The sequence below is a fragment of the Psychrobacter piscatorii genome, assembly GCF_904846415.1.
In the GTDB taxonomy this organism is placed as follows: Bacteria; Pseudomonadota; Gammaproteobacteria; order Pseudomonadales; family Moraxellaceae; genus Psychrobacter; species Psychrobacter piscatorii.
The window spans coordinates 1-57,671 of record NZ_CAJHAR010000016.1; the positions used below are offsets into that span (position 1 = coordinate 1).

Here is a 57,671-nt window from a genome sequence, read left to right on the forward strand (position 1 = left end):
GGGTAATCGTCTTTAGCTTCAATTAGCATACGGACGGCGCGCTCTTTCATTTCAGGGGTATAGTTTCGTGTTTTCATTGTCGTATTCTCTCAGAAAATTGAGTCTCCGACAATTCCGGGGCGGTTCAGTTTCTAACTTCATGTTGCTCTTCTCTGCCTTGAGCGTAGTCACGTTGGATAATTGGAATTTCAACACGCTCGACTCTATTAAATAACTCGCAAAACGTTATTTTTTCACCCTTATCCATGGTTAAGCTCCTTGCTACAGAAAAAATCAGTAAATGTGTCTATCATCGCCTGTTGATAATCTGAGCTATCTTTGTCTTTCCAAAACAGCATTTCATCTACGTTTTTACTATAGTATTTTAAAAACACGTTTTTAGTGCATAAAGGGACATAAGTGGCTTGTTTATCAAGTTCAATAATGCATTTTCTTTTAATAGGGAAAATAGCATTCTTATAGCTACGATTGGTGCCGCTATCAAGTAAGGTTAAATTACCTATAGAGTTATCTACTTCATCATCACTACTAGGGTTATAAAATTGAGTGACACGCTGATATAACTCTTCAAACTGTGAGTACTTGAACGAAGATCTATTCAGACTAGTCGCTTGTTCTTTAATTAGCTGTGCTTCAGTAGATTGTTTATCTGATAGGCGTTTTTCTTGATCAAGAGTGTCATCATCAGATATATAATCGATTATCTGTTCTAACCACTGTGCTTGTAATTTTGGATTTTTTGGCATGTCTGAAGCGACAGAGCGTATATGCTCTATATCCCATTCATCTAATTTGTAGCGCTCAAACTCAAATCTAGCATTCGAGCTAGGACTGTTGAGCAAGCTAACTATATTAAACAGCAATAAGACACCACGTATTTGATTATGCTGTTTATTGCTCTCATAACTGAGTGAGGATACGAGTGTCTCGATAATACTTTCAAGTTTTTCAAAAGATTGAGACGGATTTTGAGAGTCAATAAATATTGATTGGATTATTTTATTAAGCAGCCTGGTTCTAAAGTCACTTTTACTATGGCTATTATTTCTAGTTTTAAGTATATCCTTGATGTCATGCCCTTGATGAATCAAATAGCCAATTAAGTGATAAAGTGAGCGATCGTTAAACCACTCTTCGAGTACCATAAATACTCGTTTAATTTCAAGCCATTCATCACTGACATCAATGTCATCACTTTCAAGCCATGAGCTGAATTGCAAAAAGGTTCTTAGCTTGTCGCTTTCAAGAATATTATTTGCACAATCTAGTTGTGCAGCTCTAAGATCTAGTACAAACTCTATGCGGTTGTCTCTCTTATCTTCTTTGCTTAAAAAATACCAAAAAGCGTCATCTTGTAAGCTCTTTTCAATAGAGTCCCACTCTTGTGATATCTTGACCTGCTCTAAGTCAACGATGATGCTTTTGTTCTCATTATTCTGATTTTCGTTGCGTTTGAAGTTGCTAGATTTTAGGAATAATGCTTTAACAAGTTCTGCATTAACCAATGGGATTTTACCCATGTTTAATCGGGTAAACACTTCGGTGGCATTTTCATGTTCGCTGAGTTCATACCATATAAACTTGACGTTAGGTTCTATATCATCACTATTCAACAGGGTTTGAGTGAGCTTGAAGGGTAGCATAGGATCTTCATCGTCAAACCATTCTTCAATAGCTACTTTTGCGTTACTGATATGGAAATAATCAATATTGTTTTTTGCAAGATCATTATTTATTTTTTTTAGAAAAGCTTCGGAATCTGCTCTTGTCTCATAGCTGAGCTGATAGCATGACTTAATTACTTTAGGAAATAGTTCCTGTAGATAATTTAAAATAATATAAATAGTGGTTAAACGCTGCTGACCATCTACAACCTCCCATTTATCCTCATTTTTTTTAACGACTATAGGCTGTAAGCAATAGAACTCACTCTTTTTAGCTTTATATTGGAATTCTTTAATGTCGTTCAGTAGGTCGGTTACTTGACGTGTAGTCCAGCGGTAACCTCTTTGATAAGCAGGTATAAAAAATTGTTCATCCAATAAATCACTTATTGTTTTCATCTCTAGTTGATTGTCTTGCATATTACTTCCTTGTAATTTTAGTGTGTCAACCGCACTTTGCCAGTCAACAGCTGCTGCATCATGCCTTGCTTGATATCTTTAGTTTTCTCTAAGCGCTGCTGTAATGCTTGGATCTCGGCATCCATATTAGAAAGGATAGTGGCAATGGCGGTTTGTTCTTTTGTAGTCATTGGTAAATAAATAGGAAGCCTCTGTATCAAGCCAGCTGTATAACTCATTTGTTTAGTGCCTTGGCAATACTTGAGCGCCAATTCATTGCCGTTATATACATACCAATGATATAAGTACTTAGACGTAAGGTGCTTATTAGGGTATATAGCCATACAAGACTGGTTAGTAGTGGATGGTTTTCCTATAATGCCGCAAGATCCACGGGTGCCAGCTGCTTCAAGACCGGTAATAGCCATTAAAAATGTGCCAGTAGGATGTATTTTGAGATTAGTTTTTTCTATAGCATTATCACTAATTTTTTCTATCGTATCGTTAATAACACAATAGTTTAGTTCGCCACTAGTAATCCAACGATTTGTTCCTTTGTAGAACGATTCATTACCTCTATAAGGCGTTGCACCTGCACTACAATAATATATTACTTCGCGCATAGTACTTAGAGCCCAATCCTCAGGAATCCGCCCCAATTCAGTCTGTTTAAACCCTTTTGGATTACCATCGTCACGAGTGGCAAACTCAGGCAGGCGAGTTTTGCCAGTGAGTAGCTGCTGCATTGTTCCTGTTTTAATCGCTTCTTTTTTCGCAATCAGCTTTTCTAGTGAGCCGATTAAATTATCGACATCAGATAGGGCAGTGGCGATGGCGGTTTGTTCTTCGATACTTGGTAACGGAATCAATAATCTACCATATTCATTCCCATTAATACCTGGTTGTCCGCTTCTCATCGAATTGACGATTACCCAAGCCCAGTACTGCTCAGTTTTTAGATATTGATGTAAGTATTTTGGATTAAGCTGCTTTTCATTAGGTGATACCTTTATCAGAAAGCCAGCGTAGATAAGAGTACCGTCTTCTTTTCTATATAAATAAGATTTACCTACACTTGCACCGGTTCTCGCTAATACGATATCGCCTTCATTTAGAATATACGAGCTCGAAAAAGGGCTGTTTACTCCAACTACCTTTTCAGGTGAATAATATCCATCCTCTGATATATCTGTAATACGAATATAAACTGGCAAATTTCCAGTTAAAGGAACCGCTGCGGCATTAATTCCATATTTAGGAGGTTCTTTAAGCAAAGATTTCAAAGGTTCGACTTCCCAATCCTTGGGAATAACTCCTACCTCAGTTTGCTTATAATCTTCAGGCATTTTGACCTCACTCATTACGCCACTCCCATCGCTTGCAGATGCGCTTGCACTTTTTGGCTCAACGTTTCCACTTCATCTACAATTTGCGATAAAGGCTCAGCATAGCGCTCATCTAACTCCTTGATACGATTGGCAAGCTGGGCGGTGATACGCTCAATCTCATCTTCGATACGCCCTTGTAGTGTGGCGTGCCATTTATCATCTATTAATAGCGTTTTGATAGCCGCTTCATCCAAGGTCGGGTAGTGCTTAAATACGGCTAGATCTAAGGCATCTTGTGCTTCTTTCAATGACTTTTTCGCATTGGCTTCTAGCTCAAAATAAGCGAGTAATTTCTTAAGTGCATTGATTTCATCGCTATCACGCGCAAGCTTGAGACGTGCATTGACGCTCGACTTAGTAAAGCTGCCTTTATCAGTGGCGGCATCCGCTAGTAAGCCTTCCTCATCACCATGCTCTTCCGTATAGTCAGCTATGGTACTCGAGGCAGTATCTAGCTCAGCTTGCATTTCATCGATATGGGCTTGCTCATCGCTATAGTAGCGCGCAATGATAAGCGCAGGCGGGATCAGCTCCGCTTTATATTTCACCTTATTAATAATCAGGTCAGGCTCTTCTTTAAGCTTTTCACCTTTTGCCACGACTAGCTTGCGCAGCTGACTACCCACTTGCCAGCCATCTTGACTAATAGCATAGACATCGTCTTGCAAGCTTTCACTCCAGTAGTCCATCAAGATTTGATAAATATCGTATTTATCGAGTAGGGGTGCTATTTCGTAGCGTTGTAGCAAATCTTCACTGATTTTATGAATAAGCGCTTTGGGTCTATCACCTTTTGCTATTTCACTCAGCTGTATGGCTTGCCACCAGTCATTGAATGGCGTTAGGCTTTGCTCAGCAAAGGCAATAAACTCAGGATGAGCCAATACTGCCGCTTTGACCTCAGTCGATGCTACGAGACACTGGCGGTAATCCTCTCTACTATGCGCCATTTCAGAGAATAGCGTCTTGCGTAAGTTAGGTAATACTTGCCAATAAGACTCTAGAGAGTCGATATCGGCGACGGGGATACCGCCTTTTAAATGTGCGGTTAGATCATGTTGATCTTCATTAATACTGCCATCAATATAGCGCGGAATGTTTAAGTTATAGTCGTTATCAATGATTTCATCGAGCTGTATCATTCGGCTATAACCATCTAGAGTAACTTGAGAGTTAAAGACATCGACGATTTTGTGAATATCTTGGCTACGTAAGCGGTTTTTATTACCGTCTTTCATGTAGCCGCGGCTGGCATCGACCATAAATAGACCTGCATCACCTTTGGCTCGGCTCTGTGCGGTATTTTTATCAATTACGATGATGCAAGCAGGGATGCCTGTACCGTAGAATAGATTGGCTGGCAAGCCAATGATACCTTTGATATAGCCTTGCTTTATTAGGTTCTGGCGGATATACGCCTCGGCATTGCCTCGGAACAGCACGCCATGGGGCAGAATTACAGCACCAACACCAGTGCTTTTTAGGCTTTTGATAATATGCAGGAGGAAAGCGTAATCACCGTTCTTCTCAGGCGGAATACCCCAAGTAAAACGATCAAACTCATCCGACTCTGGGTTTAAGCCACTGGTCCAGTTTTTATTACTAAATGGCGGGTTAGCCACGATAAAATCAAAAGTCTTGAGCTGACTGCCTTCTGCAAAGTGCGGAGAGGATAGGGTGTTGCCTTTGTAGATGTCAGCGCCTGTTGCGCCATGTAAAATCATATTCATCTTTGCCAATGCGGTAGTCGCAAAGTCCATCTCTTGACCATAGATAGTTAAGCCACGTGGCGCTTCATCACTGACCTTTAATAGCAGAGAACCTGAACCACACGCCGGGTCATAGACCGTTGCGTCTTGTGGTGTATCATCATCTACCCCAATAATCTTGGCTAGGATACGTGACACTTCCGATGGCGTATAAAACTGACCCTTTGACTTACCAGACTCAGTAGCGAAATGACGCATTAGAAATTCGTAAGCATCGCCTAGTAAGTCATCACCATCAGCACGGTTGCCCGATAGATCTAATCCCTCAAAGATGCCGATTAGCTTCGATAAGCGGTCGATATGCTCTTTGCCTTTACCCAGCTTTTCTTCATCGTTAAAGTCCGCAACGTCAATGACACCGCGCAAACCATTGGCTTCAGCTAGCTTCGCGATAATTTTATCGACCTTTTCACCTATTTCTTTATCACCCTTTAGTGCGACCATATCCTCGAAGCTACCACCTTCTGGTACTACGATATCGCCAAAAGCATCGTCTTTATATTTATCAGACACATACTTCATAAATAGCATGGTCAATACGTAGTCTTTGTATTGACTCGCATCCATACCACCACGTAACTCGTTACAGCTTGCCCAAAGGGTAGAATAAATTTCGGTTTTTTTAAGTGCCATAGTTATAAGTCTTATGATTAGAAGAGGTTTTATTAGTAAAGAAATTATCGAAGAATGGTATCACATTATCGCTCGTTTGCTCACCGTATAGGTTGACTTAAAGGATTAATGGTATTGACCTCAGTGTAGTTATAGTACTGCTAAATGAGAAGGGTGTTTGAAGAAAAATAAATGCTATGTGTCATCTAGTGTCGTGAGAGATTAGCGGTAATGTGAACGATAGCTACTTTTTAAACAAAAATATAAATGCATTTAGATATCAATTCTCGATATTTTCTGATCATCTATTGTCAACAACTTCCCAATCATTTGTTTATTACCTCCAGTCTGATTAATTTTGATAAACAATAATTGGTTTATGTTACTATTCTCTTTTTGTAAGTTACAGCTTGTAATTAAGGTTATGTAATACCGTCAAATATATTTGTTGACGTACCTCTTTCTCATAAATTTAAGCTGACATTAACTTAGTGATATTTAGGATTGATAAGTTAAATAGTATAACTTTCAATCTCTTATTTGATGGGATAGGTGATATTGATGGATTGGTTAAAAGTAGCGCAGTTTTCGCAAGGCTATTATGTTTTCCCTGCAATAATTTTCATCTTTATTGCTTACATCAGTTTGCGGTTTTTCCTAAATTATTTAAGTCCTGCTAAGGAACTAAACCATAAAATATCACAACTAGCTGATGAATTAGACAAGCTTGATGACAACCCTAATCTTGATAAAGATTCATTAGATGCAAAGTTTGATGGCAACCCTTCTTTGAAGCAAGCTTGGATAAGCTATAAAAAAACCTTTCATGATACTTATGAAACAGTGGATGGCGAAGCTAAGGTAGCTTATTCACGGGCAACGGTACCAAGCGAGGTATTTTTTACGGAATCCATTGTTGTCGATATACCGTTGAAGGTGGATTTTTATAAGCATCTACCAGGCATTATTACTGGTGTCGGTATTATCGTAACATTTCTTGGTTTGCTAATTGGACTGTTAGCGTTCGACCCTGCCGGCAATCCTGACAAGGTTCAAGACAGTTTAGCGTTATTGCTAACAGGTGTCGCAGAAGCCTTTATGGCCTCTGGCTTAGCTATCGCAGCTGCCATGGTTATTACTTGGCGTGAAAAATCATGGCTTAGACAGTGCTACGCACAATTACAACGGTTAAATACAGCCATTGATAACGCTTTTACTGCTGACGAAAGTGGTGAGGAGTATCTAGCCAAGCTACTGAAGTCATCTCAAGCAAACGAGGTGAATGCCAGGCAGCTTAAAGACAGCTTAGTTAATGACTTAAAAGCTATGATGACTAACTTGGTTGAAGAAAATAAAAGAAATCAAGCTGCCTTTGCAACTCAGTTAACTGATTCTTATGCTCAAACAAGTCAATCGATGGCAACCCAGATTGGCGATTCGATCAAGGATAGCCTTCAAGATCCTTTAGATAAGATTGCCTCGAGCGTGCAGCAGGTAAGCGGTGACCAAGGATCGGCTGTACAAGAACTTATGACTGATGTGCTAGCCGCGTTTATGAGTAAGTTAGAAACAACATTTGGTGGTCAAATGACAGGTATGAGTGAAATGATGACGCAGTCTGTCACTGCCATGCGTGAGATGCAGTCAGGGTTTTCTCAGCTAATTACAGATATGCAAACCAACAGTGAAGTGTCGACCAAAACGTTAGAGACCCAGATGGCAAAAATGATGGATGATATTCATCAAAAGCAAAATGAGATGTCTACCCAAATGACTGAAATGGTAGAAAATCTATCTGCAGGTTCGGCCAAGATTGGCGATCAAGGGCTGCATGCTGTTGAGCAGCTAGATAACAAAGTATCAGAAATGGTGTCGGGTTTAGGTACTTCAATGTCAGGTCTGTTATCAAATGTGGCAGAGCAACGTATCGATCAGGATCGCCAAATATTAGACAATCAACAAAAATTGCATGAGCAGTCATCTGTATTGATTGATAACTTAGGTAGTGAAATTAAAGAGCTGATTGTTCATAGCCAAAATGCAGTTCAAAGTCATAAAGAAAATATCCAAAAACTGTCTCAAGTGACCACCGATAGTATTACTGGTATGAATACTGGCGCAGACAAGATGCGCTTAGCTTCTGAGCAGTTTACGACAGCTGGTAGCTCACTAGTTACAGTGACTGGTAAAACCTCAGAACTTATTGCAGAGGTGAATACCACTTCAACCAACATGACCAGTGCAAGTAGTAACCTTATTGAGTTGATAAGAGATTATAAGAACTCTCAAAACAGCGTTAATATTGCTATTGAAACACTAGAGAATCTTATTCAGCAGTCAAAGTCTGAAGCTGGCATGAGTAGTAAAATGCTTAATGACATGCAGAATATGACCACAGCTTTAGACAAAGTGAAGATGGAAATGCAAGAGTATCTATCAGAGGTAAGTGATGTTTTGGTGAAGAGCTTTGATAGTTTTGGCACCTCCGTTGAAAGCAGTCTAAATCATTCGTTATTGTCTTTTGATAATACACTTGACCAAGCTGTCAAACGTCTGGCAACTGGTGTTGAAGGTCTAGGTGATGTAGTAGAAAACCTTGAAGATCTTACGCAAAAAACCAGACGCTAATTCGGGAGTGTATCGCTAATGATTGGTAATAGGTACGCTAAGAAGCATCGTTCAAAAGATGAGGGTGAAAAACCTTTTTGGATTTCATTTGCTGATTTGATGACAGCGCTAATGACATTGTTTTTGGTAGTGATGGCAGTATCTTTAATGGTCGTCACTAAGAAAATTAATGAAGCCACGCAAGCAGAAAAAGAACGCAGTTCAGAGGTCTTAGATATTTGTACTAGTATTAAAGACGACCCTACTTTAAAGAATCAGTTGATCACCGTAGACTGTAAAGAGAACCGTATAAATTTTGGTGAAGCGGGTCGGTTTGGGTACAACGATTACCGATTGAATGCAGAGGGTATAAAAGCGCTAAGTGCTTTGGTGCCAGTTGTCTTAGAAGCTGCTAATAGTGAGAATGGCAAAAAATGGTTTAAGCAAATTGTGATTGAAGGTTTTACAGATACAGATGGATCGTATTTATATAACCTCAATTTAAGCTTGCGTCGTTCGGAGTGGGTGATGTGTAGCTTATTGGATCCCACATTTAATCAAGAACTGGATTTAACTGACACGCAGAAAAATCAAATTAAACAGCTGTTTCTAGCGGGCGGTGTGTCATTTAATTCAGCAAAAGACAGTAAAGAAGCCTCGCGCCGTGTAGAGCTACGAATGCAGTTTTATGGTTTAAAAGAAAAAGACAGTGCTGAGGCGCAGCCTATTTTTGTTTCTGCTCCTATTGAAACCTGTCAGCTGGCAAGGTGAATGTGATGAGTATCGCTATATTAAAGCAGAGGCTGAATCAGAGTGTCGATAATTTTTCTGAAGCCGACCAAGTACATAATAAATTTGTCAAACCGACCAAATTAATGAAGACATTAGCGCTCATTGAACGTAAGTTTGATGATATGGAAAATACGCAGCCTATCGAAGAAAAGATTGCCAACTCGATTTTAAAGTTAGAAGAGCATGGCAAAGACTATTTGACAAAACGTGACTGGAAGAACTTAGCTTGGTCACTCAGCAAAAAGCTTTTAAATTATGAGGATAAGATACTTTTCACCTTTATAGGTGGCCAGCTTATTGAGCATTTTAGCAAAATGGATACTGAGTCACTAAAGTCTGTCTATTTTCCGCTGCTGTACAGTTATTTTGCAGTAGAACAAGATGAGATAAACAAACGGCCCAATAACTGGATTCAGCTCAGAAATATCTTAAATAACAATCGCTCTACGTTATTTCAAGCCACGCTTAAGCCTAAAAAATGGCTTATCACGTTAACGGATCATCCTGAAGTACTTTCACTAGATCCTTCAAAACGATTCATTCGTGATTTTTTACAGAATAGCGATGACAGCAGAGTTAACAATCAGTTAGAAAGTTTGAGCATTGCACCAAATAGCTGGTTTTGGGACAGTTTGATTAACACATCTATCAAGTCTGTTAAGACCATGAAAGAAGAGGATTACTTTAAAGTGATTCCACGTTTTTTACTGCTATTAGAAAGAAATCCAATCTATACCACCGCTATTTTAACAGCTCTACTTGAACGTTATGCCTCTACCTCAAAACGCGCAGTCGTACATGAAGCTTTAAAGCACGTCTGTTTGACGCAATGGGATAATCCGCAATACGATTCATCAGCAGGCTGGCGCAATGTCAGTTCAGACACTAAAAAAATGGTAATTCAGTGGTTTGTTCGAGCCGACTTAGAAGCTTTCTTCAAATTATTCAGCCAAACAGCTGATGTCGACCGCTTTGATTATTGGATTAAATTTATTGATAAAATCTCTTTTTCTCAGATATTTTTAGGCCCAACCGCCGTGCAATCTAGACATGCTGAGCATAGAAAGTTCAGAGAGCTTAATCATGGCAGATTAAAAAATATTACGGGTTCTACTCCTAGTAATAATGCTTTTTTACTAAAAATTGATAACGTTCATATTGTTGATTTTTCAGATACTGGGAATGCTTGCTATGGGTATAGTGACTTACCTTTTAATCTTAGTAAGAAAAATATAACGGTTCATGAATTAAAGAGCAAACAGCATTCAATATTTAAAAGTGATTCTGGTCGAGCAACGAGTTTGAGCCATTCAGGAAACTGGGAAGCAAAATTTGATAAAAAACTCGCTGAGCTAGGCGTCTTTGCCAGCCAATCCAGTAGTCCAAAATACAAAAAACGTTATTAAAGAGCTGATATGAAACTAGCGTTCTGGAAAAGAAAAAAATCCGTTGAGCATGCTTCTGCAGAAGATGCAGTAGAAAGTATCGTGCCTTTACAGCTGCAATACGATGATATTGGCTTAAAGCACTGCTATACAGCTGTGGCTAAAACGGATGCAGATTTCTATTGGGAGAGTTTGGCTGATGAGGAGGTCGCATATCAGTCGGATGATAACTATATCTTACCATGGGAAGAGCTTTTTCAGATCCAACAAGACTCTGAGCATGATGGCGTTATTGACCTGCTCAACCTGCCGTCCTCAAATGATTTATACCCGATTATTCGTAGTGAAAATGGTATAAGTGATTCGGATTTTCAAATTATTTTGGATGGCTGGTGTGATAACAACAAGGTTAAATTCAAAGGCTCCGTCAAGCGTACAGGGGCAATCATTAGTCTTGCCGGTAAAGAGCATCTGTTGAGTGAGGCGACTTGGAAGCTATTAGAGAAAATCAAAGAATTCTCTCGTGTCACGGATAAAAACAAATCATTAAACCAAAAATATTGGGCACAAATACGCAGTTTAGCGAATAAAAGTGAAGCGAACTTAGATGAGTTTCTGCGTAAAACCATCGTACTTGCCCCAGAGGAGCTGCAACTCAATCTTCGTAAAAATTTAGTGAGTACTGAGTCAGTGGTAGAGGTGCAGCCTGACTTTAAAGACTCGCCCTCAAATTGGTTACAAACTTTTGATAAATATAATGACGTTCAAAACGAATATACAATCAGTTTACCAGAAGGTGGTTTGGCACACGTCATCATCGATCCACAAGTTAAAAGTGTACTCAATGAAATTAAGAAGATGCCAAATCGTCGGATAGCTGGTGAGCGTGCACAAACCTTTTTGCATAATCCTTTTGCGCAGTTAGGTGAAGATGCCGTCGAGGTTATCTCCTCAGAGGGTTTTGAGAAGTCCAAAGAAGAGGCAGAAATCTATAGCTACCGTTTGCTAATAGATAAAACTTATGATGAATTATCACATTTTAGTTTGGCTCAATTAACATTGCATGAAAACTCGAGTCGAGAAAAAGATCCTATTCTTTTGGAGCTTTCAAATCTAGAGCAAGCTCAACATTTTATCGCAACTTATGAGCGATCATCACCTGTTTTCCTATGGGTAGGTTACAGCATAGATAGAACCAACTACTTAGATAACCAGATAGAAGCGCTAAAGAGCGATCTAGAAAAAATTCAACAGTATGATGACGAATTACAAGCTAGGACTGTACTAGATTTAAGCAATTACAGCGATCGAGTGATTGGTATTGGCGAAGCTGAAAAACTGAGCTCTGAAGCCATTCAAAAAGACAGTGGCGAATCCGAATGGTTACCACAGAACCTTATTGACGAATCAAGCAACTTATCTCAGTTTACTTCCGAAAATACTGATGCCAGTACTGAACTGCTTGAGCAGCGTATCCAGCATGCAGAGGCAGAAGGGGAGGACTTTGTTCTACACCCAGATAGTAATGTATCTATTGCATTAGAAGATGCAAAAAACTTACTTGATGAGCTTCATGAGTCAAAAGGTGAGAGCCCAGCTGAAAAAGATGTTGAACAAGAGCAGCTAGATACTGATGAAAAAAAGAAAAAATTTACCTTATTGATTGCCAACAATATCGATGAGGCTGACTTTACTAAGAAGAGAGCTGAAATTCTGAATTTTGATGAAAGTAATCGACCTCCGGCCAGATTGCCATCGAGTTTTAGAAGCCAAGAATTTAGTCTAAAAAAGCATCAAGAATATGGTATCTCTTGGCTACAAAACCTATATCAGTATGCACCAATTCAGGTAAGTGGTTGCTTGTTAGCGGATGATATGGGATTAGGAAAAACGCTGCAGTTACTTTGTTTTATCGGTGAGTATTTAGAAACTGCAGAATCTAAAAAACCTGCACTGGTCGTAGCGCCAGTTTCTTTACTCGAAAACTGGGAATCTGAAATAAATAGGTTTTTTAGCGCAAAATTTGGAAAAGTCTTAAGTTTATATGGCGATAACTTAAAGCAGCGAAAAATACCGAAGCACTTAATATCCTCTCAATTAAGAAATGATTACGGAATAACGAATTTGCTTGAAGAGGATTGGTTAGATGGTGCAGATATCGTACTGACTACTTATGAGACCATGCGAGACCTTGAGTTCTCTTTAGGAAGGGTGGATTGGAGTGTCATGATATGTGATGAAGCACAAAAAATAAAAGTGCCCACCGCCATGGTGACTAAAGCCGCTAAAGCCCAGAAAGCAGATTTTAAGATTGCTTGTACAGGTACGCCTGTAGAAAACTCACTGGTTGACCTATGGTGCTTATTTGATTTTATACAAGAAAATCTACTAGGTTCGCTTAGTGAGTTTAATAAAGAGTATCGTCGTCCTATTGAAAAGAAAGATGATGAAGATAGCGCGATAATAGATGAGCTTCGTCAATTGATTGAGCCACAAGTATTAAGACGTATGAAGCATGATGTCGCTGAGCTACCAGCAAAACACGAAGTTAATGATTGTAAAAATATTGAAATATCAACGCTGCAGCGCACACTCTATAAACAAGTATCAAATGATTATAAAAATTTATCTGAGCAAGGCCACAAAGGCGTTATGTTAAAAGCGCTACATGACATGCGAATGATTTGTGCTCATCCTCTAAAGTTTCAACGACAAGCGAGTATCAGTGATTCGCCTAAAGCCAAATGGTTAATAGACACTTTAGAGACCATAAAACAAAAATATGAGAAGGTGATTATTTTCACTGAGTTTAGAGATATTCAATTATTTTTAAAACGCCTTCTCCTTGAGCGATATGGATTAAGCGTTACTACAGTGAACGGAGATTCAAATACTAACAGCAGAAAAGGCTTAACCCGGCAGGGCATTATTGATCAGTTCCAAGAAGTGAATGGTTTTAATGTGATTATCTTATCCACGGTTGCAGTTGGCTTTGGTGTGAATATCCAAAAAGCGAATCATGTGATCCACTATACACGTAGTTGGAACCCAGCTAAGGAAGATCAAGCAACTGATAGAGCCTACCGAATTGGGCAAGATAAAGAGGTTTACGTGTACTATCCATCTATTGCAGCAACTGATTTTGAGACGTTTGAGATTAAACTGGATAAGCTACTATCAAGTAAGCGTAGTCTTGCCGATGATATGTTGAAACCAAACGTAGAGCTCACTCAAGAACTGATTCAGTCGATTTATTGAGTAAGACTTTTAACGAAGGGCGGGGTTATATTTAATCCTTATCTACTACTGCCGTTAATTATTAGTGACATAGATAAAGGTATGACGCCCTGATGATCTAGCAAAAATTTCATAGCAGTGGAAAGTTTCATAAGTTGACTACAACGAACTTAAGCATAGCTAGCTTTGCTCTATCTACTTATTTTAGGAATATTTTTTAATGTGATAATCCTTGAGATTAACAAGGTTATTAGTAGCTATATAATAAATATGCATGGAGAAAAATCTTGTTTTTCATTTATACAATCATTTTTGCAGTTATTGCTTATCTTTTTATAAAGAATGTCGCTTACCCGTATGCTGTAGATCGTTATTTCAAGAGTGAAGAGTTTCTTGCCATAAAAGAAAGTATCTCTCAGCATGTACAAGACTGTAATGACTTAAATCAACATATCCAAAACCTAAAGCTTTCATATGCTGATATAGAATCCTTCGACTATGGTAAAGGAAATTTGTCTGACACCAGTAGATATAACATGAAAAGAAAAAACTGGTCTGAAAGCACAAACAACCGATGGACGCATCCATGCTCTCTATCTATTGTGAAAAATGCTAACGATCAGCCATTCAAGTATCTATGTAAGTACTTTAACATCAAACCGACTGAAGAAACTTTAGAGAAGTTTGAGAATGCACTAAATGATTTTTCTGCTGCCGAACAAGGTAAGGTTTTGTTGGTGCAGGAAAGAGATGCTACGATAGCCAGTGTAATGGAATCCATACCGGCATTTGTAATGCGCTCTAGTGAAGAAAGAATAAAGCAAGAATTAGGCTTTATGCTTGTCAACTTATCTCAGTTGTATTTTCCTGTTTATACTTTTCAGTATGTTTCAGCTGGTGGTAACAGCTCATCAAGGTTTGATTTCAGATTAGACTTAGACCAGCTAGAACGATTTATCGGTTACTTAGCTGAATTGGTGAAGTTTGAGAATAGCGTGGCAGGTCAACGGGCATTAATGACAGCCAAGTTGAGAGAAAGAATTAAAGTACGAGATAACTTTACTTGTAAAATATGCTCTCTTTCCACTTCGGATGAAAAAAATCTTTTACTTGAGATTGATCATATTATTCCTTTATCAAAAGGTGGTAAATCAACAGAAGATAACTTACAAGTACTATGCTGGCGTTGTAATCGCTCTAAAGGATCAAAAACAGATCATGTCCCAAGCTTAACGCATGACCAATTGGTTAATAATATACCAAAACCAGAAGTTGCGGCACGTCCTACTATGCCACCAACACTGCCACAAAATATGCCTGTCTCTATCGCTGAGTCATTTAATGAAAAACCTCGAGCAGTTACACCAAAGTCGTCAGTAAGCATGGTTCGTTCAAATACAAATACGCCGCCACCTATTCCTCATTCGCATTCATTAAAAGCTACACCTGATATAACCACGTCACCCAGTACTGCGCCACCACCTACAAATGATGTTTTCTTGACTTGCTTCCCTGATCCAGTGGTAGCAGAAGATGCACAAGCAACATCAAGTAACCCTACAAACATAACCAATGCTCAAAAAAATGCGGTTAGAACTGCTCACAGCTATCTTGAAAGCTCGGGTTTTTCGCGTGATGGTCTGATTGAGCAACTAGAGTATGATGGTTATACAGGCAGTGACGCGACCATAGCAGTAGATAGTTTAAATATGAACTGGATTAAGCAGGCTAAAAAAACAGCGAAGTCTTATCTTCAAGATTCGGGTTTCTCGCGTAATGGTCTGATTGAGCAACTAGAGTATGACGGCTATACAGGCAGTGATGCAACCACAGCAGTAGATAGTTTGGATATGAATTGGATTAAGCAAGCTAAGAAAACAGCGAAGTCTTATCTTCAAGATTCGGGCTTCTCGCGTAATGGTCTGATCGAGCAACTAGAGTATGACGGTTATACAAGCAGTGATGCAACCACAGCAGTAGATAACCTAAACTTGGGTCAATCGAAGAGCGACAAGCCTAAGCCGAGCCACGCAGAAACAGTGGAGTTTACACCTAAGAATTCAGCCAATCTGACAAATCCTCAAAAGAATGCTGTTAGGTCAGCAAAAGACTGGATAGAATACTCTGCTTATTCACGTAAGAATCTTATCGAAACGCTCTCTCAAAGTGACGGATATACTATTAGGGATGCCACTTTTGCGGTAGACAGTTTGGATATTAACTGGGCCAAGCAAGCTAAGAAAGCGGCGAAAGACTGGATAGAATATTCTGCTTATTCACGTAAGAATCTTATTGAAACACTCTCTCAAAGCGATGGCTACACTATTGATGATGCGACTGTAGCAGTAGATGGTTTGGATATTGATTGGAACGAGCAGGCATTGAGATCAGCAAAAGATTGGCTTGAATACTCTGGTTACTCACGCAAAAACCTTATCGAGACACTCTCTCAAAGTGATGGTTACAGTCAGAGTCAGGCAACTTATGCAGCAGAAAAGACTGGTGTTTGAGCACACTTAAACAGAGGTCTTATAAATACACTAAATAAAAGAAGTAAAATAATTATTAAAAGGTAGCTAATTAAAGTAGCGACTCTACTCAACTTAATTTTAAAAAAATGAGTAAAAATATTGAGGGTTATGTAGGTTCATCAAATTTAGAATGTTTTTAAGAGAAGGTATTTTATATATAGAAAATCCAGACAACTTAAGCTGTCTGGATTTTTCGATGATTAAAGCTCATTTATTTTCTTTATCTGTCCGCCATAAAGCATGCTCACATATTGCGCATAACCAACTATCTTTTGCGCGCATATAATGAATATCAGCAGGTACTTCAATCGGACAAGCATAACCGCAGTACTCACATACAACATCGTCCAAGTAAGCATAACACTGAGCGACTGTCTCAAAGAATACTTGAGGACTTACCTCATACTTCTCACAAAGCGTCTTCACATGTTTAATAAAGCCGCTCTGATTATCATATGCCCAGTAATCCTCACACATTTTGATATCATATGGGCTCTGCGTCATATTAGGCTGAAGTTTTACACTCATAATACTCTCCTCAGTAGTTGCCATAATCAGAGTACGGTAGTAGCTCATAAAGCTCGCCCTGAAGCTGACAACGCATATCCTCAATTACATAACCAAGACTCGAGTCTAAGCGCTTCTGCACCCACACACGCATTGCCATATCATTATTAAAGCACCGCTTTACTCCCAAGAAGCGTGCTAGGTTATAACCCGATGAAATGTACAACTCACGCATCAATGCATTGGCGATAAGATTTGCATCTGCACTGATTGCACTATCAGGTTTAAACTCACCAAACAGTTCTTCATAATTGATGATTTTCATTGCGACGTCTCCTTTTCAGTTTGTGCATTAGAGCTATTCGATGGACTGGTTAGCTTCTCCTTGCTCGCCAGTAGCAAGTTATCCATCGCTGAGCCATCTTGACGGGTGATATCAGGCACATAGCGGCTATACACTCGAAACAGCATCTCTGTACTACTGTGACCCATCTGCCTAGCAATCCACTCAGGGTTCTCACCAGCAGCGAGCCAAAGCGTGGCTGCTGTATGCCGAGTCTGATAAGCACGCCTGTGTTTCAAACCGAGTAGGGCAAGGGTGGGTTTCCATACCCGTCTATTCACATTACGATACTCCATCGGGTTGCCCTGTGAGTTGCAAAATACGAACTCTGATTTACCGTAGGTGCGTGCCTTCTGCTCTAGTAGGGCATCGTAGACCAACTGTGATATCGCAATATCGCGTTGTGAGCCTAATGTTTTAGTCGGACCCATCTCACCATTAACTAATGCCTCTCTTATACTAATCTCACGGCGATCAAAATTAATGCAATCCCACTTCAGCCCATCTATTTCACTGGTACGCATTCCTGTAAAGAAGCGAATAGTGTAGTAGGGCTTATAGTCAGCTCGAACATGCTTTAAAAACAGCCATACCTCAGCCAGGGTAAAAGGGTTTACATCTGGACGAGCTTGTTTGAGATTCTTAATATTTTTATAAGGCGTCTCAAACTCATGGCGATCTGATGCTTCTTCTAGTATCATACGAAGAAGTATCATGATCTGATTGATCCGTGCTACTGACAGACTTGACTGACCATTTTTACCGTAACGAACTTTGGCGAGAGAGCTACGGAAGGTTAGCAAGTCTGATTTTTTTATGGCATGTATCGCTTTGCCACCAAATTCAGGTAACAAATACTTATTCAGAATAATCTGTATCTTTTGCCGATAGCTCGGCCGCCATTCAATTTTCTTCTCTTCGTAAAAAATCTCTGCAAACTGCCCAAAGGTCGGATTGCGACTGATACAAGCTTCGGCTCTATCAGCCAGTGCCGTCATTTCTTTTAAACGTGTACTCTTTGGAAAGTAAGCGCCATAGTCAAAGATGCCTAGGGTTATTTCTGCATCTATCTTTTTCAAAACAGTCGCTAATTTTTTTCTGTTAGCTGGATTATCTTCTAAGCTAGTCTTTTCTCGACAACGTATACCTAGGTAGTAGAAATCGGCAATTAGTTTGCCAAACCGTTTTTGTATAGTAGCCATGATACATCTCCCTCTATTATTGAAGTGCCATACCGTTGATAGCGCTCATAACCGGCTTGCACATATCCTCTTCGATACGCTCCCATACATACAGAATCTTACGGCCACCAAAAGGGCGTATGTAGTGAATGTTTTCAATCAAAACGGTGTCTTTCATTTGATTGCGGATAGTACGTGCGTCGTACTTGATGCGCTCAGCTAACTCATCAGTTGTTAAGTAAGTATTACTCATTGTCTTTACCTCTTTTCAGTTATTAAGTCATTGCATTAAGTGATAGAATAAAAATTATTTTATCAGCCTGTAAAAATGCATCCTTGAAGTATCAGCTATTATTTACCCGCTTAAAGGTAATTAATAACCGATTTGTGTAATATATTACCTTTTTACTGCAATGTAAAGCATTTTTACCCGAAAAGAGGTAAATTTATGATTGTGTCTAAACTCCCCGTTATTTTGGCAGAGAAAAAATTGCGTGTAGCAGATGTTGTAAGAGCAACAGGCATGAGTAAATCAACCCTTCATAAACTATATAATGAAGAGTCATCAAGAATTGATTTCAATACTATCGACCAGTTATGTGAGTTTTTAGACGTACAGGTGGGTGACTTGTTTATCTATAAGCCAAATACTAAAGATGTGGGTGACCAGTCTTGATGACTTATAAAACTGGAAATATATGAGTATAGAAACAGCTGTATAGCCTTATATACAAGGCGCTTCAAAATATAAAATTAAGATTGGGGTTATTTTTATATTTACTTTTCCCTGATTTGGCCACGTTTTGGTCACGCTATAAACTAATTGTAAAAAAGCAGTGGAAAAGGAAAAGCGATGCTAAGAAATATTTTCTTAGCATCGCTTCTTATAAAGGTAGGAATAGTCAGTTGGGGTCAATTATAAAATCAGTATTTATAGCGTGGGCACGAAATGGTCACGTTTTGGTCACGGTGCTGATTTTGAGACTTTTATCTCATTAGATTAACTTAATATTTTGATTGGGCAATAAGACATAAAAACGCTGTAGCCCCTGAAAATTAGACAAAAAAAAGCCTCACTGTTAAGTGAGGCTTTTTAAGTATTTGGAGCGGGAAAAGAGATTCGAACTCTCGACCCCAACCTTGGCAATGTTGACCGCTCGATTTTTATTGAGATATGCAATACTACATTAACCTGTATCTCTTTATATAGAAGGGCTTCAAGATAGATAATAAATTATAACTTTAAAGGTGAATTAAGTAAACGTATTTTTTGGTCTGAATATGGTCACCCTAATATTAGGGTCTTTTGACCACTTACCCCTACTCGATGGGTAAGTGAAATCTACTGCAATATTAGTTATATTTGATGACTTGATTAGTATTTTCCCTAAGAAGCAGTGAATCTTTGATTTTTTACTTGCCGTTTCTGGCCTTAAATGCATCGAGATATATTTAAATGATAATTATTATGCAAATGCATGTCCATCCAATTGAGTATGATATGGCTGTATATCTACCGTATTTTCTTATGGAATATTTATCAGACTTCATCATCCACTATCATAAAAAGGTGTACTAAAAACTTTAGCAAGCCAGAAAATTCTTTACCATTTGATGCCTGTTCGTTAGTAATACAAATGCCAAATCTGATAGTGCTAGAGTTATAAGGCTTGAAAATGATTTTTGAGGTCTCTGGTTTTTTATCAGTAGTTCTATAGATATCGTTAAGACCCGCTTTTACATGTTTATTACCTGCAATCATCCACGACTGTGCAGGTAAAAGCCTCACGCTGATCTGTGCAAACCTTAGAAATTCTTCTATATCTTTTACTGGAAATGAAAGATAGGCATTATTAATAGTGATTTTTTGTCTAACTATCTGTAGAAACCATAGGTAGTCCGCATGTTGTTGATCACGTAAGATCCAAACTGATTTTAGTATGACGGGTAGGAGCTCATAATTTTCTCTACTTTTAATACTCTTTGGTTGTCGTTGATCTGTTGTTTCAATGAAGCGACATTTTCCCTGACTAGTAGTAATCTGGGCAATTTGCTCAGCGCGTTCAGCGAATACTCGCCCATCCTCGAACTTTATAAATGAATGGTTCGCCGATAGTCTGATATCGTCGCTTTCCTCTAGCAGCTGTAAGAATTTGATGAGTTGATTAATGCCATAACGGTGAACTCTATCGTCTGCCATATTAATAGTGAACACATCACTTTCGTTGAACCGATTAGCAGTATCAATAGTAAGGTTTACTGGAATATCTCGACTTTGATTTAAGGTAAGTTTCTTTGCCAATTTTCGAGTATCGGAGAGGGATATCTTGTCATCGATAATTGGAATACTATTGGATTTGAGCCTGTCTTTACTAATATCAGTAATATTTTTAAAGATAACGTAATCTAATTGCCTTTCTGTATTGGCAATAGCGTATGTAGTCATAAGCATTGCTGAATGAATATAATACTCAAAGCTTCGGTTAGGAGACACATGCCCAGCTATTCCTGAAATGGCGTACCATTTATCTTGAGCATCATGATTAACTCCTAACAGCCCAGTTTTTATCTTGGCAATATATTGGTCACTGTAACCAGTTAATGTTTTCACAAGCTGATTGTCAGCATTCAAAATCAGTGATAAATTGGTAATTGCTGTATGTCTAAATGCGTGAAATGTATGGTCCTTCGCTTCGAATAAGCTCAATATTCTTTTTAGTACTGCAAGAGGTTCTGCATCATCAATTGGGTATTTATCGTATGAAGGACTAAATATATAATCTGTTTTGTTGAGCTTATTTAGTTGTACGTATCGATTAAAGAAATTCAGTTCCTCATCAGATAGTAATGAAAAGGCTGCTACTCGGCGAATACTACCTTGAGTTTTTGTGCTGCGGTAAATATTTGGACGAATAACTAGCGACGGTTCGCCAAGGGTGAATCCCTCAATATCTGCATACCTCAATCCAAGCAATTCTTTCTTCCGCATGCCTGTACGATATGCTAAAACAAAAAACAGCTTGTACATATCTACTTCGAGTGGATCAACAACCTTTGGTATATTTAATAGAATTGCTTGATACTCTAGTGGTGAAATCCATTCGCTACGTACCACTCTTTGTGTTTGCGCCTCTTTAATACTTACTTTAGGGAAATGATAGTATTTAACCCCTACATCATGTAGTCGCTGCAGCAGCTTTGCTGAATATTGAATGTCTTTGTTATCACGATAGACAGCTTTATGCTCTAAAATCTCTTCGTAGCATTCTTCAAAGTCCTCACTACGATAAGTATTTAAAGGCTGTCCTGATAAGAAATAAAGCCATTCATAAGCTACCGAGCTTAAATAGCCCTGAATAGTTTCTTTTTTAGGACGTGGCTTCGCATTACATCTGGATAGTACAAACTGTATTAAAATACTTTCGGCAATGTCACGTTCTTCATTTAACATGTTCGTTAAAGAGTAGTTGATATCATACTCGTTGTCTTTGATTCTTTCTTTTTGCTGACGAGTACTGTAATGACTGTCTAATTCTTTATAAATACGTTTAACGATATCTATCTTACGAACTTCGGCCAGCTCAGCATACCTCACGGTATTTTTGTTGACCTTAGATAGAGGTGCCTCCTCAGATAAGGATAGTTTGTTAGTTTTATATTCTTTATTCAGTAAAGTGGAAAAATTATCTGTGAGTAGGCCTGTAGTTTTACGCTTGCCTTGTGCAACTCCGATTAGCGCTTGATCAACAAAGACATTGGGCATCATTTCCCAGTGATAACTCGCATAACTTAGCAACCATGATAGAGAAGGGATCTTGTTTTTAGGTACTTGCAAAACCTCACTTAGATTGTCCCTTAGTAATCTTTCAATATCTGTGCTTGTCCTAAACTGGAAAATATCGTTAAATTTTCTACATCGGTACAACCAACATTGGCTGATGACGTCTAGAGAGACTTGCTGAGTAATGTATAAAGATCTCTTTTTTACATTAGAAGACTCTATTCTTTCGTTACCATAATTTTTTGTAGGGTAACGCACAGAAACAATAACATGATGATCGTTGAAGGCAGTTAAGACTGGTTGATCTAGCAGGGTATTGACTAAAGCAACCAGTAATTCTTTATCATTAATCCCACCAAAAGCTATTAGTGAGAATACAAGCGACGCTAAGGACTGATTTTTATCTTTACTTGCCGCCGCCCAGTCTGCCATCACCGCTTTAGTTATTTTATTAAAAATCTTGCCATTTTTTACCCAGTTTTCATCAATTGACAGTGGATTCTCCTTTACTAGAACAGGCTCGCTAGGTAAAGGGTAGTGATACTCTGATTGCATATAAAACGTGTTGTAGTAGCTGACAAATTTAGTCAAAACCTCCCAAGCATATCGAAATTGAGCCATTGAAGTATAAATTTTAGAACAGACTTGATGAATCAGCTTGTGTGCTTGTTTTAAAAAACCTTCGAAATACTGTTCATCAAGTGGGTATGTCATTAATGCTAATTGTTCTAAATAATCAGTATAAGTTACTTCCCATTGCTTTAGTTTGATATCGTTAGTTGGCTTAGGATGTTTTTCTAGGTAGATCTTTTTGTATTTCTCTGTTGAAAGTATCTTGTATTCGTAAAATCTTTTGTCTACATCTGCTTGATTGACTAAAGCCTGAAAGTCTTGGAATGCTTGTTTTTGAATATCTTCCCATAGAGTTTGAAATATATTCAGCAACTCGTACTTTTGATAGGTACGTATTGATACGTCATTCTGGTTTACATTCAAGGCGTTTCTATCACCTTTTTTTTCGGTGAAGCCAGCAATGATTTTAGGTGGAAAAATATTTTTATTTACGATTGACGGATTAATAGGATGTTTTTTTACCTCACGAGCCTTACTTTTTTTCTTGCGTTTAGATTTTTGAGTTTGATGCGGCTTTGCTAGTTCTTTACGTGACTTGTTACTATCGTTATTCGATTTATTTTTTGATGGTTTCATTTGCTATCACATTTTTAGATTCATTTGTTGTGCGATTTCTTCAAAGGTATCACGCACTTGCCAAATTTGTTGCTTATTTACTGATGAGAACTGTCCCAATGCCTCTTGTCGGTTTTTCTCATGCCCAATCACTGTATTGATCAAGATCATTGAAACGCCAAGCTTTTCAAGCTGGGTACGTAAGAAGTGCCGTGTCCAATAAGAATCATCAAAAGGCATGTAGTCTGCTAATAATTTTGAGATATGGCTTCGCTTGATTTGAATAAGTTTATCGTAACTATCTGATAGCATATTAAGTAGGGTTAGCTCATCTTGTTCTTGTTTGATCTGATGAATCATTTTATCGACCTTGGCAGTCGCATAAGGCTGATAATCGACAAGAAATAATTGGTACTTTTTTAAAACTGCCAAAAGAGTAGGGCACAACGGGATTAGTCGATGGTTTTTGACAGCCTTATTAGGTTTATCTGCCACTTCGTACCAACCCACCTCTAAGTCAATATCTTTAACATTAGTCAGTCCATTATTTGGACGAGTACCAGTCAACAAACAAAACTGGATCCAAACAAGAGCGCTATACCTATTGAAGTGCTCCTCTCTATTGTCGTCATTATCAACCCACACCGATAGATCCTGTAAGAAAATATTGACGTATTCTAATGTCAATGCAAATCCAGAGCCTGTAGTAAAATCTGTTCTAGTACTTGGTTTGCTAATAAAACTATCGTCTAATTGGTTGTCATAGTTAAGCAGCTCTATTGCTTGATGATAACGCTTAATAAGAAATTCGTTATTATGACTGCTGTAGTAAGTAGAGGGTGCAAGAGATGCTGGTATTCGGCAAATCAGATCGGCAATATGTTGGTTACCACCTTGAATATATCTGTGTAAAATAATATGCAAAGCGGTTTCAATACGTACTACTGATAGATAGGGCAGGTCTATCTCTTCTTTTATAGTGCGAATATAGTCTAGAATATCCTCTTTATTTGGTAAGTTTCTTTCATGAGAAAGGAATTTTATTAACCTCATTGGCATGGGTAGACGTATGATACGCTTTTGATTTTCGTGAATATTTGCATCATATTCATGCTTACGATCAGTGATTTGTAGTTGATACTGCAAATATGCAGCATCTCCCAAAACGGTGAATAACCCAGAGTCTGAAATGAAACCAGTTGTCATTAAAAACTCTACAGGAACGGCTGTTATCATTGATAGGAGTAAGATAAGAGAGGCTTTATTGTGTTTATAGTCGTGTTGATGTGAATCTATCGCTAATCTGCCAAAAACCTGTTTTAAGCCTGCTACAGAAAGCGTTCTGACATTAGAGTTAAGCTCTAACTCTCTCTGGCTAATATAGCTGTGATGAACGTTTTTTTCTATCCTATGTAACGGTTGCATGTAACGAACTTTCTTATCAGGCAAATCTAAACTGACAATCAGTGGACGTTCTAAAGTATCCATGTACTCTTCAATATTTTTGGGCTTTCTGGAGTTTGGTGAATACAGTTCATAATCAAAATCTGGTATTGCAGGATACTGGTAGTATAAATGCGGAGCATCGCTCTCAATATCATATTTATTTTGATTCCAGTAGCTATTTTCTACCCAAGTTGAACCATCCACAAAATCAGCCAATTGTTCGGTGGCTTCACTTTCAAAAGGATCCAAGTATTTATCTTTCTTTTTGCGCTGGCGAGTGATTTTCTTGTTAGGATAGTAGGCTTGCTCAAAGCATTTAACAATCGCGTTAAGCTGTTTAAATTTTTTACTGCGCAATTTGAGGGTTGCTTCACTTTCCTCAGTATTTGTTAGCAGCTCTTTTCGTACTTCTTGTTCGTACGCTACTATTCCTAACTGTTCTACAAAGAATACATAGATGAAATCCACTGTATTTGATAACTCTTCTAGGTCGTCAAGTCTTGGTAAAACTTTCCAAATCCATCGGTTATTTTTAGAGTTAGAGAATACAGGCAATTTAAATCGGTTAATTATATTCGTTAAATGCGTCTTTGCTTTTTTATGATGAGATAATAATAAGTACGTATGAATGGATATACATAGCCATATTATTTCTTTATGCTCATCATCGGTTAAGTTAGCTAACAAGAAAAGTGGTTGTATAATCGGAGGTAATACATTAAGTGTCTTCTTACTGACATCTTCTTGAAAAAATAAACCGTTTTTTATAGCTATTAACTGTTCTATTGAAGGTGGCGATTGTTGTTGAATACCTAAATTAATTGAAGTGGCAATTTCCTCTAGTGCAGCTATCCAGTTCTTACTGTAGTTATATGGATATTCAACACTTAAAAGATCAACTTGTTCAATAAGTTGGTCATCAGTCAACAGAACAATTTGATCACTATCATCAGGCATTATATTTCTCGCGATTTTTTGACTTATTCCGTGCGTTATCGTATGTATTTTGATGGATGTTCATATGTGAGCAAAAGAGTATTATGGGATAATTGTTAAGACCAAATAAGTGTTGGCATTGCTTTTCAGTTAGAGCTTTTTTTAGATCTTGATGGACTTTATAATAATTTAAATTTTCTTGGCTACGAATGGCTCTATTGAGAAAATTAACGAGTTCATAAAAAATAGTTTCCAGCCTATTAAATTTAAGGGATTCGTTGTTATTAACACAGATACATTCTAATTGCTTATCTATAGCCTGATTTATATATTTTTTACAAAAAAATGCCAAAATATAGTTGTTTAAAAAGATGAAATCTTGATCTATGATTGTGATCAGTGTAGTAGCCGCTAGAGCTCTTTCGATCTCTATCTCAAGAAAATCATTTTCTAGTTTTGATGATACTTCATGAGTAATTATATAGAGTTGCTTAAACTCGTCGTGGTAATTAATAAACTGTTGGGAGATATAACTGAGTGAGTATTGTTTAAGTTTCACTTTATAATCCATAATCTGATAGTGTTTCAGGATACATGCCAAGTAATTAAGATAAGGGTACAGTCGAAGCAAGATTTTATATTTGAAGCCATCAAATATTTAATGGTCAATGTATTCCTTTTAAAAAGGCTTACAGCATAAGCGTGGTAGCTTCATAGAGGCTGGCATCGGTAAAGCTAAACTATAGTCTAATCCAAATAAAACCGATACAATCCTATTAACAATTGTATTTAATGAAATAAACGATGACTTATTCAATAGACTATCGCAAACAGGTACTTTCTAGCATCACTGATGGTATGACCATACGAGAAGCTGCGCTATTTTATGGACTTAGCACCAGTACCATTCACAGCTGGCAGAAGAATTTAGCGCCTAAAACAACCAGAAATAAAGCACCGACTAAAATACCTGATGACGCATTAATTGAAGACGTAAAAAGATACCCAGATGATTATAACTATGAAAGAGCTCGTCGCTTGAACTGTAGTAAAACGGGCATCTTCAATGCTTTAAAGCGTCTTGGTATCAGTCAAAAAAAAGACCTTGGAACACCCGAAAGCGTGTCCGATAAAAAGAGCGATATTCCAGAGTAGGCTTGATTGCTTTAAACAGCAAGGCTATCCCGTTGTCTATATGGATGAAAGCGGCTTTGAGCACGAAACCATTCGTTCTCATGGCTATGCACCGATAGGTAAACCCTGTATCGATAGCTACAACTGGCAAGCTTCGAGACGTACGAATGTCATCGGAGCTCTCTATGAAAAAATGCTATTTGCGCTTGAATACGTTGAGCAAAACATCAACAGCAATATATTTTATGATTGGTGTAAGTTCACACTTATTCCAAGTCTTAAAACTAAATGCGTGATTGTCATGGATAACGCTCGGTTTCATAAAAGCAGACGTATCCAAAAACTACTCAACAGACATGGTCATCGTATTCTTTGGCTGCCGCCGTACAGCCCAGACTTAAACCCTATCGAGAAAAAGTGGGCACAGGCTAAATTTCTACGCCAAGGGTGGATGGAGAATAATCTACCTAAACTGTTTCATGATATGGGCTGTATCGATTTTATAAAGACTTAACTATATCACTATAGTAAGAAGATAAAACTTGTCTCATATGTTGGATCTGGTTGTTATATTTCTTTGCATGAATTATGGCTTCATGTTCACTGCGCAGTTTTACAATATAGAATGCTGAGTTATCTTTCTTCTTTCGAAAACATAAGGCATAAATAGTTTCCTGAAAAAGTCTTTTGTTTTTAATGCCATTATCAATTTTTTCATACAGTACTGGGTTTTTTAGAAACTTCTTAATATTTATTTCAAAATCATCTAAATAGAAATCTATCGATGTTTTAAATAAGGTTTTGCGTTTAGTTGTTAAGTGTTTACTAATATAAAGTGCTTGGACCCATATTTTATAGTCACGTTTAGTTGTAGTTACTGTACGATAGTGAGTTGATGGGTGTCTTTTTTTGTCAAATCGAGGTGTATTATTCTCTGCTTTTTTCATAGACTTTCTTACTAGAGTCAATTCTGAGTATCGTTCATAACGTTCTTTAGCTAATAAACATTGTTCAGGAGTGATTTTCCATGCTGAGTTTTTATGATAAGCAGGAGGTAGGATAGTAATAATTTTGCCATTAAGTCCATCTTGGATAGCCACATAATAGAATTTATCTTTTTGACTAAAAAATAGTAAATGCCGACGAGATGAACCTGCAATTTTCCCGATGTTTACACACGCTCCATTATCAAGCAGGTTCATTAATTCTAAACTATCTATAGATGTACGCTGAAAGATGCGTTTAGCGGCATGAGAAGATGGGTAGGCAAAACGTTGTTGACGGAAACTAAAGGCTTTCTGTTCTTTTTTGCTCATAAGCTTACCCATCTAATTCAATTTAGCTGTCATCAAGCGATGCATGGCTATTTCTTATCCTCGCCAATATGAGGGTTTTAGTCAACTAATTTAAAGAGAACAATAATTTGTACATATATGCATGTCTTATGTATAAATATTAAAAAAGTCATAAAGCAGCGTCTGACATACTCGGGATGGTCCATCTGGCCAAGAATGATTTGCTCACAAGACCAAATGAAAGAAAAATGCGAATCTTTTACGCAAATCACTTAATATCTTTTAAAGATAAAAAATCCAGAGAAATCTGGATTTTTTATCAATTTTACTGGTTTATTTATTTAGCAATAGCTCTTTTTTGAAGTCGACAAATTTTGTATGTTTCTTCATATTGTTACCTATTATTTTAGCAAAGGCTTCAAAGAAATCGGAAAGTTTTTTTGAGTTTTTAAACTCATCTTTGTAGTGAGCATTCTTCGAGAAAAGCGAATCTCGAAAAAACCCTCCATGATTCTCCTTACCTTCTGGTAGCTCTTTAATTATACTTATAGCATCATCTAACAGTTCAGTTGGGCTTATTGAAGTAAACTCTTCTTCTGTAATCGTATCTAATAAAGATCCTTGCACGATTGGTGACGTATTTATACTCTTTTTATCTTCTTGAACTTGATCGTGTCTACTGGTTTCATTTTCATTGTTTGTAGTAGCTGAGAGATTAGATAGCTTAATACTGCATTCAATTTCATCAGGTTTATCCATATCTTTGGTATTATCTTCAGACTCTTGTGAGTCAGATGGTTTCTGAGCTTCTGAATTAGTCTGGGTAAAGTTGTCGTTAGTTGTGTTGCTAGAAATATCCTCTTTTTCGTTCAGAGGACTGTTATTAGTTCCAACATTGCTGTTGTCTATTATCGTTGGTTGAGACCGGATAGGTTGATTTGAATCGCCATCTCTTTCTCCTATAGCATCGGATCCTAACTCAGATTCCTGTTCGTTATTTGCTTCTTTACTATACGCGAGCTGTATCTCTTCAGCTGTAAGATTCACCTTGCTGATAATATTTTGAAGCTGAACTTGATCGATATTACATAACGTAAGCTCTTTGTTTTTCAGGTTTGAGAAAAAATTAGGATCAAACATACCTGGCTTTTTTTGATCAATATTTTTTGCTATATATAAATGGCTTAAATAAACTTCATTTAGCCTTTTGCCAATGAAGTAGGCGATGCGTTGAGGTATATTATTTTCAGGATATACTTCACCTAAAAAGGCTAGATCAGTTTTTAAAAATTGAAGGTTAATCTCATAGTCATTGTCTAATAAATTATAATAATGAACCAAGAAAGAGGTTGCTAAAAGATAATCTTTTTGTTCATACATACCTTCAAAGAATATCTTTTCAGCTATGAGAGAGTGTTGCTCTACTAAGCATTCATCATCAGTTGCAAGATATTTTGACATTTTCTCATTATATATAGCGCTTAATTCACTACTATTGCGCCACTTCTTATACTGGTTATATATACTCTTATCTACGACTTTACTAAATTTATAATTACTCACAAGCCAAGAAAAAACATTCTTTTTATTATGCTTTTGGAGTTCTTGGGGCAGCTCTCTACGATTATAATTCTTCAGTAATTTACTAAATAGAGTATTATTATCAAGTTCTGGCTCAACTTCAAATCTTGGATATCCCAGTATCTCAAGAAATTTATTGCCTTTGTCGTGACTTCTTAGCTTAAGTTGATTATTTTTCCATTCACTCCATAGGTTTTCAATTTTACTATCATCATTTAGGATAGAGTGAGATTGTTCTGCCTCATATTCTAGAAGGTCACGACCTTTGATACTTAAGGAGTAAAATCCTTGCACAGCTTGGATGGTGATATAGTCTGAAAAAGGAGTGCGTTTTACGTGGAGATCTTTACTGCTATATTCATCAACTAAAGAGGCTAATAAGTAAGCATCCTCTTCATCAAGTGCATTATCGACACTATAGCTCATTAATATTTCGAAACTAGATTCAGAGCCATCAAAATAGCTAATGCGTGACGTTGAGACGCGCAAGTATCCAAAAGCTAGCCAATTCAGCCACTCTTTGTGGGTAATAATTATACAGTTACTATTTTCCATTAGAATACATCCCAGTCGTCATTTTCGTCATCATCTACTAAGTGAGGATTCTCAATTTTTTCATAACTACCATTTGGCAAGTCACTTATAAACTTATGCGGGTGTTTACCGCTATACGTTAAGAATAAGTCCTTGCGACTACGTGTTACTGCTACAAACAAAAGTCTTTGATCAAGCTCTGGATATTTTTCTAGAACATACTTGAAAACAATTTGCTTACTTGAATTTAGTTGAGGGACATATACAGTATCAAAATCTAAGCCTTTAGAACTATGGTATGTCATGATATAAACAATTGGCTGTCTATCACTCTCATTCAACTCACCATCGTTATTACCTAGATATCTATATGGTAGTTTATGATATTTAAAATAGCCGTTTACTTGTTTATAATCTAATCTAGTAGAGAAGTCCTTGAGGTCTATATGTTCAAAGGGACCAGGTGGTGATATGTTGTTAGATGTATAGATTTGATAAAAAAAACTCTTGATGTTTGAGTGATGAGTGAAAAGTATACAACTGGGACTTCCTGGAGCTGCTCTCTGGTGAGAATTTTCTGCTACCCAGTTTAATTCGGAGGCTTCATTATCAAAATCAATAATCAAAGGCGTATTATCTCCATATGTGTTTTCTGGAGAACCTTCATTAATTTTACTATTGGGTAATATGTTTTTTGCTAAATCTCTCATGGATTTAGTTAGTCTTAAAATCTCAGTAAAAAAGAGCTTATTGGGTTTAAAAATGTTGTCTATCTGATGCTCTTTAGCACTTCCTTCATAAATACTTTGCTCACAATCTCCTGCTATAAATAAGAATTTTGAAAGACTTTTAATTCTATTTAGGTCGCTAGGACTAATATCTTGTACCTCATCAAGAAATACAAAGTCATAAATAAGGTTGTCTCTTAAAAACTTGGTATGTGTTTGAATGTTTATAAAACCTTTATTTTCAGCCACAAAGGTCTTTTTGATGAGTTCTTTCATGGCATTTGTATAGGTAATAAAGCAATAACGTTCTTGAACGCCTAGAGATTTTCTGTCAGCTCTTAGCTTGACAGCCAAGTTAGCTAGAACTGTTGTTTTGCCAGTTCCTGCAAAGCCTTGAACCCAGTAAACTGTCTTGTTATCCTCTCGAACAGATTTTAGCATTTCGTTAATATAACGAGTTTGTCTGTCTCTAAGTTTGTTAAACGGTATCCACCAAGCCATAATGAAACCTACCCTTAATTCTTTTTCAGTAATTTATCGTTATTTGTAGTTTGGACAAGGTTCTTGTCATCATACGCTTTAGTTTCTTCTTCTTTTTCATTTATCTCATCTAATGCTGAATTTGCAATAGATTCAGTGTTTTTATCATCCAAGCTACTAGATATGTTAATTAGGTCTAAGCAGTCTCTTTTTGTTGCAAAATTATTTAGACATCTCAAGTATAAGATATCTTTAGCCTTCATAAGGAGCTCTTCACCTTCAGGATGACCCTTTGCAAGTAAATACTTACCTAGTAATAATAATGAAGTTGTATAGTTAGGATTATGTTCTAGAGATAATCTTAGATATTTTTCACGTCTTTCATCATGATACTCTATAGATAGGTTGTAAGCATTTACATCATTTGGATCTCTCTTATATGCAATCTCGGCCCATTGTTTAGAAAGATTATTCCTGCCAGCCCTATCGTAAGCATGACAAATTATTGTAGAGTAGTCGTAACTGCTATCCATTCTTTCGATGCCTTGATATAACTCTGCAGCTAGTTCATAAGCTCCTGCCTCTAAAGCCATATCAGCATATTTTTTTACTACATGTATTCGTGGTCTACCTTTGTAATCTAGTAAATCTTGATTGAATACTTGCTTAGCCTTTAATAGCTTAGACTCAGTTTCGGTAAGCTCTTCGTTTGAAAGGGGGTTTAGAATACTTGATGAAACAGTCTTTCCAGAAACTTGAGCAGTAATACTTAGAAGTTTTTCTTGGTTTATAGAAGCTGTAACTTTAACTTCATCACCTCTATTGAAATACTTACTATCAGAGTCAATCGTTATAATTCCAAGAAGTTTGTTTTTATTTCCAACGCAAATAGGTAACTCAATACTAGATTGCTCTCTGTTAGCAACAATTAAAGTCGTTTCAAAAGCTGATGGATTTGGTACTGGTGAAGACGATGGTATGATAGTTTCTAGAATTTCATTTTTAGTAATAATATAAATAGTCTCTGATGTAATAGGTTGGATAAAGTCCACATCTAAACCGTGATAACTAAAACTATGTATTGCAGCACCTAAGGATACATGAGAACGTAGGTCACTAGGGATAATTGCCTGAGCGTTAACACTATATTCGTTTACATAATCCATCACACATTCTTGAACTAGGGGGTTTTGCGAGCTTCCACCAATAAATAACACCGCATCAACATCTTCTCTGTGTAGCTTTGATTTATCTAGTGCATCGGCAACAGGCGATACTATATGAAGGGGGGTATGTAATCCATCATAGTCCCCAACAAAATCTTCCATAATATTTCTAAATGCTTTGATTTTGAGACTCGGCTCATCTAGGTATAAGTTGTATTTCTTTTTTATCGTGATCGAGTTTAATGGTAAATCTGTAAACTCAATATCTGAATAATTGCTAAGTTCATTCAATGAGTTGATCTGATTTTCTACCATCCATTTAATGACATAAATTTTTAGTCTTTCAGCTGTAGCTTGCAAACTTGGTATTAACGTTTCTTCTTTATCTCTTAGACTAGGATCGTATTCTGGGCAAGAGCCCAGCAGTTGAGGCATTAAGACATGTTCGGCAATAGCTCTATCTATATTATCTCCACCCAGTGCTGTAAATTTGGAAATCGCCAAATTTCTAGATTGAAAGCTATCTTCAGTTAAGCCAACTTTAAGTATGGAGATGTCACAGGTGCCAGCGCCAAAATCATAAACCAGAATATTAGCATCATCAGACTTTAGTTTTCTTAAAAAATCAGGTTCTTGTTTCTTATGTGTGCATTCATATAAAAAGCTTAAAAAAGCAGCGTTAGGCTCATCGATAAGGCATAGCTGATTTTCAGAAATATTATTTGCTTCGAGGCTTTGAACTAAATCACGGCGTTGATTAGCTTCAAATGAGGCGGGAACTGTAAATGTAAATCTATAATTACTTAAGTCTTTTGCTTTAAGTTCATCTGTTAAGCCAGCTAAGACCCCTTTGAAAAACTCTCTAGTGGCATCTTCAGCAGTTTCAATGGTGGGTGTATTTTCACGAGAGGAAGCCAGAGATGTTCTAGGGTAGGTCGGTCCAATGGCGAGACCCAACTTCATTTTAAAAGAAGAAAAAACATTAACTCCTTCATGAAGTGTGGGTTTTAAGCGGTAAGCATCTTGCCCCCAGATTAGTTTTTTGTTTTTCCAAGCAAGAACGCTATTAATTAAGTAATGTTTTATAAATCCACCTAACTCTTTGGGTTGCGTAATGGGTACTTCAGAAATATTCACTCTGCCTTCTTCAAGGTGTGCTTGACTAATCACGGTAGTAGAAGTTCCAAAATCAATACCCACATAAATATTGTTATCAGTAGAGAGATTATTATTAGTATCAATATTGGTTGATACTATCCAATCCTTATTATTAGGCATTAAACGTTATTCCTTCAAGTTAAAAGCGTTCTTTAGAAAATTCATTGATTTATATGAAAAATGCTTAGTTTTGTTCTAATAGATCTCTATTTATTTGATATGATTTTTATTGCTAATCAAGATTCTAGAGCAGCTTATACGATGAAGGCTAAGTCCAATGACGTTAAGCGTTTTATAATTTATAAGTAAATCTGTATGAACAGGAGTATTAGGCTTTGCATTATCTTTAAGAGGAACTAAGGTTATGATACATGCTTAGACTTCAAACTTGCAATTAATACACTAATTTAGTTGACTAATCTAGTGATAATACTGTTAAAACTATAGTTTTTAAGATAGATAAGTGGGCAGATGAAATATTTAAATAGTCTTACGTTTACCCTAACATCAACCTAAAAGACTAAATATACTCTAATTTTATGTCTACGGATTTGACGAGAGGGTCAAAAACGTTAGAAAAGATATGATTGGACTATTATCGTTGGGCTGTATCAATGCTACCTCCTAGGTTAATTCCTATAGGGTTGCCAGTAGAAGTCATTACCTACACTGCACATTGAATTGAACATAAGGCACAATCAGATAATGACTACTCTCATTGCCATAATAACCAGCTCTTTCATACCAAGAGATATCCTGCTGATAAAACAGGGTAGTTGTAAAGCCAGCCATCAATAGATGTTGATTACCTTGCCCTTGAGAGGAATATTCTTTAGAAAAAGCTGTTGAAAACTGAGCAATTTGTTGACCTTTAGCCGAGTAAAAGCCATTGCTTTTCCTATCTTGTTTATAGCAAGCGACATCAAATAATTCTAGAATATCATCTCGTGTTTTCGTCCAGCTATCATGGCAAAACGTCTGTTCTACAAACTTGCGACCTGAGTCGTTGACCAGTGCGCGCGGCGTCAATACCAGCTCATCCAAACGCATAAATCGATGAAAAGTTAGCATTGAAGGTGGACTAACTGCAGGTAAATCAATTTGCTCAGCATGAGTAAGCAATATGTTAGCTAAGGTAGGGTGATACGTTTTATGATGGAGTAGTAAGCTCAACGTTTGCTTCGCTCGCGTCAGTGCTACATATAACGGTCTATCATGACTATGATCTGCCTGAGTGTTTGAAGATGAGTTTGAGAGTTGGTCATCAATGACATAAACATGATCAAACTCCATCCCTTTCGCACTATGATAAGTGATTAATATAACCTGTGTTTTATCATTGTATAAAATAGACTCTATCGCTTGTAATACCTGCTCATAAGTCACATTTTCCATATCTTGAGTGCAACTGATAATTGCCTCCCAAGCTTTATCTAAATGGTTTAAGCCTCGCTTGACCCGCCAGCATTCCAAAAATTCAGCAACATTACCCTCAATAAAGTCTAAACGTTTCGCGCTCAAATCTTTAAATAGCGCTTGTCCTATAAAGCTATTTATGGGAGTAACTTGCTCATTTTCATTATAGCGCTGACTACTAATATTTAGAGCTTCCAAGTAATGCTGTATGGCATCAAAATATGACCATTTAGGGGCTAGTACGGCTATGGTTTCTGGCGCTGCATTTTTTTGTTCATTACTTGCTAAGCGCTGCTCAATATCAGACGCGATCCATGCTGCCATGTCAACGCCTTTGGTCTGCTGGTAGTAGCCATAGCGAATAGGACTACTAGGATAGGGTTTAGTTGCCTTGATGCTATGCTCAGCCTGCTTTAGACGCTCACTACTTGGCAATGTAGTAGCTATAAATTCATTGGCAAGCTCGACTATATTATTAGCACTACGATAGTTATTGAGCAGATAGTATTTTTGCTCAGTATTAACATGGTAGTTGTCTGCAAACTGCTGGATATATTGAATGCTAGCGCCACGAAAGGCGTATAGGTTTTGGTCGTCGTCACCAACCACCATCAAATAGCCGCGCTGCTCAAAGTTATCATCAGTAGCATCACTATCAGCATCTATAGCAATATAGCTATCATTGGTGTCGCTATTATTGTCATCTTGTGTTTGTAGATCTGCTAATAGCCCAATCATTTGATATTGATATTCATCGATATCTTGAAACTCATCGACCATGATGTACTGAAAGTGTTGTGGCCGCTCTTGTAGTTGACTGATGGCCTGCTCAATCATCCACTGATAGCGAGCATTATCACGGCGCTTTTGTAAATTTTTCTCTTGGTTTAAATGCTCAATGCGCGTGGCAATTTCATCAAGCGCGGCATCGGGTGCGTCTTTTTCACTCAGTCCTGTGATTTGCCGTGCCAGCCCATGGAAGGTCTGAATGGTAACATTGATCGCATGATAACCAATCAAAGCCAATAAGCGCGATCTTAGTTCGGCTACTGCCAAACGGTTATAAGCCAGTATCAAAATCTTCTCAGGTTTGATTTCTTCTATCACTAATAGATAAGCGACTCTATGTACCACCACAGTGGTTTTTCCAGATCCTGGACCAGCCAGTACCATGGCCGCACGGCTTGTTTCTTTGATGATTTGTACTTGAGTGTCACTAAAATATTTAGGCAAAATCTCTTTTTCATAATCTTTGATATAAGGTTTATGCACATCGATGTCGTTGTTAATATAGGTTTCAATGACCTCAGATAGCGGCTTAGTAAAGTAGTCCTCAATTAACGCTTTTTGGACATCAGCCTCTGCCTGTAGCCAAAAGCTCAGCATATGAATACGAGCGCAGCGGTCCTGATAATGGCTTTGCAAATACTGATAGGCGTTTTCATGATACTTTGAAGTAGATTTTCGGTGTTTACCAATAAAGAAAATAGCATCTTGCGTATCGTCTAAGCGGCTAAGCTCAATCAGCTCTAAGCGCTGTAACTGCTCAAGTTGGGTCAAGATAGTATCAGGATCACGCTGTAGCTTCTGGGCTAAATTATCTAGATTAAATTCTTTACCATCACCATCTTTTTTATCAGGTAGGGCAGGTAGCAGATGATCTTCATATAAAGGTGTCAAATTTGCTACGAGCACTTTTGCATAGCGAACCCAGCTCTCCCAATTGTCTGGTAGATCCTCATCAATTTGCCATAACTTAGTCTGATTTGTGGAGGAAACAAATACTTGGGTCGTACCTTGATTGCGTGTTTTTAAGATACCTAATGCCCGAAACATAGGTAAAATATGACGTTTACTAGATAGATTATGACGCTGCTGAATCAGCCAGTTATCAAGTGCTTTGGTATTGAGCTGGGTAGCGCCTTGCATTTCTATCGCTTCAGTGCCACTTAGCGCTCCATAGCTGCTATTTAGACATTCCTCTAAAGCAGTAATAATACGGCTTAAGCGATTAAATTCACCTTTTAAATAGCGGTGTGTATATTTTAATCGTACACGCACCACAACTTGCCACTGAGCATGACCTTGATTGACCAACTCACGTAGCCCTTTTAATAGTGACTTAACAGAATAGCCAAGCGCCAGTGCCAATTCAGGTAAATGATAGCGAGTCAGGCCAGTATTGTTATCGTTGTTAGAGCCTTCGTCACTGCTATTCTTAGCACTAACTATGTTTGTTGTTGCCGTGTTTAAGATATCATCCGCAAGCTGCTGTAATTGAGCATAGAGCTTAGACATATTAGTATGTTGGCTGGCAGGCGGTTGGCTTGAGAGTTTGATACTGATCCAAGCCGGTTGCTGGTCTTTTTCAGTCAGCAATCCGTAACGCTCGAGCGCCAATAAAGCCACTCTTACTTGGGTATTAAGTTGTTCAGTCTCGTCATCTGGTGCAAGTATGGGCGCTAGTACACTGCTAGGGAACCATTGATCTTGCATGGGTTTACTGAGAGCTGGACGTATGGCTGTCCAACAGTCTCTTAAGGTATTTGTATTTGGTATACGTGACTCACGCTCTTGGAAAAACAAAGCTTCAATATCTCTTTGACCCCATAGCATATAGGCTGCGCCGATCTCGTAGGACTTACGTGCTGCACGGCCAATCTCTTGAATATACGACTCAAGATTATTCGGCGGCCCACTATGAATAACGGTATGGATGCCTTCTTTATCGATGCCCATGCCAAAAGCATTGGTACAGACCACCACGTCTAGTTCATCATTTTTGAATTTTTCAAGTACACTCTTTTTTTGCCCCTCATTTAATTTAGAATGATAGGCGGCGGACACTAAGCCTTTTTGGGCGAAATCGTCAGCATATTGATCACAGCCTTTACGGTTACGCAGATAAACTATAGCCACGCCTTTTTCAGGATGTTCTGGATATTGATTTTCGTACCAAGCTTTGCGCTCATTTATAATTTTATAGATATGCGCTTCACGCTCGTCCTTAGCTGCTTCTATAAAATGCGCAGTAATATCGTCACGCCAAATCTTAAGGCTTTCGATAGGGGTGCCATACTGTACCAAAGGTTTATTGTCAGTTAAGGCAGTAAGCTTATTTACCAGCTCACTTTCTAAATCATCTTTGACACGTGTGGAGGCTGTGGCGGTCACTAAGCTTATGGTGGGTGGTAAGAATTCCGGCGCGTTACTGCTAATATTTGTTCTAGATGCGTTAGTATTGTCCTGATCAGATATCACTTCTAACATATCAAGCTGAAGTTTACCCTCTTTAATGTCGCTTTGGCGCTCAAGCTGCTTTGTAAAGTGTTCTCGAAGCTCGTCGCTATAACATGCCATCATGTGATCGGCGATACGCAAAAAGTCTGGGCGAAAATCAGTGCCCCATTGGCTAAGCGTATGCGCCTCATCTAATACCCAAAATGCTGGTGGGCGATTTTTTAGTAGTTGACGAATACTATGTGTACGTAGCCGCTCTGGACTCATATAAATAATATCGATATCGCCTTGCCAAATACCGTCTAAGATGTCTTTTTGGGTTTCTATGGACTGCCCTGAAGTCAGATAAGCAATACGATTGGCGTAGTCTGGCAAATCAGTATGCAAGTTGACAACTTGGTCTTCGATTAATGCCTTTAAAGGCGATATCACTACGGTCAGCTGACGTTGGTACCTACTTAATATCAGTGCAGGTAGCTGGAAGGTCAAGCTTTTACCGCCACCTGTTGGTAATATACCAAGAGGAATGTCTTTATTCATCAGCACTGCTTTGACAATAGACATCTGTCCTTCGCGCAAATGCTCAAATCCAAAAAAGTGATGACACTGTTGATTAATCCAATCTTCACTCGGCTCATGCAAATGCCAAAAAGTATTTTCAGCTTGGCTAAAACTACGTCTGTGGAAAGGATGTTTGATAAGCCATACTGGACGGCGCGCTTGAGGCTTATCAAAATATCTTAGCCAGTTAATAAAGGTGGCTAAACCAAGATGTCGCCATAGTGTTGAGTGCGCTTTAACATCATTACTTACATGAGCATTGCCCATACAACTCTTTAATAGGGTGATAAGATCAGTTCGATTTCCTGCTGGCAAGTCATCAAAGATGGTTTCTATATCAAAGATATTGTCTTTATCTATGGCAAAGTAGCTTTTATTATGATTTTTACCATAGCTTTGATGACTGAGCGTATGTAAATATGAAAGTTGTGGTAATAGTTTGTGTAAGAGTATTTGTATATTGGCAGGTAGAATTTGCCACGCTTGTGTGCAAAGCTCAAAAACACAGCGACTCTCTAAGCAGTCAAGGACTGGGTTGTTATAATCGACATTGGCTTTGTAGAGCTTAGCTAAGGCATGACTAGGCTGGTGTGGAATAAATAAGCAGCTCAGTATCAAGGTATCCCAAGCTTTTGCTTGCCAGCCACGCAGTTTGTCAGAATCGTTAGGCTGGCTTGTTAATAATGTATGTTTATAGCTAGTGGTCGATAATGCATCGTTTAATAGCGAATATAGGTGAGGTAAATCAAACTCAAGTAAATGGTGGCCACCTAAAAAATCAGCCTTATTTAATATTTCATAAATGACATCTGACTGCTGTCGAAATTGCTGAGCATTAAAGTGCCAATAGTAGTCGTTGATTAAGAAAGCGCCATCTATTAATGTATCGTTTTCGGGGTTAATTTCCAAATCAAGCCAGAGCGTTTGTTGTGGGTTCAACTTTGAGAGTAGTTCAGAGGCACTCTGAACGGCTGTTAATTTCTCTATATACTTCGTTGCATTGAGACGTAGAAATTTCGGTAAGCTGTTTAGCTTTGATTTTTGGGTATCGGCTGTAGATGGAAGTGCACTATTTATAGGATCAGAGATATTGCTATGACTGTTTTGAGGACTTATCTGCCCAGATGTTTTGGAAGGTGAAAAAGTAGTAGGCTGGATAAAATCGGGTAGGTCTGACATACTTTCAGCTTCTAAATAGTAGGTAAATAAACGAACTATAGTATACAGTTTTCTTTGTCTTAGCCAGAGTCATAGTGGGCGAGCACTTGCAAGTATTATCATATTCTTAATCAACCCCAATATTAATAACAGCATCTAGGTAAAAATCAAAGCACTTATTATAGATGAGCCGAAGATTGACCCAGAGCAATCAGAGATTATCATTAGCGTCAAACTAACTGCTCCTGCTGCAATGATTGATGCAACAATTGAGCATATTAATCAACAAGCCCAAGACAAGCTTGCAGTAATCAATATATATCCTTCTGAAAGTTATGGATACGGTAATGGTGCCATAGCACATCCACTTGAGAGTGAAAAATTAGCTAATGAACTTAAAAAAATATTCACGGATTTAAAGGAAGTTCACTGCATAGAAAAAGTGCACTTATTAGTCTGTGCTTCCAATGCAGCGTGTGTATATATTGGCCAAGCTGTAGATAGATTTCAACCTGAGTTTATAGTCTACGATTATGCAACTAAGATGATGGAGCCTAAGCTCAGAATATATAACGACGGGAATACTACGGTTATTGAATGTGCGCCATAAATTGGTATGCGTATATTTGATCTAATATAACCTGAAAGCAATAATACTTTCCTATAGCTATCAGGTTATATTAAAAGGTTACACTAATGAAGTTAATTTACTTTATCACTACTCTCTAAAGTAAAATGTCTATCTATAACCTCCAATACATCGTCAGCTTTAAAATACTTACAAACTCTCTCATATCCAACTGCTTGACCATCTCTACGATCTCTATATGCCGTATTAATAATGTCATATTTTGAGTACACAGTAGCGTTGTCCAGCATATAAGAAACCAGTTCAGCTTCATTAATCTCACAAGCTAGTAAGAATGGAGTATACCCGTCGATGCCATGCCAGTCATATCTAGCGCTAGGATTTGCACCTCGATCAATTAGTAGCTTTGCTATTTTTAGCATTTCGCTCAAATTGAATAACTCGTAGTTTGCTTGAATTTTCTCTTGGAAAAATTTAGATACATCTTTAAGAATAGCCATTGCATCCGAACTTTCCCTGCTTTGGGCAAGATAGCGTTTCACTTGCTGTCTATTAACACCAAAATTACCTTGTGTATCTCTGATGAAGGTAGAAAATTCAAAGTCGCTCATTCTTTCTATTACTACTTTTGGGTCTTTAGCCATCTTAGCTATCATGTTAAACTGATTAAGTGGTAGTTTTGAGTTCTTAATTGTTCCAATTAGAGATATACACATGGTTAGGGCGTCTAGATGGCTGCCACCACCTTTTTGATTGACATCTGCCCCTAAGTTTACAATATGTTCAACGATCTCAAGTCGTCCTGTTTGCACTGCACTTAATAATGGTAAAAGATGCTTTTTGGAGGTCATTGCATTAATCGTTTTTGGTGTATAGCTCAAATCTTTAAGTGCTTGATAAAAGCTATCGTCTGGTTCATGAAGCTCAGTTAAATTCATATATTGCAAAGCAATTAATAAAGCTGATTCATTGTTATCAGAGAGAATATTGATGTCAGCACCAGCTTGCAAGAGTTTATGAACAGCATCTAGGTCTTCAAGCAACGTATTCCAGATGAGCTGTGTCGTTACTTGCTTCTTCTTATTCTTATCTCTATGGAGCTTGCTATTGTCATTTAGCTTTACTTTCTTATTGGGTTTTTTAAGATCAAGCTCTAGCTCTTTTGCACCTAAATATACAGGTAGAACCGATGAATACACAGTATATTTTTCGGGTAGTTCAACTTTAAAGTCATTGAATACTCTTTGAGCATTACTTCGCCACATATTGATCTCCCAGTCTTCAACTAGGTTTTCCTTCTTCCGTTTGGCATCCTCAGTCACTATTGTAGGTAGAGTGTAGCCATATAGATTTTGGACACTTTTTAGCTTTGATATTAAGTTCATATCAGGTGTCTCTTGCCAGCTGGCGATAACTAAACCAACCTCAATAACCTTTTTACACATATGACCAGACCGGTATAAGCTTAAATCAAATGCTTTAACGAAGGTTTCTTTAGATTGCTTTAAATTACCATCTGCAAACTCTCTCAAAATCGTGACTAAATACATTGAGATTATACTAGACATTTGAGGTACTGGTTTTTCAGTTTGATTTGAATAAGCGGCATATTGCGAATTTCTATCCAGTAGGTCGCAAATTTTATACTTAAAGTAGTCAATGAAATCTTCTAATAACTCAGGTTTATTGACATATTGCATTAATGCGTTAGATCCATACGTTATCTTAAAGTAGTCAATCGCTCTGGCCGCTATTAGGAATAAATGTATGTTTTTGGAAGTATCTTTATTATAAGAATTACAAAGGTTATAAAGACTATAGAAACTAGGTAGGCTTTCACCACGACGCCACGAGGTTATTTTATCTTTTTCAGTTTTAGCCAGTTTTCTATAGAATTCCTGCCAGCCTTCGACTTTTTTCTCTATAATATTTAAAGCAATGTCTATACCTGACGACTCAGCTACTATTAGCTCCAGATAATCTGATTTTTGAAACGGCTTTGTTCTCTTACCCAACAAATGAATGGCTTTCATCATAGACGGGCAGAAGAATACCTCAATAATCCAAGCTCCTGTATCATCTCTAGTCCATTCTCCTAAGCTATAGTTTGCAACAACTTGCAAGTAGTTATCGAACACTTGAGCTACTAAAGCTTTTATTTCATTTTCAATTGACTTTTTAAGTTTGAGTTTCGCAATTGGTTTATAAATATGTTCCTCGATAAGTGCATCAAGCTCACTTCTACTTAAATATAAATCTTTACATTTAATGTCCAATGAGGCGTTATCATTTTTACTGTCAATCGCTCTAGCAATCGCTCTTACTATCTCCGCAGGTAGAAAGTAAGGAGTCGAAGGGTAATATTCATTAGTCATTCGAAATATCCTCTTTGTATATTTTTAATGTCATTTAAGAAATTTTGATAAGCTCGATAATCACTTGGAGAGTTCGAAAAAGTCATGCTTTTTTTATTAGGCGCTACCAATTGGCAATGTTTACGACGGCGCTGAAACTCCCATCCTTGCTTAATTAAATTTCGAACTCGTTTGTTAAAATCCTTATTACTTGAATATCTCATATTATTCCAAGTAGATGTAGGAAAACCTACACCTACCTTCCTCGTATTGATATGATTAATTTTATTTGGGTTTAGCATTTCCGCGATTTGATCCTGACGAATTGCTTGAACCATTTTTAGTTGGCCAGTTTCCGCCGTTGCCTTGGTTCGAAGTTGGCTTTGCTTTATTAGAATTACTCATGGTGACGCTCCTATTGTGTGTATGCCCTTAGTGGCTTAACAATATTGACAAATAGTAGCTTCAATCTCCACTGGGTTAGTGCCGTAAAAATTTTTATTTTTAAATCGTAGACAAATCTTTAATACGGATAAGTACTTTATGAATACAAGAGACAGCAGTGAACAATACACGTGGATTCCTGCATTTGAAGCCATTGCTGATTGGATAGTTGACTACGAGAATAACCAGAAAAGGTTATTAGATATACTTAGAAGAAACCAAATTGGTATTTCAAGAAAGTTTACGAACGAGAGCGGAGCCCAAGCAGTAAATATGATGGATCCCTTTACGTTTTTTTTGTTAATCACAAGAAGTCAATCGAAATATAATCTGTTAGTTGATCTTTTTCATATAATGCGTTCAGACGCTATTACTCCTGCAGATTTTGATGGTATTCCAGATTTTAGAGATAGTAAAAAGTACGTTTTCCCAGAAAATCCTCAACTTCGTACAGCTGAGATAGGAAATATTTTATGGAAGCTATTTCATCAAGCTAGAGTGTCAAATATACAACATGAAACCTTTAGACAAGCTTTATCTATACCTGATACAGGATTTGTTTTAATCACACTTTGCTTATACCTTGTTTGTCCTGGTAATTATCTTCCTATAGATAGTTACATGAGAAGATGGTTGATAGAGCATAATATCAAAGAGCCTAAATTTAATTGGGCAGACTATAAACGTACGCTAGATGAAGTGAAAGAAATTTCTGATAAATCTTTTTGGCAAATTTATGATGAAGCATCTAAAGGAAACTTTGATAATGGGATCGATAGCATGATAGATAGTGATGACTTTGATGAAAGCGCGATAGTGAGTCCAAGCTTGAACCGTGTACTATACGGTCCTCCAGGGACAGGGAAGACCTACCATACTACAGAACTTGCTGTAAAGTGCGTTGTTCCCTATTGGTATTATGAGTTGAATAATGAATATCTAGATGAGCTAGAGAGAAGAGAGCTTATAAAAGCCAAGTACGATGAATTAATAGATAAAGGTCGTATTGCTTTTACAACCTTTCATCAAAGCTTTGCTTATGAAGACTTCGTTGAAGGTATTAGACCTATATTTGTAGAAGGAATCGATGGAAGTTCAAATATTAGCTACGAAGTGGTTGATGGTATTTTCAAGCAATTATGTACTAATGCTAGAACAACAGAGCAGACAGGCTCTACGCAAACAGTCAATATTGAGGGTAAAAGTATATGGAAGCTCTCTTTAGGAAATACTAATATCTCCGATGAAAATGAGATATTTAATGAATGTATTGATAACAACTATGTCCTTTTGGGCTGGGGTGATGACATTGACTTTTCGAACTGCAATAATCGTAGAGAAGTAGTTCTAAAGATAGAGCAGTCACATAACATCTCCTTAGCTGAAGATCCTAATAATTATAAAGCTACAGCTGTTAATACTTTCAAAAATGTAGTTAGTATTGGCGATCTAGTAATCATATCTGATGGCAACCATAAGTTCCGTGCTATTGCCGAGATTACAGGCGACTATGAATTTTTAGATACAAAAGGACGTTATGGATTTCAGCAATTAAGAAAAGTTAAATGGCTGCGTATTTATAGCCCGAGTCTACCAAAAGAACGTTTATTTGATAAATCATTGTCTCAAATGACTATTTACCAGTTACGTAATACAACTATTAATCGAGAAAAATTAAAACAATTGCTCACTCCAGAACCTACTAGCAATTCTAGAGAGTTACCGCATTTACTGATTATTGATGAAATTAACCGCGGAAACATATCTCGTATCTTTGGTGAGTTAATTACCTTACTTGAGCCTGATAAGCGTAAAGGCGGTACAGATGCGCGTGAAGTTATACTGCCTTATTCAAAACTACCGTTCTCAGTACCCTCAAATCTCTACATACTAGGCACTATGAATACCGCTGATAAATCTCTTGCACAGCTAGATTTAGCATTACGCCGCCGTTTTGATTTTATTGAGCTATTACCTAAGCCTGCACTTTTAGACGAGATAGAAGTTCATGGCATTGCTGTATCTGAAATATTAACAGTAATAAACCAGCGTATTGAAGTGCTGTTAGATCGCGAACACACTATAGGTCACTCCTACTTCTGGTCGTTAAAAGACTTGGATTCAGACGAAGAACAGGAAATTGAATTAGGTAATGTTTTTAAGAGACGGATTATCCCGTTACTGCAAGAATACTTCTTTTCAGATTGGGAGCGTATTGGCTGGGTATTGAATGATCCTAGCAAACAGACCTCAGAACAGTTTATTCAAACTGGGAATATATCTCCAGCAATTAGCGAATTGTTTGATAGTAGTATCAACGGTTTAAATGATCGTCGCTATCATATCAATGAGACTGCTTTTAACAACCCCGAATCCTATAAGAAGATATTAATCCAGCCTAAGTCTAAATCTTCGGATGGCCAAGCATGATTCAAGTCAGAGAGTATGCTCAGCTGACTACCGATCAGACAGCATCATCTAGCTTAGATTTAGCTATTATCAAGCAAGAAACTTTTGATTGGTTAGTGAAATTAAGTGAAAAAGAGAGCTATGGACGGTTTATTACTTATAAGCGTCCACAATACTTGCAGCTGCAGTCTTATGTAGGTTATTTAGAAAGTCCGTGCGGCGAAGGTATTGAGATACTACCAAAGACAGGATTAGGTTTACAGGAGCCAGATAAGAGCAGAGAGGTCTTATGCAAAATGCTAAGCTCCGTATTAAACCTATCCTATAAAGAGGCTCAATCTGCCAGTCTCAATCGAATGAACTTACCTATTCATGAGTGGATATACTACCAGTTTTTATATTTGCTAAAGGAGCTGGTAGCGTCTGGGCTCAGATTTGACTATCAAAGAATTGAAGAAGAAAGTAGCTTTATTCGTGGCCAGCTTGATATTACAGTTCAACAAAGGCAAACGGTTGGCCGAGCTCATCTTTTTCATATTCGTCATGATGTCTATCATCCAAATCGACTTGAGAACCAACTAATCAAAACAGCATTGGATTACGTACAGCAGCATTGTAGGAGTTCTGAGAACTGGCGACTGGCTAATGAGCTCTCACACATCTTAGACCCTATAACGAGTCTTAGAGAGCCTCTAAACTCAATGCATAAGTGGTCAGACATCAAAATATTGCAATCCTACCGAGCGATAAAGCCATGGTGCCAACTAATACTTGAAAAGCTTAATCCAAACTTTCAAAAGGGAGAGCACCGCGGTATTGCATTGTTATTCCCAATGGAAATTTTGTTCGAGAAGTATGTAGCAAGCTGCCTACGACGAGATATCAAAGCATCCTGGCAACTAACAACACAAGCTTCTGATAAGCATATGGTGAATGACCAAGAAAATTTAAAATCGCGCTTTCAATTAAGGCCTGATCTAGTAATCAGTAAAGAAACGGAAAATTACCATGTACTCGATACCAAATGGAAGTTAATAAGCTTCAATGACAGTGATAACAATTTCAATATCAGTCAGTCGGATATTTATCAGTTATTTGCTTATGGTCATAAATATTTGAACGGGTATGGGGACATGATGCTTATTTATCCTAAGCATCATCAGTTCGAAACACCTTTGGAATGCTTTTATTTAGCAGAAGAGTTGAGACTATGGGCCATACCATTTTGTATTGAAACTGATAAAGTAATCACGGGTAAATGGATAGAAAGGTTCCCGTCTTTATCTCAAGTTTGAAATTGTAGTTCATACTGATTTCCTTCATAAATCTGCTTAAGTCGTTTTTAGCATCTTTTCCCACGCTGCTAAAAGAATAATAAATGATGACTGACTTCGAACCACCAACATGCTGTGTGCAAGGTATAAGCTCTACCAACTGAGCTAATTAAATATTACTATAAGCGCTGTTATGTATAAGAAGAATAGTTTAGGACAGACATCTCCAAAAACTATTGTTTGATAAGGTTCCATCAATTTGATATAGAGATATTTTACAGCACAGTTACCAATTCTATTGGAGTGAGTTACTGTGCTCTTAGAGGATTGTTATAGTGCCTACGGCAGAATTCCAGCTCAACTTTTTAAGACGTATTCAGTGGCTGCTTGAATCTAGCTCCTATACCTCGACCTATAAATTTGCCTTATTAATGGCAATGGTTAATCTGTCTATAGAGTCTGGAATTAATGATGACAGTGAGCACAGTATTTCTTATGAGCAGTTAGCAGATCAGTTTATACAGCTTTACTGGACACAAGCATTACCATACTCGGATCAAAGTAGTGATTCTGTACTCAGACAAAGCAGTACAACAGGGCAGGCTAGTGTTATTAATAGCATCCTGGATTTGCAGCATAAAACTAATACAACCAGCCTAACTATGGCTCGCACACAAAATATCAAACTATGGCAATCGACTATAAAAGATATCGCTTCAACTATCAAAAAGTACCCTGCCAGATATCTGCAAAGTGCGGAGGACAAAGTTAGTCGTGAGTTCTTATATGTTTATGACTCAAAATCAAAGGTAATAACTTTAAAGCCTGGTATTGCATACTGTTTTACACGCTTTAGTAAAATAATTAACAAGCTATGCCAGCAATACTGGACAGAGTTCGTACGTAAGAACAGTCGTAACCAAATACATTTTAGTGATGATATTGATTTGCAGCAGTTCTTGTTCAATCAATCGCGCCAAAATCTAAAAGTATTAATACCTATACTGATTGATACTCAGCAGGGGCAGTGCTTCTATTGTCATAAACCCTTGAGAAACAATATCGAAGTTGATCACTTTATTCCTTGGTCGAAATATCCAATTGATACGACTCATAACTTCGTACTTACGGATCATAGCTGCAATAATAGTAAGCGTGATTATCTGGCTGAAGAGCTATTTTATGAAAAGTGGCTAGAACGCAATCAACAACACGGCCATATGATTGAGCAGGAAGCGAAAACTATTGGTTTTATGGCCAATCAACTTCGCTCTGAAACAATCAGCCAGTGGGCTTATCAAATAGCAGTGGAACATGAGGATCTAGTCTGGTCACCAGAACCAAGTATAAAGTTGCGGCCAATTAATCCTGATGCACTGCCACAGCTTCGAGCCGATAAATAGATATGCCACTTTATGACCAAACAAGCCTCCAAAAGCACTCTTAATTATTATGATGAAAATGCCATTGAATGTGCCATGCAAACGGCAAACATAGATATGCAGGATTTATACGAGCTATTTCTTAATCAGCTCCCTCAAACCGACACGTAATGTATGTTAGATGTCGGCTGTGGCTCAAGTAGGGATGCGAATTACTTTGCTACACAGGGTTATGACGTAACAGCGATAGATGCCAGCGCCGAGTTGATTGAGTGGGCTCAGCAACATCATATGTCGAGCAGAATTAGTTGGGTTCACTTAGACTTTAGCGGTATTGAAAAGCAGGCTTGGGAAAATAAGTTTACTGGCATTTGGGCTTGTGCCTCATTGCTACACGCACCTTTTCTCGAACTACCTTGCATTATAGAGTCATTGTTAGAAACCTTGACTGATGATGGAGTAATGTACTTGGCATTTAAACATGAAGAAGGGGAGAGAGTAGATGAGGAGCGCTTCTTTTGTGATATGAATGAAGCACGTTGGGCAACCATTGTTTCTAAGATATTGCAAGCAATTGAATGCGATATCTGGTTGTCGGCCGATAAAAGAGTCGACTATAAAAATGCATGGTTTAATGTGATGATCAAACGAGAAAATAATCCTATTAGAAGTTCTGTAAAGTTTTGGTGTGGCTAATACACCTTTTGCCAGCCCTGAAGCATTAGTGGCTTTATGTTGTCTGGCGGTGAGTAATGGTTATTCTAAATCTTATTACGATGCCCAAATAATGATTAAACTACAGTTGGCAGACATTGATAAGTGCGCAGCTATGATTGAACGTTTGCCTGAGAGTGATGCCAATAAAGTATTACGCTCAATTCTCACAGGCAAGGCAACGTATGTCGATACGATAGATATAAATGAAGCGCTGATTATGCCATCTGAATCAAGCGTCCCAAGAGCGTCAGTGTCAATTGTATGAATCAATGCAACACGCAAAGTAAGATGATCGTTTTCGATTTCATTATAAAGGTCTAGTTTGACTGTATAAGTATATTTAAGAAGGTTTCAAATCCTGCTGACAAGTCTCAGCTAAGTAAGAGTCAACACTGTCCTATTTAAGCAGTAAACCAATCTCCGATAAAGTGGGGCGGTACACTATGGTTTTTCAAGCATAGCTCATGTTGTTTATTGGAGGATTACCACCGTACTATTTCTTATGTAAATTAACTATATATTAGAAACGCCCCATAAGATGCGTTTCTAATAAAGTACCGATACATTAATAGTAATTAGTTAGTCTGAACATGTTCAATATAAGCATAGTGAATTTTACCTTCTTCAGCCTCTAAAGGCACACTTAACTGGCTAATATGAAGAAGGCTAGATGCTTGAGCTTGGGGGCTAGAATTGAAATCAAACTTATATGACGTAGGGATTTCTAGGAAGCCAACACCTTGATCTAATACAATGACTGTAACAGAGCTGTCTACCCAGAATACTTTCAGATGTCTACGATGATTAAGTTTTTTCTTATCATATAGGCCAACATTGGCATCCAACCCTAGCTTTTCTAAGAAGTTGTTTTGAACTTTCTCCTGATCACTAGAGCTCTTCCAATTATGATCTATCATAAATGAATTTCTATTATTACTAGCTTCAGTAGTCTTAATGATTACTTTTGGATTAGTCCAATCGTTATCTTTGTCATACATAGACTTAATCCCATATATTATCTCACCTATTAATAAAGTTGTTAATGGTGTTACTAGATAACGATCAGAGTACTCAATTTTTTCAATACCAACTCTATTTGAAAGTTGATTATCAAGATTTTTGTATTCTCGCATAGCTTGCCAAAACTTTGACCCAAATTCTTTTATTGGACCGTTTAGCTCATTATATATCTCGATTTTCCGAGTATCATTGTCTTCATTTGGCTTTAGTCTATCTAAATCTAGAAGCTTCGTTGAAAGTAATTCAGGTAATTTTGACTCTACTAATATGACATCAGATTCCATCTGCCAGAAATCAGTATTTGGGACATAGGTGTTTTTATCAGTAGTTGCCAATGTTATTAGATCGGTATATGTTTCAGCATTAATCATCTGTAGAAGATAGTTATTAGAGAGAAATAGGTCATCGTTTTTATAAGTCATTAGTTTTACTTTGCTGAAAGCGTTTAGTGCTATTAGCTGTAACTTGGAGATATCGTCAAGACTGTTTATTGACTTACTGTTAATAGCGATAAGAACTTCATTACCGTTATAATCCCAATGAGCAACTTTATCGAATAGACTTTCAGATAGATTCCAGTCGCTGGGATTTCCCTGTAAATATAGTCTCAGTTGTTTATATCCGCGTAAAAAGTAATGTGCAATTCTATCATCAATATCCTGTCCACAATAAGTTGCAGCAGGTAGTAAAGCCTTGGCATACTCTGGAAGCTCTAGTAAGTTTTTTAGACTTTTTAAATAGTCTAGTGCTTTGATTCGATTTAACTTATGACTGATAAACCTTGTGTCATAAGACAATAAGCAACTATGACAAGCTGTGTCACACTCATCAACACAGATCAAGACTGATTCTGCATGCTCGAATAGCTTATGTAAATATTGATGAGCCGTGCTAGAGAATCCTGCACCACCACTTGCTTTATCATAAATACTGATGGCGTAAGCAACCTCTGTATCAACTTCAACTTGCTTAATGCCAAAGCCAAGCTCCTCTGCATTAATACCATGACATGAGGCTAATGCATTTCTAAAAGCAACTGACAAAGTCTGAATTATAACTTTATCCTCTTCTTTATTTAGAAATTGATCGGTTTTCGGATCTTTTAAATACATTTCGAAAACATTGGTTCTATCTTGAGCACCAATGAATAAGTTTTGTACTAAAAATCCTTTTTCTTCTGGATCACAAGCACCAGCCTTTAACTCTTCTTTAGAAATATGACCTTTACTGATAGGCTTCATTGGTAAATGTTTGAGGAAGTTAGTGCGTTGGTCATTCCAGTTATCATAATTTTTTAATCTATCAAAACGACTAGACTCTGCTCTACCACACCCTAAGCATATAAAATAGCCATGACCGTAAATTCCGCTGCTTTGGTGGAATACAAGGCCATCCTCATCTGTACGGAATGAACCAATATTGGGGGATATAAGAGGATGGAGACTGCCTTTCGCCTGAATTTTTGGGTCTTCCACAGGCACAAAGGACTGGTGCTCAATGCTATTGTGAGGAGCGGTATAATAGTCCACTCTGAATCCCATAGGTTCAACATAGGTAACGACGTCATGATTTAGTTTTTTTAAGGTATCTTCTTCATGAGATAGGCTGTTCTGGTTTTCCGGTGAGCCATTTCTAATAGTTGTTCCACAATTACTACAAGCTATATGTTTAGAGCTTGGATATACATCCATGGCACCACAGTTTTTACATCTAGCAAATAAATTTATGATTTGAGCGTCGTTACCACCTGTACTATAGTAACGGCTAAGCTCTAAACCAGCGGATTGATATACCAGTCCATCTACCGCAATTTCGTTACCTGGTGCATACTCTCTGATTGCAATAGCAATATCGCGTACAGGCTTACTAGCATGAGTACTTAAGTTGTCTATCCTTGAAGATAAGCTGACATCGACAGTGTTAGCTGAGTTCTTCTTCTTAGAGTCAGATTTGTCTGAATTTTCAGCGTATAAACTGTATATATCAAATTCGACTAAACCTGATGGAAAACCATAACGGGGTAAAAAATTGTGGCGTGCTAAATCTGAGAGTAGGTAACCACAGACAATACTGCGTATATCAAATATTAACTTAGATAAGTAGCTTGATTTTGAATCACTAAATGTGTGGTACTCCTCTATACGTCTAGCTACTCTATTTACTAAGTAGCTCTGAGCCTTAACCAAATCTAAAATACTTTTCTGAATTATTTGAGTTAGAGAAATACCTTCTAATGAACTAGCTTTACGAATGGTATCTATTTTATGCTGTATGCTTTGCCTATATTCAGATTTTCTATCAATTTGGATGAGATGTTGAAGCTTCTCAATAAAGATATAAGCAGGAGAGCTTTCAAATAAATTGCAGTATAGGTTCTTGTATAAGTCAGATTCACTTTCAAAGTTAAATTGAAGTAATTCATTGATTTCATTAACTAATAGATTATTTTTTATTTTATGACTGTCAGCATCTGGATCAAGAGCAGCCTTAATCGAAAACTTTACAAGGGCTTCAATATCTTTGAATCTTGTATCTTTCCAGTTGAAGAAGAAAAAACCTGAATTAAGTGTGAGAGCAGACTCATTCTCGGCTAATAGTTCAGGCAAGTAAGACGCCAATAAGTAAGCGTTAATGTGCCTCTGTACAATACGATCACTTTCAAGCGTGATATAAGGCGGCGATATTTGAGTATTAAATGCCCATAGCGTGTTATTAAATACCATTTGTTCGTGCGGATTATCTTTACATAGTGTAAAAGCTGTGGCGGTGCTTTCTCTACTCCGGCCGGCTCGACCAGTTCGCTGAAGGTAGTTTGCAGGATGAGGGGGTACGTTACTCATTGCAACGCTAGATATACCGCCAATATCGACACCCATCTCCATTGTAGTAGAGCAGTTTAAGATATTAATCTCACCTTCTTTAAATCTTTTTTCGTATTCTTTTAAATAAGTAGAGCTAAGCTGTGCAGAGTGCTCTTCTGTTACTATCGTATTTACACCTCGAATAACATCACTTGAGATATCACTCCATAAATTCTCTTTACGTAGCCTTTGAATCGTTTCATTGCTCTGGAGCCACTTCTCAGCTTCTCTTTTAAAGCGAGGCTCTCCAGGAGAAGGTATGAAAATTTCTATTTCTTCATGTCGGCATAAGTACTTCTCTTTTTTATCTACTAATTCTTTAATTTTTGAATGACGTGGAATATAAGGTGTAATCCCTTTAAATGTCTTGGGTAATAAACGGTTTGTAACTGGGCAGACCCAGACCTTTAATGGAATACTCAAAGAGGTGTTATTGAAGTTAAGCTGATAGACTTGTATACCGCCATCTATAGGTTTAGCAGTCAGTAAACCTACTCTAATAAGGTCTTTCCAGGCTCTCATTAAAATTGTATTAATTAAGTCCTGATTATAAGCTTCTGTTAAGTCTAAATTAGCAGAAAGTGCCAGTAAGCGTATTACACGTATGCTGTTATTAGGTGCATCAGTATTTATTTGCGCCCATTCACGGGTAGTATTACTGTCTCTCTTGTTTAGATTAAGCTCTGAATTAGGCTTAACGAGTTGTTTTATTTTGAAAAATCGCGTACTTAATGAATTGATTTTATTTTCACTAAGATCAAGGATGCGTTGCTCCCTAATATAATAAGTTAATATCAAATTTAGGAAGTCCTTCCAGTCATCGCTTGAGAAGCCTAAGTTAGTCCATTCTGTAAATTTATCTATATTCACTTTATCTAACTGCGGATAGTTGAAAGAGATTAGGCCCATTGTCTCTAATGAATTGGCATTCTTTGGTCTGTAGGCAATTTCATTAAGAAGCAGAAGCTCTGCTTTTTGGAAGTCATCATAGATATGATTAATATCAGCAACTTTACTGATGCTCTTTGATAAGAACTTAAACTCTGGGTGATCAGCGATGGATTGTATAACTTCCTCCCACTTTAAAGCAGGAGGTTGAATCTTACTTTTATTCTCGTAATCTGTAATTTTGTCTTCTAAAAGATCTTTGAACATAGGTGAGGCGCTAGAGTCATTTTGTAGTGCCTCATATTGAAATTTGAGACTATTTAATTCAGCAAGCTCTTTAATATTTAAACCCTGCGAAGAATCAAATCTTTGAGCGAGGTTGTAATATACAATATGGCGTAAACTGCGACGTTCAGAATCCTGGCGCAGTTTCATTGTGATGCGAGCAGTACCTTGTCTACTATCGGTGAAAGTAATCATTCTTCTGCCTTGAGCAGGCTTACTGTCTGTATTCTTCTCAAAAATAGGACAGTGCTCTAACAAAATAGGGGCAGCAGCACTCATGTAAAAAGGTGCACCTAAACGGGCGGTTCTAATAACCGGCTTTTTAGGGCTGCTATTGTCGCAGAAATAGCAGTAATTAAGAGGAGGTAGTTGTGCTGTTTCATTTTTTACAATAATTTCAACTCTATTATCAGATTTTGTCGTATATTCAACTCCATCTAGATCAAGAGTACTAGGATATAGGTAGGAAAGCTCATTATCGGATACTTCCTTAACCAGATTGTGCTTACTAGACCAAATAGGAAGTAGAAGCATGGGTTGAAAGTCATTGGCATTATCTTCGTTTTCAGCCCTTTCATCTATTTGCTCATCCTCGTCAAGAGTGGAGGATCTATTCAAGGTAAAGTCATCATCCTTGAGCCTATTAAACTGTATCCATTTTGTTTTATGAGAATCTCCTACCGTTACCATGCCTTTTTGAACAAGAAGGTGCGGGGTCTGGCAATCGTCACAATAACTAAGCTCAAATACTGGATACTGACAGTGCGAGCAGCTTGTTTGTTGATTAGTGTATACATAACCAAACTCCCATGTGGGCTGACCATTATCTTTTATTCCCGATATTGGTGTGTTGTGCTTGCCACTACAGTTGGGGTTTACACAAGCATAGAGACCAGATAAGGTGCGTTGGAAGAAGTGAGAGCGTAGAGGAAGAAAGGCAGGAGCATTGTCTTTATGCTTGGTATTGGAGCAGACATCTAGCCAGTTGAGCAAATAGTCTATATTGGATATTTTTTTATCACTATTAATAAGCAGAGTATTTATATCATATTTTAAAAATTCGTTTAATTCTTTGAGGCTCTGAATTCTAGTCACAACCCCATTGTCACTAGATCGTACAAACTGTTGTCTTATTTTTTGTGCAAAAGGATGATTGACCAGTGCTTGAAAGCGCTCAGGACTAACTAACTCTTCAGCACCAATTTGAGCAAGGTTTTCTAGGGATTTAACCTGATTGAGTGGTTGATTGTTAACTGAGGGAATATCAGGAACATTGCGTTTGGCAGACACAATATGAATCTGCTGAGTATCAACACCGGCTAGAGAAGCTAAGAATTTTTTTAAGTTATCTTTTGCTTCTTTATGCTCTCCAATGGTAGCTGAAGTTGCAATAAAATGAACTTTGTTAGGATTAACATCGAAAGCAATCATGACTCTGCGTAGTAAGAGAGACATTTCTGCAGCAGTAGAGCCTGTATAGCTGTGGGCTTCGTCCAGCACTATCCAGCGTAATTTTCCTTTAGACTGGTCAATAATAGGCGCATCTTTTTGACGAATAAGCATATACTCCAGCATGGTTGCGTTAGTAACTAAAATAGGAGGTGGGTTTTCTCTCAAGTGTTTTCTTGAAAGTACTTCAGCGGTATCTCTTCTTTCTCCCTTTTTAGGGTTTTCTGGTGTGTCACCATTGTATAGACTAAACCGTATCTTATTATTAGGGGTGTCAGCTCCCAAAGCATCTGCCCATTCGCTTAAGCGTTCACGTTGTGAGTTGATAAGAGCGTTTAAGGGGTATAAGAACAAAGCGCGAACACCGGTCAGTCCGTCTTTCTCAATCTCTTGTTGTTTAACTAGATCATCTAAAATTGGTACCATAAAACATTCAGTTTTACCTGAGCCTGTGCCACTGGTGACAATCAAAGAGTTAATATTGTCTTTCTGGTTTAGTATCTCCCAAGATTCAGCCTGATGTTTGTAAGGTGTTGGAATGCTGTCTACAAGCATATTGGCTACTTTAGGATGTAATAAACTATCCCCAAACTCTGACATCGTTTTTTCTTGTGCTTCCCATGGGAATAGTACTTCGAATACCGGATTACCCATCAAACCATGGTTACCATTACCAGAAGCATTATCATGTGATAACTCGTTGGTAATATGTTCACGTAAATTATGATTACTAAAGCGCAAAATACTTGATGTCGACTCGACAGCGTTTTGTTTTATGTTGTGATATTGCGCATAAAAATACTGTTGTTTTTCTGGAATTAAAGATAACTTACTCACTATATGTTCCCTATATAATTAATACGATAAATAAGAGTTGCGTTTTATTTTTTATGATTTTCATGGCAGTGACTGAACCATGAAAAAGATATTTCAAAAGCACTTTGATACCAACTAGGTGCAAACTTCGTAATTTCATAGATAGCAATTTTTTGACGGTTCATCTGTTTACGGAGATTTTTCAATCTCCCAAGACGCATATCAATTTCATAATAGTTGTTCATTACATCTGAATCATTACCATCTTTATCTTGATCATCCGAGTATAAGTTCATATGGCTAGGTTGTGAGGATAGCCATGCAATAGCAAGTGGTAATAAAGCGGCAGGCTGCATATAGCCTTGAGGTATATTGAGATCTAATAAGCACTCTTTAGCTATATCCTGTACGACATTATTAATGGTATTAATTAACTCAGGATTATTTGGCCATACTGCGTTAAGATATTGTTTCTGCTTGATTAACTCACCAAAAAAGTATTGCATTGCACCAGAGACTTGAGTTTTAGTGTGCTCTGATTCTGAATCAGCGTAGTTAAGCCAAGTCTCGAATGTATGTGAAAGTGCTTTAAGCTCTTCTCCTAACTCCTGCCATTTTTTAGATATATCTCTTTCTAATTCGCTCTCACTAAAGTTTATTGGACTAAGAATGAGCTGTGACTTAAATTCTTCCTTGGCTATCTCATATATTTTTCTAAAGTCTGCATAACTAAGCAGACTCCAGATAAGTCCAATCTCACCCTTTACTTTTTCGACAATAGGCTCACCGAGTACTGATGTTGTTCTGCCATAAACAATAACGGCGCACATAAACTCTGGAACTTGGCGAGCTGCTACCCAGTTATCTAAAGTCACTAAAGGAAGATGAATACAGTTGGTTGTTATAGTTTTTAGATAGCTCCATTCTGGATGGTGAGGATCAAAAGCCATCTTCCGATAGATGTTT

34 protein-coding genes (1 of these 34 running past the window's edge) are annotated in these 57,671 nt (G+C 37.5%); 15 read left to right on the forward strand and 19 right to left on the reverse strand.

Annotated features, from left to right (window positions below):
• Positions 1 to 124: 124 nt before the first annotated feature.
• The 4 genes from JMX83_RS15365 to JMX83_RS08610 are packed head-to-tail and all read right to left on the reverse strand — an operon-like array spanning position 125 to position 5,853.
• Positions 125 to 247, reverse strand: a complete 123-nt coding sequence (locus JMX83_RS15365) for a hypothetical protein (protein WP_265089516.1) — start codon at positions 245 to 247, stop codon at positions 125 to 127.
• Positions 240 to 2,084, reverse strand: coding sequence for a DUF262 domain-containing protein (locus JMX83_RS08600; RefSeq protein WP_201600675.1), 1,845 nt, complete (start codon positions 2,082 to 2,084; stop codon positions 240 to 242). The genes JMX83_RS15365 and JMX83_RS08600 overlap by 8 nt, the downstream gene beginning before the upstream one ends.
• A 17-nt stretch (positions 2,085 to 2,101) precedes the next feature.
• Positions 2,102 to 3,424: a restriction endonuclease subunit S gene (locus tag JMX83_RS08605; RefSeq protein ID WP_201600678.1), complete on the reverse strand. Its 1,323-nt coding sequence runs from the start codon at positions 3,422 to 3,424 to the stop codon at positions 2,102 to 2,104.
• Entirely contained in the window at positions 3,424 to 5,853 is a 2,430-nt protein-coding gene (locus JMX83_RS08610) for a type I restriction-modification system subunit M (protein ID WP_201600681.1), read from the reverse strand. Before JMX83_RS08610 ends, JMX83_RS08605 begins: the two co-directional genes overlap by 1 nt.
• A gap of 540 nt (positions 5,854 to 6,393) precedes the next feature.
• Here JMX83_RS08610 and zorA point away from each other — a divergent pair.
• The 5 genes from zorA (at position 6,394) to JMX83_RS08635 (ending at position 16,363) form a co-directional block, all read left to right on the forward strand.
• Positions 6,394 to 8,460, forward strand: coding sequence for an anti-phage ZorAB system protein ZorA (gene zorA / locus JMX83_RS08615; protein ID WP_201600684.1), 2,067 nt, complete (start codon positions 6,394 to 6,396; stop codon positions 8,458 to 8,460).
• A gap of 18 nt (positions 8,461 to 8,478) precedes the next feature.
• Positions 8,479 to 9,210: a type I Zorya anti-phage system protein ZorB1 gene (gene zorB1 / locus JMX83_RS08620; protein ID WP_201600687.1), complete on the forward strand. Its 732-nt coding sequence runs from the start codon at positions 8,479 to 8,481 to the stop codon at positions 9,208 to 9,210.
• Between the two features lie 5 nt (positions 9,211 to 9,215).
• The gene (locus JMX83_RS08625; RefSeq protein ID WP_201600689.1) at positions 9,216 to 10,637 is read left to right on the forward strand and encodes an EH signature domain-containing protein; all 1,422 of its coding nucleotides are present in this window, start codon (positions 9,216 to 9,218) and stop codon (positions 10,635 to 10,637) included.
• A 9-nt stretch (positions 10,638 to 10,646) separates the two neighbouring features.
• Positions 10,647 to 13,874, forward strand: a complete 3,228-nt coding sequence (locus JMX83_RS08630) for a DEAD/DEAH box helicase (RefSeq protein WP_201600691.1) — start codon at positions 10,647 to 10,649, stop codon at positions 13,872 to 13,874.
• Between the two features lie 266 nt (positions 13,875 to 14,140).
• Complete coding sequence (locus JMX83_RS08635; protein ID WP_201600693.1) at positions 14,141 to 16,363, forward strand: Ltp family lipoprotein; 2,223 nt, start codon at positions 14,141 to 14,143, stop codon at positions 16,361 to 16,363.
• Between the two features lie 228 nt (positions 16,364 to 16,591).
• Here JMX83_RS08635 and JMX83_RS08640 read toward each other — a convergent pair whose 3' ends face one another.
• From JMX83_RS08640 to JMX83_RS08655, 4 genes are read right to left on the reverse strand one after another with little or no spacing between them, the layout of a single operon-like run.
• Positions 16,592 to 16,912 carry a hypothetical protein gene (locus JMX83_RS08640; protein ID WP_227675792.1) on the reverse strand — a complete coding sequence of 107 codons (321 nt, stop codon included), beginning with the start codon at positions 16,910 to 16,912 and terminating at the stop codon, positions 16,592 to 16,594.
• A gap of 10 nt (positions 16,913 to 16,922) precedes the next feature.
• On the reverse strand, positions 16,923 to 17,216 hold the full coding sequence (locus tag JMX83_RS08645; RefSeq protein ID WP_201600695.1) for a hypothetical protein: 294 nt from the start codon (positions 17,214 to 17,216) through the stop codon (positions 16,923 to 16,925).
• Positions 17,213 to 18,436 (reverse strand): tyrosine-type recombinase/integrase, encoded by a 1,224-nt coding sequence (locus JMX83_RS08650; protein ID WP_201600697.1) that lies wholly within the window; start codon positions 18,434 to 18,436, stop codon positions 17,213 to 17,215. The genes JMX83_RS08645 and JMX83_RS08650 overlap by 4 nt, the downstream gene beginning before the upstream one ends.
• Positions 18,437 to 18,452: 16 nt before the next feature.
• Entirely contained in the window at positions 18,453 to 18,668 is a 216-nt protein-coding gene (locus tag JMX83_RS08655; protein WP_011513303.1) for a hypothetical protein, read from the reverse strand.
• 195 nt (positions 18,669 to 18,863) lie between these two features.
• Between JMX83_RS08655 and JMX83_RS08660 the strand changes: the two genes are divergently transcribed.
• Entirely contained in the window at positions 18,864 to 19,091 is a 228-nt protein-coding gene (locus JMX83_RS08660; RefSeq protein WP_201600699.1) for a helix-turn-helix domain-containing protein, read from the forward strand.
• Between the two features lie 864 nt (positions 19,092 to 19,955).
• On the opposite strand, the gene JMX83_RS08665 is transcribed toward JMX83_RS08660, so the two are convergent.
• Both JMX83_RS08665 and JMX83_RS08670 read right to left on the reverse strand, forming a co-directional pair.
• Positions 19,956 to 23,405, reverse strand: a complete 3,450-nt coding sequence (locus tag JMX83_RS08665) for a tyrosine-type recombinase/integrase (protein ID WP_201600701.1) — start codon at positions 23,403 to 23,405, stop codon at positions 19,956 to 19,958.
• A 6-nt stretch (positions 23,406 to 23,411) separates the two neighbouring features.
• Positions 23,412 to 25,787, reverse strand: coding sequence for a site-specific integrase (locus JMX83_RS08670; RefSeq protein WP_201600704.1), 2,376 nt, complete (start codon positions 25,785 to 25,787; stop codon positions 23,412 to 23,414).
• Between the two features lie 783 nt (positions 25,788 to 26,570).
• On the opposite strand from JMX83_RS08670, the gene JMX83_RS15240 reads away from it, so the two are divergent.
• Together JMX83_RS15240 and JMX83_RS08675 are read left to right on the forward strand one after the other, a co-directional pair.
• Positions 26,571 to 26,921 carry an IS630 transposase-related protein gene (locus JMX83_RS15240; RefSeq protein ID WP_227675793.1) on the forward strand — a complete coding sequence of 117 codons (351 nt, stop codon included), beginning with the start codon at positions 26,571 to 26,573 and terminating at the stop codon, positions 26,919 to 26,921.
• Positions 26,872 to 27,414, forward strand: coding sequence for an IS630 family transposase (locus JMX83_RS08675; protein ID WP_265089517.1), 543 nt, complete (start codon positions 26,872 to 26,874; stop codon positions 27,412 to 27,414). Before JMX83_RS15240 ends, JMX83_RS08675 begins: the two co-directional genes overlap by 50 nt.
• Here JMX83_RS08675 and JMX83_RS08680 read toward each other — a convergent pair.
• The 5 genes from JMX83_RS08680 to JMX83_RS08700 all read right to left on the reverse strand — a co-directional run bounded on the left by JMX83_RS08680 (position 27,401) and on the right by JMX83_RS08700 (position 40,238).
• Complete coding sequence (locus JMX83_RS08680; protein ID WP_201600707.1) at positions 27,401 to 28,216, reverse strand: hypothetical protein; 816 nt, start codon at positions 28,214 to 28,216, stop codon at positions 27,401 to 27,403. The genes JMX83_RS08675 and JMX83_RS08680 overlap by 14 nt on opposite strands.
• Positions 28,217 to 28,528: 312 nt before the next feature.
• A complete protein-coding gene (locus JMX83_RS08685) occupies positions 28,529 to 30,331 on the reverse strand; it encodes a hypothetical protein (RefSeq protein WP_201600710.1) in 1,803 nt (600 codons plus the stop codon).
• Positions 30,331 to 31,539, reverse strand: a complete 1,209-nt coding sequence (locus JMX83_RS08690; protein ID WP_201600713.1) for a 3'-5' exonuclease — start codon at positions 31,537 to 31,539, stop codon at positions 30,331 to 30,333. The genes JMX83_RS08685 and JMX83_RS08690 overlap by 1 nt, the downstream gene beginning before the upstream one ends.
• Positions 31,540 to 31,553: 14 nt before the next feature.
• The gene (locus tag JMX83_RS08695) at positions 31,554 to 33,962 is read right to left on the reverse strand and encodes an Hsp70 family protein (protein WP_201600716.1); all 2,409 of its coding nucleotides are present in this window, start codon (positions 33,960 to 33,962) and stop codon (positions 31,554 to 31,556) included.
• Between the two features lie 540 nt (positions 33,963 to 34,502).
• A complete protein-coding gene (locus JMX83_RS08700) occupies positions 34,503 to 40,238 on the reverse strand; it encodes a UvrD-helicase domain-containing protein (protein WP_201600719.1) in 5,736 nt (1,911 codons plus the stop codon).
• A gap of 160 nt (positions 40,239 to 40,398) precedes the next feature.
• Here JMX83_RS08700 and JMX83_RS08705 point away from each other — a divergent pair, with 160 nt between their 5' ends.
• A complete protein-coding gene (locus JMX83_RS08705; RefSeq protein WP_265089518.1) occupies positions 40,399 to 40,827 on the forward strand; it encodes an SAVED domain-containing protein in 429 nt (142 codons plus the stop codon).
• 92 nt (positions 40,828 to 40,919) lie between these two features.
• On the opposite strand, the gene JMX83_RS08710 is transcribed toward JMX83_RS08705, so the two are convergent.
• Together JMX83_RS08710 and JMX83_RS08715 are read right to left on the reverse strand one after the other, a co-directional pair.
• Complete coding sequence (locus tag JMX83_RS08710; RefSeq protein ID WP_201600721.1) at positions 40,920 to 43,181, reverse strand: ankyrin repeat domain-containing protein; 2,262 nt, start codon at positions 43,179 to 43,181, stop codon at positions 40,920 to 40,922.
• Entirely contained in the window at positions 43,178 to 43,498 is a 321-nt protein-coding gene (locus JMX83_RS08715; protein ID WP_201600723.1) for a hypothetical protein, read from the reverse strand. The genes JMX83_RS08710 and JMX83_RS08715 overlap by 4 nt, the downstream gene beginning before the upstream one ends.
• Before the next feature lie 205 nt (positions 43,499 to 43,703).
• Between JMX83_RS08715 and JMX83_RS08720 the strand changes: the two genes are divergently transcribed.
• The 6 genes from JMX83_RS08720 (at position 43,704) to JMX83_RS08745 (ending at position 49,651) form a co-directional block, all read left to right on the forward strand.
• A complete protein-coding gene (locus JMX83_RS08720; protein WP_227675795.1) occupies positions 43,704 to 46,034 on the forward strand; it encodes an AAA family ATPase in 2,331 nt (776 codons plus the stop codon).
• Positions 46,031 to 47,308 carry an McrC family protein gene (locus tag JMX83_RS08725; RefSeq protein WP_201600725.1) on the forward strand — a complete coding sequence of 426 codons (1,278 nt, stop codon included), beginning with the start codon at positions 46,031 to 46,033 and terminating at the stop codon, positions 47,306 to 47,308. The genes JMX83_RS08720 and JMX83_RS08725 overlap by 4 nt, the downstream gene beginning before the upstream one ends.
• A 314-nt stretch (positions 47,309 to 47,622) precedes the next feature.
• Positions 47,623 to 48,690, forward strand: coding sequence for an HNH endonuclease (locus tag JMX83_RS08730; protein WP_201600727.1), 1,068 nt, complete (start codon positions 47,623 to 47,625; stop codon positions 48,688 to 48,690).
• Positions 48,691 to 48,702: 12 nt separating this feature from the next.
• Positions 48,703 to 48,840 (forward strand): hypothetical protein, encoded by a 138-nt coding sequence (locus JMX83_RS08735; RefSeq protein ID WP_201600729.1) that lies wholly within the window; start codon positions 48,703 to 48,705, stop codon positions 48,838 to 48,840.
• Positions 48,841 to 48,843: 3 nt separating this feature from the next.
• A complete protein-coding gene (locus JMX83_RS08740; RefSeq protein WP_201600731.1) occupies positions 48,844 to 49,365 on the forward strand; it encodes a class I SAM-dependent methyltransferase in 522 nt (173 codons plus the stop codon).
• On the forward strand, positions 49,358 to 49,651 hold the full coding sequence (locus JMX83_RS08745; RefSeq protein WP_201600733.1) for a hypothetical protein: 294 nt from the start codon (positions 49,358 to 49,360) through the stop codon (positions 49,649 to 49,651). Before JMX83_RS08740 ends, JMX83_RS08745 begins: the two co-directional genes overlap by 8 nt.
• Before the next feature lie 310 nt (positions 49,652 to 49,961).
• Here JMX83_RS08745 and JMX83_RS08750 read toward each other — a convergent pair whose 3' ends face one another.
• Positions 49,962 to 56,726, reverse strand: a complete 6,765-nt coding sequence (locus JMX83_RS08750) for a DEAD/DEAH box helicase (RefSeq protein WP_201600736.1) — start codon at positions 56,724 to 56,726, stop codon at positions 49,962 to 49,964.
• A gap of 44 nt (positions 56,727 to 56,770) precedes the next feature.
• Positions 56,771 to 57,671, reverse strand: partial view of an STY4851/ECs_5259 family protein gene (locus JMX83_RS08755; RefSeq protein WP_201600739.1) — the 3' end only. The gene runs 3,026 nt beyond the window's last position; the window shows 901 of its 3,927 coding nt (coding positions 3,027–3,927); its start codon lies off the right edge, out of view; it ends in the stop codon at positions 56,771 to 56,773.

Coding starts and splice junctions, on each gene's coding strand:
- JMX83_RS15365 (WP_265089516.1), bottom strand. CDS start 247: ATGGATAAGGGTGAAAAAATAACGTTTTGCGAGTTATTTAATAGAGTC.
- JMX83_RS08600 (WP_201600675.1), bottom strand. CDS start 2,084: ATGCAAGACAATCAACTAGAGATGAAAACAATAAGTGATTTATTGGAT.
- JMX83_RS08605 (WP_201600678.1), bottom strand. CDS start 3,424: ATGAGTGAGGTCAAAATGCCTGAAGATTATAAGCAAACTGAGGTAGGA.
- JMX83_RS08610 (WP_201600681.1), bottom strand. CDS start 5,853: ATGGCACTTAAAAAAACCGAAATTTATTCTACCCTTTGGGCAAGCTGT.
- zorA (WP_201600684.1), top strand. CDS start 6,394: ATGGATTGGTTAAAAGTAGCGCAGTTTTCGCAAGGCTATTATGTTTTC.
- zorB1 (WP_201600687.1), top strand. CDS start 8,479: ATGATTGGTAATAGGTACGCTAAGAAGCATCGTTCAAAAGATGAGGGT.
- JMX83_RS08625 (WP_201600689.1), top strand. CDS start 9,216: ATGAGTATCGCTATATTAAAGCAGAGGCTGAATCAGAGTGTCGATAAT.
- JMX83_RS08630 (WP_201600691.1), top strand. CDS start 10,647: ATGAAACTAGCGTTCTGGAAAAGAAAAAAATCCGTTGAGCATGCTTCT.
- JMX83_RS08640 (WP_227675792.1), bottom strand. CDS start 16,912: ATGAGTGTAAAACTTCAGCCTAATATGACGCAGAGCCCATATGATATC.
- JMX83_RS08645 (WP_201600695.1), bottom strand. CDS start 17,216: ATGAAAATCATCAATTATGAAGAACTGTTTGGTGAGTTTAAACCTGAT.
- JMX83_RS08650 (WP_201600697.1), bottom strand. CDS start 18,436: ATGGCTACTATACAAAAACGGTTTGGCAAACTAATTGCCGATTTCTAC.
- JMX83_RS08655 (WP_011513303.1), bottom strand. CDS start 18,668: ATGAGTAATACTTACTTAACAACTGATGAGTTAGCTGAGCGCATCAAG.
- JMX83_RS08660 (WP_201600699.1), top strand. CDS start 18,864: ATGATTGTGTCTAAACTCCCCGTTATTTTGGCAGAGAAAAAATTGCGT.
- JMX83_RS08665 (WP_201600701.1), bottom strand. CDS start 23,405: ATGAAACCATCAAAAAATAAATCGAATAACGATAGTAACAAGTCACGT.
- JMX83_RS08670 (WP_201600704.1), bottom strand. CDS start 25,787: ATGCCTGATGATAGTGATCAAATTGTTCTGTTGACTGATGACCAACTT.
- JMX83_RS15240 (WP_227675793.1), top strand. CDS start 26,571: ATGACTTATTCAATAGACTATCGCAAACAGGTACTTTCTAGCATCACT.
- JMX83_RS08680 (WP_201600707.1), bottom strand. CDS start 28,216: ATGAGCAAAAAAGAACAGAAAGCCTTTAGTTTCCGTCAACAACGTTTT.
- JMX83_RS08685 (WP_201600710.1), bottom strand. CDS start 30,331: ATGGAAAATAGTAACTGTATAATTATTACCCACAAAGAGTGGCTGAAT.
- JMX83_RS08690 (WP_201600713.1), bottom strand. CDS start 31,539: ATGGCTTGGTGGATACCGTTTAACAAACTTAGAGACAGACAAACTCGT.
- JMX83_RS08695 (WP_201600716.1), bottom strand. CDS start 33,962: ATGCCTAATAATAAGGATTGGATAGTATCAACCAATATTGATACTAAT.
- JMX83_RS08700 (WP_201600719.1), bottom strand. CDS start 40,238: ATGTCAGACCTACCCGATTTTATCCAGCCTACTACTTTTTCACCTTCC.
- JMX83_RS08710 (WP_201600721.1), bottom strand. CDS start 43,181: ATGACTAATGAATATTACCCTTCGACTCCTTACTTTCTACCTGCGGAG.
- JMX83_RS08715 (WP_201600723.1), bottom strand. CDS start 43,498: ATGGTTCAAGCAATTCGTCAGGATCAAATCGCGGAAATGCTAAACCCA.
- JMX83_RS08720 (WP_227675795.1), top strand. CDS start 43,704: ATGAATACAAGAGACAGCAGTGAACAATACACGTGGATTCCTGCATTT.
- JMX83_RS08725 (WP_201600725.1), top strand. CDS start 46,031: ATGATTCAAGTCAGAGAGTATGCTCAGCTGACTACCGATCAGACAGCA.
- JMX83_RS08735 (WP_201600729.1), top strand. CDS start 48,703: ATGACCAAACAAGCCTCCAAAAGCACTCTTAATTATTATGATGAAAAT.
- JMX83_RS08740 (WP_201600731.1), top strand. CDS start 48,844: ATGTTAGATGTCGGCTGTGGCTCAAGTAGGGATGCGAATTACTTTGCT.